The organism is Nocardioides sp. J54, assembly GCF_000519005.1.
Classification (GTDB): domain Bacteria; phylum Actinomycetota; class Actinomycetes; order Propionibacteriales; family Nocardioidaceae; genus Nocardioides.
Genome location: NZ_JAER01000008.1, coordinates 1 through 55,995 on the forward strand (window position 1 = coordinate 1; position 55,995 = coordinate 55,995).

At 72.7% G+C, this 55,995-nt stretch carries 49 protein-coding genes and 1 pseudogene (1 of these 50 only partly in view); 19 read left to right on the forward strand and 31 right to left on the reverse strand.

What is annotated here, in order from left to right:
• Nucleotides 1-968: 968 nt before the first annotated feature.
• Nucleotides 969-1,556 (forward strand): TIGR00730 family Rossman fold protein, encoded by a 588-nt coding sequence (locus tag NOCJ54_RS0107560; RefSeq protein WP_028655020.1) that lies wholly within the window; start codon nucleotides 969-971, stop codon nucleotides 1,554-1,556.
• Between the two features lie 41 nt (nucleotides 1,557-1,597).
• Here the strand turns inward: NOCJ54_RS0107560 and NOCJ54_RS0107565 are convergent, their stop codons facing one another.
• Together NOCJ54_RS0107565 and NOCJ54_RS0107570 are read right to left on the reverse strand one after the other, a co-directional pair.
• Nucleotides 1,598-2,359 carry an enoyl-CoA hydratase-related protein gene (locus tag NOCJ54_RS0107565; protein WP_332248987.1) on the reverse strand — a complete coding sequence of 254 codons (762 nt, stop codon included), beginning with the start codon at nucleotides 2,357-2,359 and terminating at the stop codon, nucleotides 1,598-1,600.
• Nucleotides 2,360-2,428: 69 nt separating this feature from the next.
• On the reverse strand, nucleotides 2,429-3,616 hold the full coding sequence (locus NOCJ54_RS0107570) for a RimK family alpha-L-glutamate ligase (protein WP_028655022.1): 1,188 nt from the start codon (nucleotides 3,614-3,616) through the stop codon (nucleotides 2,429-2,431).
• Between the two features lie 47 nt (nucleotides 3,617-3,663).
• Between NOCJ54_RS0107570 and NOCJ54_RS0107575 the strand changes: the two genes are divergently transcribed.
• From NOCJ54_RS0107575 to NOCJ54_RS0107620, 10 genes are all read left to right on the forward strand, one after another.
• A complete protein-coding gene (locus NOCJ54_RS0107575; RefSeq protein WP_028655023.1) occupies nucleotides 3,664-4,173 on the forward strand; it encodes an ATP-dependent zinc protease family protein in 510 nt (169 codons plus the stop codon).
• Nucleotides 4,160-5,170 carry a succinylglutamate desuccinylase/aspartoacylase family protein gene (locus NOCJ54_RS24425; protein ID WP_036517220.1) on the forward strand — a complete coding sequence of 337 codons (1,011 nt, stop codon included), beginning with the start codon at nucleotides 4,160-4,162 and terminating at the stop codon, nucleotides 5,168-5,170. The genes NOCJ54_RS0107575 and NOCJ54_RS24425 overlap by 14 nt, the downstream gene beginning before the upstream one ends.
• A 55-nt stretch (nucleotides 5,171-5,225) precedes the next feature.
• A complete protein-coding gene (locus NOCJ54_RS0107585; protein ID WP_028655024.1) occupies nucleotides 5,226-6,740 on the forward strand; it encodes a molybdopterin-dependent oxidoreductase in 1,515 nt (504 codons plus the stop codon).
• Between the two features lie 121 nt (nucleotides 6,741-6,861).
• Nucleotides 6,862-7,545 carry a fasciclin domain-containing protein gene (locus NOCJ54_RS0107590; protein ID WP_028655025.1) on the forward strand — a complete coding sequence of 228 codons (684 nt, stop codon included), beginning with the start codon at nucleotides 6,862-6,864 and terminating at the stop codon, nucleotides 7,543-7,545.
• 38 nt (nucleotides 7,546-7,583) lie between these two features.
• The gene (gene sigK / locus NOCJ54_RS0107595; RefSeq protein WP_028655026.1) at nucleotides 7,584-8,189 is read left to right on the forward strand and encodes an ECF RNA polymerase sigma factor SigK; all 606 of its coding nucleotides are present in this window, start codon (nucleotides 7,584-7,586) and stop codon (nucleotides 8,187-8,189) included.
• Nucleotides 8,186-8,971 (forward strand): anti-sigma factor, encoded by a 786-nt coding sequence (locus NOCJ54_RS0107600; RefSeq protein ID WP_028655027.1) that lies wholly within the window; start codon nucleotides 8,186-8,188, stop codon nucleotides 8,969-8,971. Before sigK ends, NOCJ54_RS0107600 begins: the two co-directional genes overlap by 4 nt.
• Nucleotides 8,971-11,055: an FAD-dependent oxidoreductase gene (locus tag NOCJ54_RS28120; RefSeq protein ID WP_051485584.1), complete on the forward strand. Its 2,085-nt coding sequence runs from the start codon at nucleotides 8,971-8,973 to the stop codon at nucleotides 11,053-11,055. Before NOCJ54_RS0107600 ends, NOCJ54_RS28120 begins: the two co-directional genes overlap by 1 nt.
• Entirely contained in the window at nucleotides 11,052-12,326 is a 1,275-nt protein-coding gene (locus NOCJ54_RS0107610; protein ID WP_028655028.1) for a class I SAM-dependent methyltransferase, read from the forward strand. Before NOCJ54_RS28120 ends, NOCJ54_RS0107610 begins: the two co-directional genes overlap by 4 nt.
• Nucleotides 12,326-13,189 carry a class I SAM-dependent methyltransferase gene (locus tag NOCJ54_RS24435; RefSeq protein ID WP_051485585.1) on the forward strand — a complete coding sequence of 288 codons (864 nt, stop codon included), beginning with the start codon at nucleotides 12,326-12,328 and terminating at the stop codon, nucleotides 13,187-13,189. The genes NOCJ54_RS0107610 and NOCJ54_RS24435 overlap by 1 nt, the downstream gene beginning before the upstream one ends.
• A complete protein-coding gene (locus tag NOCJ54_RS0107620; protein WP_028655029.1) occupies nucleotides 13,186-14,022 on the forward strand; it encodes a DUF1295 domain-containing protein in 837 nt (278 codons plus the stop codon). Before NOCJ54_RS24435 ends, NOCJ54_RS0107620 begins: the two co-directional genes overlap by 4 nt.
• Here the strand turns inward: NOCJ54_RS0107620 and NOCJ54_RS0107625 are convergent.
• Entirely contained in the window at nucleotides 14,007-14,726 is a 720-nt protein-coding gene (locus tag NOCJ54_RS0107625) for a hypothetical protein (protein WP_028655030.1), read from the reverse strand. The genes NOCJ54_RS0107620 and NOCJ54_RS0107625 overlap by 16 nt on opposite strands.
• Nucleotides 14,723-15,226 carry a SigE family RNA polymerase sigma factor gene (locus tag NOCJ54_RS0107630; RefSeq protein WP_028655031.1) on the reverse strand — a complete coding sequence of 168 codons (504 nt, stop codon included), beginning with the start codon at nucleotides 15,224-15,226 and terminating at the stop codon, nucleotides 14,723-14,725. The genes NOCJ54_RS0107625 and NOCJ54_RS0107630 overlap by 4 nt, the downstream gene beginning before the upstream one ends.
• 155 nt (nucleotides 15,227-15,381) lie before the next feature.
• On the opposite strand from NOCJ54_RS0107630, the gene NOCJ54_RS24440 reads away from it, so the two are divergent.
• The gene (locus tag NOCJ54_RS24440) at nucleotides 15,382-16,143 is read left to right on the forward strand and encodes a tyrosine-protein phosphatase (protein ID WP_051485587.1); all 762 of its coding nucleotides are present in this window, start codon (nucleotides 15,382-15,384) and stop codon (nucleotides 16,141-16,143) included.
• Between the two features lie 15 nt (nucleotides 16,144-16,158).
• Here the strand turns inward: NOCJ54_RS24440 and NOCJ54_RS24445 are convergent, their stop codons facing one another.
• From NOCJ54_RS24445 to NOCJ54_RS24450, 9 genes are all read right to left on the reverse strand, one after another.
• Nucleotides 16,159-17,283 carry a YihY/virulence factor BrkB family protein gene (locus NOCJ54_RS24445; protein WP_232221709.1) on the reverse strand — a complete coding sequence of 375 codons (1,125 nt, stop codon included), beginning with the start codon at nucleotides 17,281-17,283 and terminating at the stop codon, nucleotides 16,159-16,161.
• Between the two features lie 286 nt (nucleotides 17,284-17,569).
• The gene (locus tag NOCJ54_RS0107645; RefSeq protein ID WP_028655032.1) at nucleotides 17,570-18,739 is read right to left on the reverse strand and encodes an acyl-CoA dehydrogenase family protein; all 1,170 of its coding nucleotides are present in this window, start codon (nucleotides 18,737-18,739) and stop codon (nucleotides 17,570-17,572) included.
• Entirely contained in the window at nucleotides 18,736-20,712 is a 1,977-nt protein-coding gene (locus NOCJ54_RS0107650; RefSeq protein WP_036517226.1) for an ATP-binding protein, read from the reverse strand. Before NOCJ54_RS0107650 ends, NOCJ54_RS0107645 begins: the two co-directional genes overlap by 4 nt.
• Nucleotides 20,713-20,723: 11 nt before the next feature.
• The gene (locus tag NOCJ54_RS0107655; protein WP_028655034.1) at nucleotides 20,724-22,343 is read right to left on the reverse strand and encodes an acyl-CoA carboxylase subunit beta; all 1,620 of its coding nucleotides are present in this window, start codon (nucleotides 22,341-22,343) and stop codon (nucleotides 20,724-20,726) included.
• Nucleotides 22,340-22,822 carry an SRPBCC family protein gene (locus NOCJ54_RS0107660; protein ID WP_028655035.1) on the reverse strand — a complete coding sequence of 161 codons (483 nt, stop codon included), beginning with the start codon at nucleotides 22,820-22,822 and terminating at the stop codon, nucleotides 22,340-22,342. Before NOCJ54_RS0107660 ends, NOCJ54_RS0107655 begins: the two co-directional genes overlap by 4 nt.
• Nucleotides 22,822-23,973 carry an acyl-CoA dehydrogenase family protein gene (locus NOCJ54_RS0107665; protein WP_028655036.1) on the reverse strand — a complete coding sequence of 384 codons (1,152 nt, stop codon included), beginning with the start codon at nucleotides 23,971-23,973 and terminating at the stop codon, nucleotides 22,822-22,824. Before NOCJ54_RS0107665 ends, NOCJ54_RS0107660 begins: the two co-directional genes overlap by 1 nt.
• Complete coding sequence (locus NOCJ54_RS0107670) at nucleotides 23,970-25,703, reverse strand: acyclic terpene utilization AtuA family protein (RefSeq protein ID WP_028655037.1); 1,734 nt, start codon at nucleotides 25,701-25,703, stop codon at nucleotides 23,970-23,972. Before NOCJ54_RS0107670 ends, NOCJ54_RS0107665 begins: the two co-directional genes overlap by 4 nt.
• Nucleotides 25,700-26,494, reverse strand: coding sequence for a TIGR03084 family metal-binding protein (locus NOCJ54_RS0107675; RefSeq protein WP_028655038.1), 795 nt, complete (start codon nucleotides 26,492-26,494; stop codon nucleotides 25,700-25,702). Before NOCJ54_RS0107675 ends, NOCJ54_RS0107670 begins: the two co-directional genes overlap by 4 nt.
• Complete coding sequence (locus NOCJ54_RS24450) at nucleotides 26,491-27,138, reverse strand: TetR/AcrR family transcriptional regulator (protein WP_051485589.1); 648 nt, start codon at nucleotides 27,136-27,138, stop codon at nucleotides 26,491-26,493. The genes NOCJ54_RS0107675 and NOCJ54_RS24450 overlap by 4 nt, the downstream gene beginning before the upstream one ends.
• A 129-nt stretch (nucleotides 27,139-27,267) precedes the next feature.
• Between NOCJ54_RS24450 and NOCJ54_RS0107685 the strand changes: the two genes are divergently transcribed.
• The 3 genes and pseudogenes from NOCJ54_RS0107685 (at nucleotide 27,268) to NOCJ54_RS0107695 (ending at nucleotide 29,949) form a co-directional block, all read left to right on the forward strand.
• Nucleotides 27,268-27,576, forward strand: coding sequence for a hypothetical protein (locus NOCJ54_RS0107685; protein ID WP_028655039.1), 309 nt, complete (start codon nucleotides 27,268-27,270; stop codon nucleotides 27,574-27,576).
• 71 nt (nucleotides 27,577-27,647) lie between these two features.
• A pseudogene (gene yidC, locus NOCJ54_RS30680) lies at nucleotides 27,648-28,382 on the forward strand (membrane protein insertase YidC); the annotation flags it as partial.
• A gap of 127 nt (nucleotides 28,383-28,509) precedes the next feature.
• Nucleotides 28,510-29,949, forward strand: coding sequence for a PhoX family protein (locus NOCJ54_RS0107695; RefSeq protein WP_028655041.1), 1,440 nt, complete (start codon nucleotides 28,510-28,512; stop codon nucleotides 29,947-29,949).
• A gap of 18 nt (nucleotides 29,950-29,967) precedes the next feature.
• Here the strand turns inward: NOCJ54_RS0107695 and NOCJ54_RS0107700 are convergent, their stop codons facing one another.
• From NOCJ54_RS0107700 to NOCJ54_RS0107715, 4 genes are read right to left on the reverse strand one after another with little or no spacing between them, the layout of a single operon-like run.
• On the reverse strand, nucleotides 29,968-32,631 hold the full coding sequence (locus NOCJ54_RS0107700; RefSeq protein ID WP_028655042.1) for an FtsX-like permease family protein: 2,664 nt from the start codon (nucleotides 32,629-32,631) through the stop codon (nucleotides 29,968-29,970).
• Nucleotides 32,631-33,353, reverse strand: coding sequence for an ABC transporter ATP-binding protein (locus NOCJ54_RS0107705; RefSeq protein ID WP_028655043.1), 723 nt, complete (start codon nucleotides 33,351-33,353; stop codon nucleotides 32,631-32,633). The genes NOCJ54_RS0107700 and NOCJ54_RS0107705 overlap by 1 nt, the downstream gene beginning before the upstream one ends.
• Nucleotides 33,350-33,499 (reverse strand): hypothetical protein, encoded by a 150-nt coding sequence (locus NOCJ54_RS29385; RefSeq protein ID WP_157514824.1) that lies wholly within the window; start codon nucleotides 33,497-33,499, stop codon nucleotides 33,350-33,352. Before NOCJ54_RS29385 ends, NOCJ54_RS0107705 begins: the two co-directional genes overlap by 4 nt.
• Nucleotides 33,496-34,107: a PadR family transcriptional regulator gene (locus tag NOCJ54_RS0107715; RefSeq protein WP_028655044.1), complete on the reverse strand. Its 612-nt coding sequence runs from the start codon at nucleotides 34,105-34,107 to the stop codon at nucleotides 33,496-33,498. The genes NOCJ54_RS29385 and NOCJ54_RS0107715 overlap by 4 nt, the downstream gene beginning before the upstream one ends.
• Before the next feature lie 97 nt (nucleotides 34,108-34,204).
• On the opposite strand from NOCJ54_RS0107715, the gene NOCJ54_RS0107720 reads away from it, so the two are divergent.
• Nucleotides 34,205-34,975, forward strand: a complete 771-nt coding sequence (locus NOCJ54_RS0107720; RefSeq protein ID WP_028655045.1) for an SDR family oxidoreductase — start codon at nucleotides 34,205-34,207, stop codon at nucleotides 34,973-34,975.
• A 305-nt stretch (nucleotides 34,976-35,280) separates the two neighbouring features.
• Here the strand turns inward: NOCJ54_RS0107720 and NOCJ54_RS24455 are convergent, their stop codons facing one another.
• The 6 genes from NOCJ54_RS24455 to rocD form a co-directional block, all read right to left on the reverse strand.
• Nucleotides 35,281-38,244: a S8 family serine peptidase gene (locus NOCJ54_RS24455; protein ID WP_051485590.1), complete on the reverse strand. Its 2,964-nt coding sequence runs from the start codon at nucleotides 38,242-38,244 to the stop codon at nucleotides 35,281-35,283.
• Nucleotides 38,245-38,455: 211 nt separating this feature from the next.
• Nucleotides 38,456-39,139 (reverse strand): histidine phosphatase family protein, encoded by a 684-nt coding sequence (locus tag NOCJ54_RS0107730; protein WP_028655046.1) that lies wholly within the window; start codon nucleotides 39,137-39,139, stop codon nucleotides 38,456-38,458.
• A 4-nt stretch (nucleotides 39,140-39,143) separates the two neighbouring features.
• Nucleotides 39,144-40,193 carry a phosphotransferase family protein gene (locus tag NOCJ54_RS0107735; protein ID WP_028655047.1) on the reverse strand — a complete coding sequence of 350 codons (1,050 nt, stop codon included), beginning with the start codon at nucleotides 40,191-40,193 and terminating at the stop codon, nucleotides 39,144-39,146.
• A complete protein-coding gene (locus NOCJ54_RS0107740) occupies nucleotides 40,190-40,990 on the reverse strand; it encodes an SDR family NAD(P)-dependent oxidoreductase (RefSeq protein ID WP_028655048.1) in 801 nt (266 codons plus the stop codon). Before NOCJ54_RS0107740 ends, NOCJ54_RS0107735 begins: the two co-directional genes overlap by 4 nt.
• Before the next feature lie 161 nt (nucleotides 40,991-41,151).
• Nucleotides 41,152-42,423 (reverse strand): Glu/Leu/Phe/Val family dehydrogenase, encoded by a 1,272-nt coding sequence (locus NOCJ54_RS0107745; protein WP_051485591.1) that lies wholly within the window; start codon nucleotides 42,421-42,423, stop codon nucleotides 41,152-41,154.
• Nucleotides 42,420-43,682 (reverse strand): ornithine--oxo-acid transaminase, encoded by a 1,263-nt coding sequence (rocD, locus tag NOCJ54_RS0107750; protein WP_051485592.1) that lies wholly within the window; start codon nucleotides 43,680-43,682, stop codon nucleotides 42,420-42,422. Before rocD ends, NOCJ54_RS0107745 begins: the two co-directional genes overlap by 4 nt.
• 76 nt (nucleotides 43,683-43,758) lie before the next feature.
• Between rocD and pruA the strand changes: the two genes are divergently transcribed.
• On the forward strand, nucleotides 43,759-45,432 hold the full coding sequence (gene pruA, locus NOCJ54_RS24460) for an L-glutamate gamma-semialdehyde dehydrogenase (protein ID WP_051485593.1): 1,674 nt from the start codon (nucleotides 43,759-43,761) through the stop codon (nucleotides 45,430-45,432).
• Between the two features lie 39 nt (nucleotides 45,433-45,471).
• On the forward strand, nucleotides 45,472-46,323 hold the full coding sequence (locus NOCJ54_RS0107760) for a MurR/RpiR family transcriptional regulator (RefSeq protein ID WP_051485594.1): 852 nt from the start codon (nucleotides 45,472-45,474) through the stop codon (nucleotides 46,321-46,323).
• 345 nt (nucleotides 46,324-46,668) lie between these two features.
• Here the strand turns inward: NOCJ54_RS0107760 and NOCJ54_RS24465 are convergent, their stop codons facing one another.
• From NOCJ54_RS24465 to mftD, 8 genes are all read right to left on the reverse strand, one after another.
• The gene (locus NOCJ54_RS24465) at nucleotides 46,669-47,742 is read right to left on the reverse strand and encodes a branched-chain amino acid ABC transporter permease (protein WP_051485595.1); all 1,074 of its coding nucleotides are present in this window, start codon (nucleotides 47,740-47,742) and stop codon (nucleotides 46,669-46,671) included.
• The gene (locus NOCJ54_RS0107770) at nucleotides 47,739-48,614 is read right to left on the reverse strand and encodes a branched-chain amino acid ABC transporter permease (RefSeq protein WP_028655052.1); all 876 of its coding nucleotides are present in this window, start codon (nucleotides 48,612-48,614) and stop codon (nucleotides 47,739-47,741) included. The genes NOCJ54_RS24465 and NOCJ54_RS0107770 overlap by 4 nt, the downstream gene beginning before the upstream one ends.
• A complete protein-coding gene (locus NOCJ54_RS0107775) occupies nucleotides 48,611-49,345 on the reverse strand; it encodes an ABC transporter ATP-binding protein (RefSeq protein ID WP_028655053.1) in 735 nt (244 codons plus the stop codon). The genes NOCJ54_RS0107770 and NOCJ54_RS0107775 overlap by 4 nt, the downstream gene beginning before the upstream one ends.
• 1 nt (nucleotide 49,346) lies before the next feature.
• On the reverse strand, nucleotides 49,347-50,099 hold the full coding sequence (locus NOCJ54_RS0107780; RefSeq protein WP_051485596.1) for an ABC transporter ATP-binding protein: 753 nt from the start codon (nucleotides 50,097-50,099) through the stop codon (nucleotides 49,347-49,349).
• On the reverse strand, nucleotides 50,096-51,280 hold the full coding sequence (locus tag NOCJ54_RS0107785; protein ID WP_198020143.1) for an ABC transporter substrate-binding protein: 1,185 nt from the start codon (nucleotides 51,278-51,280) through the stop codon (nucleotides 50,096-50,098). Before NOCJ54_RS0107785 ends, NOCJ54_RS0107780 begins: the two co-directional genes overlap by 4 nt.
• Before the next feature lie 133 nt (nucleotides 51,281-51,413).
• Nucleotides 51,414-52,739 (reverse strand): aspartate aminotransferase family protein, encoded by a 1,326-nt coding sequence (locus NOCJ54_RS24470; RefSeq protein ID WP_198020144.1) that lies wholly within the window; start codon nucleotides 52,737-52,739, stop codon nucleotides 51,414-51,416.
• Nucleotides 52,723-54,195, reverse strand: a complete 1,473-nt coding sequence (locus NOCJ54_RS0107795; RefSeq protein ID WP_028655057.1) for a GMC family oxidoreductase — start codon at nucleotides 54,193-54,195, stop codon at nucleotides 52,723-52,725. The genes NOCJ54_RS24470 and NOCJ54_RS0107795 overlap by 17 nt, the downstream gene beginning before the upstream one ends.
• 23 nt (nucleotides 54,196-54,218) lie before the next feature.
• Nucleotides 54,219-55,400, reverse strand: a complete 1,182-nt coding sequence (gene mftD / locus NOCJ54_RS0107800; RefSeq protein ID WP_028655058.1) for a pre-mycofactocin synthase MftD — start codon at nucleotides 55,398-55,400, stop codon at nucleotides 54,219-54,221.
• 245 nt (nucleotides 55,401-55,645) lie between these two features.
• On the opposite strand from mftD, the gene NOCJ54_RS0107805 reads away from it, so the two are divergent.
• Nucleotides 55,646-55,995, forward strand: partial view of a glutamine synthetase family protein gene (locus NOCJ54_RS0107805; RefSeq protein ID WP_028655059.1) — the beginning only. The gene runs 943 nt beyond the window's last position; the window shows 350 of its 1,293 coding nt (coding positions 1-350); it begins with the start codon at nucleotides 55,646-55,648; its stop codon lies off the right edge, out of view.

Genomic DNA, 55,995 nt, shown 5'->3' on the forward strand with positions numbered 1-55,995 from the left:
CCACTCGTCGATCTCGAGCTGATGCCGGGTCTCGGTGTTCTCAGCGATCGTCGACAGCAGTGATGCTGTCGACGGGGTGCTGGTTCCGAGCTCCATGACTGGATTCTTCCAGAGACCACCGACACTTTGATTCGCCGGAAACCCGCCTGTGGACTGGGGATTCTCCAGAATCTACGATCCACAGCCTGCCTTGAACGCCCGGTGGTTTCGAGGCTCCTCGCTAGCGCTCGTCGCACCTCAACCACCGGAGCTGGCGCGGGAAGTGAGCCGCGAGCGCGGGGACGTGCACGACCTCCGGAGGAGGGCTGCAGCCGCGCAGCGGCGGCGCCGACGCTGTCCGTGCCGACAGCGATCAACCGCCGCTGGTTGAGGTGCGAGGCGCCCCAGCGCCGAGCCTCGAAACCAGTGGCCCGGTGCACCGGACTGTGCCGGGCGCAGCCCGCCAGCAACGCCCGGAGGTTTCGAGGCTCCTCGCTAGCGCTCGTCGCACCTCAACCACCGGGAGTTGAGCCCCCAGCAAGACCAGCCCACGACCGCCTACCCAGCCGCAAGCCGACCGCCGGACCCGACCACCCACCCAGCTTCTCGTCGCTGCCTCTCGGAGCTGTACCGGCTCGTGACCGCAGCCTGTCCGGGACCACGACGACCGCCTACCCAACCGCAAGCCGACCGCCGGACCCGACCACCCACCCAGCCTCCTCGTCGCTGCCTCTCGCAGCTGTACCGGTTGCGCGACCGAAGCTCGCAGGCATCCGCCACGAAGCTGCCGGACCGCAAGCCGACCGCCGGGCCCGACCACCTACCCAGCCGTCCTCGTCGCTGCCCTTTCGGCACTGTGCCGGCTGGGAAGCCGCAGCCTCGGGGGAGCTGCCCCGAGTCCGGCGCTCTCGCCGATGCGGAGGACTGTTCCACCTGCACCGGCTACGCAACCGAAGCCCGAGCAGCACCAACCCCCTAGCCTGTCCCGCATGGCACGCGAGCTCCGACGAGTAGCCGTCTTCTGCGCCTCCTCCACCGGCACGGACGAGGACCTGGTCCGGGCGGCGTACGACGTGGGGCGGGGTCTTGCGGAACGCGGGATCGGCCTGGTCTACGGCGCCGGCGGGCACGGGCTGATGGGGGCGGTGTCGGACGGCGCGCTCGAGGCGGGCGGCGAGGTGATCGGGGTGATCCCCCGCAGCATGGTCGAGCGGGAGTGGGGGCGCGCGGACCTCACCGAGCTGCACGTGGTGGAGACGATGCACGAGCGGAAGGCGTTGATGGCGGAGAAGGCGGACGCCTTCCTCTGCCTGCCGGGCGGGCTGGGGACGCTCGAGGAGATCGTCGAGGTGTGGAGCTGGCGGCAGATCGGGTTCAACGACGACCCGGTGTGCTTCTTCGACACCAAGGGCTTCTGGCAGCCCCTGCTCGGTGCGCTGCAGGGACTGGTGGACGCGGGCTTCGTGCGGCAGGACGTGCTCGACGACGTGGTGGTCGCCGACGACCTGGACGCGGCGCTGGCCGGGCTGGCGGACCGGGTCGGTGCGACGTTCGTCGACAAGCTGCGCGGCACCTGACCCGGCCCACCTGACCCGGCCCACCCGGGCCGGCCGGCGGGTCAGCCCTTCTTGCGGTTGAGGAACGCGGTCATCGCCTCGCGGGCCTCGTCGGAGCCGAAGAGGCGGGCGCTGAGCTCGACCAGCTCCTCGCCCTTCGCGTCGATCCGCTCGAGCAGCTCGGCGCCGACGAGCTTCTTGGTCTCGCGCAGCCCCTGCGCGGCACCCGTGGCGATCTTGGCGACGACGTCGTCGACGGTGGCCTGCAGCTCCGCGGCGGGGACTGCGAAGGTGGCCAGGCCGTAGTCGCGGGCCTCGGTGCCGCTGAACACCTCGCCGCCCAGGGCGGTCCAGGCCAGGCCGCGCGGGGTGAGCCGCGGGAAGACGGTCAGCGAGATGACGGCCGGGGTGAGGCCGAGCTTCACCTCGGTGAGCGCGAAGGTGGCGTCCTCGGCGACGACCACGACGTCGGAGGCGGCGACGATCCCGATGCCGCCGGCGCGCGCCGCGCCCTCGACGACGGTGACGACCGGCTTGGTCAGCGCGACGATCTGGCGCTGGACGGCGACGATCGCGCGGGCTCCCTCGTGCATCGGCACGGTGGAGGCCTCGGACAGGTCGGCGCCGGAGCAGAACACCCGGCCGGACGAGCGCAGCTGCACGACCCGGACGCTGTCGTCCTCGTCAGCCCTCGTGAGCCGGTCGACCAGCTCGGTGACGAGCTGGCGCGAGAGCGCGTTGCGGTTGTGCGGCGAGTCGAGCGTGATCGTCGCGACGCCGTCGGCGACGTCGAGGTGGACGAGCTCGGCAGGTGCGTCAGTCATGGGCGCCATCCTGCCGGATCCGCGCCGCGCGACCACCCGCGAACGTGGGTCCCGGCACCGCGTGCCGGATCAGCCCTCGTGGATCGGCTTGCGGGGCAGCTTCTTGACCCGGGTCCGCTTGCGGCGGGCGGGGATCATCGAGCGCATCTCCTCGAGCTTGCCGAAGCAGAGCAACCGGTCCTCGGCCTCGAGCACGTGGTGCGGGAAGGGGTTCGGGATGACCACGGTGCCGCGGTGGAGGGTGAGCACGGAGATGTCGCGGTCGCGCAGGCCGGAGTCGCCGATGGACTTGCCGACGAGGTCGGCGTCGCCGTGGACGACGAGCTCGGCGACGCCGTACCCGGTCGAGACCGAGAGCCGCTCGCGGACGTCGATCTGCGGGAAGGCGACCTGGTTGTCGATGTAGTCGATGATCGCGCCGGCGACGTCGAGCTTGGTGGCCTGCTCGATGCCCTCCAGGCCCGGGGAGGAGTTGACCTCCATGACCAGCGGACCCTCGTCGGCCTCGAGCATGTCGACGCCGGCGACCTTGAGGCCCATGATCTGCGCGGCGCGTACGGCGGTGCGCTCGGCCTCGGGGTCGAGGGAGACCGGCTCGACGCTGCCGCCGCGGTGCACGTTGGAGCGGAACTCGTCGCCCTGGGCGACCCGGCGCATCGCGGCGACGACCCGGTCGCCGACGACGAGGGCGCGGATGTCGCGGCCGCGGCTCTCGGCGACGAAGCGCTGGATGAGCACCTGCTGCCTCGTGCTCTGCAGGGTCTCGATGATCGCCTCGGCGACCTTGATGTCCGGGGCGAGGATGACGCCGATGCCCTGCGTGCCCTCGAGCAGCTTGATCACGACCGGGGCGCCGCCGACGCGCTCGATCGCGGGGATCACGTCGGCGCGGTCGCGGACGAAGGTGGTCGCCGGCATCCCGATGTTGTGGCGGGACAGGATCTGCGAGGCGCGCAGCTTGTCGCGGGAGTTCGAGATGCCGTTCGCGGTGTTGGGCGTGTAGACGTCCATCTGCTCGAACTGCCGGACGACGGCGGTGCCGAAGTAGGTGATCGAGTTGCCGATGCGTGGCAGCACGGCGTCGTAGTCGGACAGCTGCTTGCCGCGGAACTGCAGGTCCGGCTCGTCGCCGGACAGGTCGATCGCGAAGCGCAGGGTGTTGAGCACCTTCACCTGGTGGCCGCGGTCGAGCGCGGCGGTGCGCAGCCGCTGGGTGCTGTAGGACCGGGGTGCGCGCGAGAGGATCGCAAGCTTCATTCCTGGGACTTCGTTCCGCGGGTAGGAGTGCCTGCTTGGATGTCAGGGTGGCCAGCACCCATTCAAGCAGCCCGCCGGTCGTCGCCGGCTGGCGCGAGTGGGTGCGCCTCCCGGGCCTGGGCGTGGGCCCGGTGAAGGCCAAGCTCGACACCGGCGCGCGGACCTCCGCGCTGCACGCCTTCGACCTCGCCCACTTCGAGCGGGGCGGTGAGACGTGGGTGCGCTTCTCGGTCCACCCGTGGCAGCGCTCGGCGGAGGACGCGGTGTACGTCGAGTGCCCGGTCCACGACCGTCGTACCGTCCGCAGCTCGACGGGCCACACCCAGGAGCGCTTCGTCGTGCTGACCGAGCTCGAGCTCCTCGGCCGCACCGTCACCACCGAGGTGACGCTGACCCGGCGCGACGAGATGGGCTTCCGGATGCTCGTCGGGCGCGAGGCGCTGCGGCAGGGCTTCCTCGTCGACTCCGGCCACTCCTACCTCGGCGGGCGCCCGCCCCGGAAGGTGCGCCGCAAGAACCGCGGCGTCGCGACGGGGGTGCCGCGTGGCCCTGCGTGAGTCCTTCGCGATCGGCAACGTCCGGGTCCGCGCCGGGTCGACCAAGGAGGTCGAGCTCCCGATCACCCGGCTGGTGACCGGCGGTGACGTGAGCCTGCCCGTGCGGGTCGTGCACGGCCGCGCCGACGGCCCGACCGTGTGGGTGAACGCGGCGATCCACGGCGACGAGGTGCTCGGCGTCGAGGTGATCCGGCAGGCGATGGCGACGTTGTCCGCCCGCACCTTCCGCGGCACGCTGGTCGCCGTCCCGGTGGTCAACGTGCTCGGGTTCATGAGCGGCGACCGCTACCTGCCGGACCGCCGCGACCTCAACCGCTCGTTCCCGGGCTCGGCGCGCGGGTCGCTCGCGAGCCGGATCGCGCACCTGTTCATGACCGAGGTCGTCAGCAAGTGCGACGTCGGCATCGACCTGCACACCGCCGCCGACCGGCGGACCAACCTGCCGCAGATCCGCGCCGACCTCGACGACCCGCGCACCCGGGAGCTCGCCGAGGCCTTCGGTGCGCCGGTGATGCTGCACGCCCGCCTGCGCGACGGCTCGCTGCGCCAGGCGGCGCGCGACCGCGGGGCGACCGTGCTGCTCTACGAGGCCGGTGAGGCGCTGCGCTTCGACGAGGACGCGATCGCCGTCGGGGTGCGCGGGGTGCGCCGCGTGCTGGCCGCGCTCGACATGATCGACGCCGAGTCCGACGACGAGCAGCTCCCCACGGTGGTCGAGGCACGCTCGAGCACGTGGGTCCGGGCCCGCGGGACCGGGATCCTGCACCTCGACGTGCACCTCGGCGAGTGGGTCGAGGAGGGCCAGCGGCTGGGCGGCCTCTCCGACACCTTCGGGCGGCGGGTGCGCCTCGTGCACGCGGACCGCGCCGGGATCGTGATCGGCCTGACCCGCGCCCCGATCGTCCACGCGGGTGACGCGCTGGTGCACATCGCCACCGAGGTCGCGCCGCCCGAGCCCGCCGAGCCGCGCGACGCGCCGGAGGCCGAGGACCACTGACCCGGTCCGGGCGACCCCGGACATCCGCCGACCCGGTCGGCTCCGAAGCACCCCCATGAGGACACGACTGCCCTGGGCGGCATACGGCGTGCTGGCGACCCTGGCCGGGGTGGGGCTCGCGCACCTCGCCGCCGCCCTGACCGACCCGGCGGCGTCGCCGGTGCTGGCCGTCGGCTCCGCGGTCGTCGACCTGACGCCCGCCCCGGCCAAGGAGTGGGCGATCCGGCAGTTCGGCAGCGCCGACAAGGCGGTGCTCGTCGGCTCCGTGCTGGCCGGCGTGCTCGTGCTCGCCGCCGTCGCCGGGCTGGTCGCCCGGCGGCGACCTCGGGCCGGGGCGGCGGTGCTGCTCGGGCTGGTGCTGGTCGCCGCCGCCGCGGTCGTCAGCCGCCCCGAGGCCGGTGCCGTCGACCTGCTGCCGGCGCTGGTCGCAGCCGTGGCCGGTCCGGCCGCGCTGGCCCTGCTGGCCCGCGCCCACCGCGAGTCCGGGCGGGCCGGCGACGCGGGGGACGGCAGCCGGCGCACCCTGCTGGTCACCGCCGCCGCGCTGGGCGCCACCGCGGCGGTCGGCGGCTTCGCCGGCCGGGTGGTCGCCTCGCTGCGGGCCCGCCCCGAGGACGTCGCCCTGCCCGCGCCGGCCGACGCCGCGCCTGCGCTCCCCCGGGGCCTGGACGACCAGGTCCCGGGCATCACGCCCTTCCGCACCGCCAACGCCGACTTCTACCGCGTCGACACCCGCCTCGACGTGCCCGTGGTGAGCACCGACGACTGGACGCTCACCATCGACGGCGACGTCGCGAGGAAGGTCACGCTGACCTTCGACGACCTGCTCGCCATGCCCCTGGTCGAGCGCGACATCACGCTGACCTGCGTCTCCAACAGCGTCGGCGGCCCGTACGTCGGCGGCGCGCGCTGGCTGGGCGTCCGGCTCACCGACGTGCTCGACCTGGCCGGGATCGCCGGCACCTCCGCGGACCAGCTGCTGTCCACCGACGTCGACGGGATGACGATCAGCACCCCGCTGGCGCTCGCCACCGACGGCCGCGACGCGCTGCTCGCGGTCGGGATGAACGGCGAGCCGCTGCCGCGGGAGCACGGCTTCCCGGTGCGGATGGTGGTCCCCGGTCTCTACGGGTTCGTCAGCGCCACGAAGTGGCTCTCCCGGCTCACCCTGACCACCTACGCCGAGCGGGAGGCGTACTGGACCGCCCGCGGCTGGGCGACCGACGCGCCGATCAAGATCGCCGCCCGGATCGACACGCCTCGGGCGCTGGCGCAGCTCGACGCCGGCGACGTCGTCGTGGGCGGCGTCGCCTGGGCCCAGGAGCGCGGCGGGATCGCGACGGTGCAGGTGCGCATCGACGGCGGCCCGTGGCGCGACACGCAGCTCGGCCCCGACGGCGGCGACGACTACTGGCGGCAGTGGTTCCTCCGCTGGCCGGCCACCCCGGGGTCCCACCGGATCGCGGTGCGCGCCGTCTCCGGCGACGGCGAGCCCCAGCCGGCCGTGCGGGCCGAGCCCTTCCCCGACGGCGCCAGCGGCCTGCACGAGCTCATCGTGACCGTGTCCTGACCCGCTCCCGGGCAGCCCCCGACCAGCCCGTCAGAAAAAGTTCGCGCCGGCCCCATCCGCCGGAGCGGCGGCTCCGAAGAACACACGAGACCCCGTCCACGCCCCTACGGAAGGCACCCCCATGAAGCTCCAGAAGCTCCGCCGCACCACCGGTGTCGGCATCGCCGTCATCGCCCTCAGCGCCACCTTCGCCGCCTGCAGCAGCGAGGACGACGAGCCCACCGGCGGCTCCGACACCACCTCCTCCGAGACCTCCGAGGACGCCGGCGCCGAGGACGCGATGGCCGAGGGCGGCAACGCCGAGGTGTTCGGCCCCGCCTGCTCCGCCGTCCCCACCGAGGGCGAGGGCTCGCTCGACGGCATGGTCGACGACCCGGTCGCCACCGCCGCGAGCAACAACCCGCTGCTCAGCACGCTGGTCACCGCCGTGACGAGCATCGACGGCCTGGCCGACACCCTCAACGGCGCCGAGGAGCTCACCGTCTTCGCGCCGTACGACGACGCGTTCGCCGAGATCCCCGAGGAGGACCTCAACGGCCTCGTCGAGGAGGGCCAGCAGAAGGGTGACAAGAGCACCCTCTACAAGATCCTCGCCCACCACGTGGTCGGCGCCAACGCCACCGCCGACGCGGTCGTCGGCGACCACGAGACCCTCGCCGGCGACCAGCTGACCGTGGACGGCGACCCCGCCTCGGGCATGACCGTCACCGACGGCACCGTCACGGCGAACGTGCTCTGCGGCAACATCCCGACCGCGAACGCCACCGTCTACGTGATCGACAAGGTGCTCACCGGGGTCAAGTGACCTCGTCAGCCCTTCGGTACCTCTGGAAGGATCAGCAGATGGATGCGGTCCCCGACGACCCGGCCGGCGTCCCCCTCGCGGGGGCGCCGGCCGGCGCCGGCCCCGACCTCGGCGCGCTGCTGAAGCGCTCGGCCCGCGGTGACGAGGCCGCGTTCGCCGAGCTCTACGACGCCACCGCCGCCCGCGTGCACGGCCTGGTCGTGCGCGTGGTCCGCGACCGGGCGCAGTCCGACGAGGTCACCCAGGAGGTCTTCCTCGAGGTCTGGCGCCAGGCCAGCCGGTACGACGCCACGCGCGGCAGTGCCCTGGCCTGGCTGATGACCATCGCCCACCGCAAGGCGGTGGACCGGGTGCGCAGCGCCGAGGCCGCCTCCCGGCGGGACGTGGTCTACGAGGAGACCAACCGCTCCGTCCCCCACGACGAGACGGCCGAGGCCGCGACCGCCTCCCTGGAGGCGGCCCGGGTCCGCGCCGCGCTCGCCAGCCTGACCGACGTCCAGCGCGAGGCCATCGAGCTGGCGTACTTCGGCGGCTACACCCACACCGAGGTGGCCGCGCTGCTCGACCTGCCGGTCGGGACGGCGAAGACACGGATCCGCGACGGATTGATCCGCCTGCGCGACTCGATCGGAGTAGGAACATGACCGATCACGACCTGCACGCCCTCTCCGGCGCCTACGCGCTCGACGCGCTCGACGCCGACGAGCGGGCCCGCTTCGAGGCCCACCTCGCCGACTGCGCCGGGTGCCGTGAGGAGGTGGCCAGCCTCCAGGAGGCGGCCGCCCTGCTCGGCACCGACGAGGTCGAGCCCCCCTCCTCCGTCCGCGACGCCGTGCTCTCCGGCATCGGTGCGATCCGCCCGCTGCCGCCGATCACCGAGGACCGCCCCGAGGACCGCACCGACCGCCGCCCCGGCGACCACGCGGCCGCGGAGGACGACGAGCTCGCCGGCCGTCGTACCCGCCACTCGCTGCTGCACCGCCTGGGCCGCACCCCGCTGCTCGTCGCCGCGGCCGCCGTCCTGCTGCTCGCCGTCGGCACCGCGCTGGTCCGGCCCTGGGCCGACGACCCGCAGCAGCTCACCCCCGAGCAGCGGGTGCTGGCCGCCGAGGACGCGACCCGCGTCCAGCAGGAGTTCCCCGACGGCTCCCGGGCCACGGTCGTCCTCTCGCGCAGCGAAGGCCGCGCCGTGATCGTCACCGAGGACATGGCACCGGCCCCCGAGGGCAAGGTCTACGAGATCTGGCTGCAGACGCCGCAGGGGTCGATGGTCCCCGCCGGCCTGATGCCCGACGACCCCGACACCACCCTGCTGCTCGACGGCGACGCCTCCGAGGCCACCGCCGTCGGCATCACGGTCGAGCCGGACGGCGGGTCGCCGGAGCCGACGTCCGAGCCCATCGCCGTGCTCTCCCTGGACACGTGATGAGGACCCCGACGACACCGCGGCGCGTCGCCGTGGTGGGCTCCGGCGTCGCCGGCCTCACCGCGGCACACGTCGCCTCGCACCCCGCGAACGGCGCCCACGTCACGCTCCTCGAGGCCGACGACCGGCTCGGCGGGCACGCCGACACCCACGACGTGGTCGACCCGACCGGCCGCGAGCTGCGCATCGACAGCGGCTTCATCGTGCACAACCGCCGCACCTACCCGACCCTGCTGCGACTCTTCGACGAGCTCGGCGTCGCGACCCTGGAGTCGGAGATGTCGATGTCGATCAGCGACGAGGAGACCGGCCTGGAGTGGGCCGGCGCGCTCGGCCGCCGCGGTGTCTTCCCCGCGGGCGCCGGCAACCACCGCAACCCCCGCTACCTGCGGATGCTGGGCGAGGTGCCACGCTTCCACCGCCGCGCCCGGCGCCTGCTCGACGCCGCCGCGGACCCGGCCGCCGACCCGACGACGCTCGCGGAGTTCCTCGACGCCGGCCGCTTCTCGCCGTACTTCCGCCGCCACTTCATGGAGCCGCTGGTGGCGGCCGTGTGGTCGTGCGACCCCGACACCGCGCTGGACTACCCGGCGGCCTACCTCTTCGCCTTCCTCTCCCACCACGGGATGCTGCAGGTCTTCGGCTCGCCCACCTGGCGCACCGTCGCCGGCGGCTCGCGCACCTACGTCGACGCGGTCGCCGCGACGCTGCGCGAGCGCGGCGCCGACGTCCGCACCGGCAGCCCGGTCCACTCCGTGCGGGAGACCGCCGACGTCGTCGAGGTCGTCACCGACCGCGGCACCGAGGTGTACGACGCCGTCGTGGTCGCCACGCACCCCGACCAGGCCCTGCGGCTGCTCGCCGACCCGACCCCGGCGCAGCGCGAGGTGCTCGGCGCGATGCCGTACAGCCCCAACACCGCGCTGCTGCACACCGACACCCGGCTGATGCCCGGCGTCGCCGACGCGCACGCGTCGTGGAACTTCCGCCGTCCCGCCGCGGACCGGGCCGGTGTGCTCGTCACCTACGACATGACCCGGCTGCAGCGGTTGCCCACCGACACCCGCTACCTGGTGACCCTCGGCGGGGAGGACCTCGTCGACCCGGACACGGTGCTCGTGCGCCGCGACTACGCGCACCCGCTCTACACGCCCTCCTCGGTCGCCGCCCAGCGCCGGCTGCCGGAGATCGACAGCGACCACGTCGTCTTCGCCGGCGCCTACCACGGCTGGGGCTTCCACGAGGACGGCGCCCGCTCCGGCCTCGCCGCCGCCGAGCGCCTCGGCCTGGCCTGGTCCCGTCCGGTGGTCGAGGTGCGAGGCCGTCGTCCCGCCGCCACGTCGTACCGCGCCTCCCTGGTGCACCAGCGTCGCGAGCCGGTGGAGAGCTCCTTCGAGCACCGCACCCGCACCTGGGTCGTCGACCTCGACCAGGTCGGTCCCGACGGCCGGGTGCCCGGCGGTCGCGGCCGGTTCCTGGGCCGCGACCACTTCGACGGTGACACGACCTCCGTGCGCGAGGGCCTGGACCGGTTCCTGGCCGCGCACGGCATCGACCTGCGGGGCGGCCGCGCGCTGATGGCCGCGCTCCCCCGGGCGTACGGTCACTGCTTCAACCCCATCTCGATCCACTGGTGCTGGGCCGACCGGGAGGGAGGCGGCCGCCCCGCAGCCACCGTCGTCGAGGTGCACAACACCTACGGCGACCGCCACGCCTACCTGCTCGACACCGACGAGCGGGGCCGGGCCGTGGTGGACAAGGCGATGTACGTGTCGCCCTTCCACGGCGTCGACGGCCACTACGAGGTCGTCGCACCCCCGCCGGACCCGGCGACCGGCCGCCTCCGGCTCGCCGTCGGCCTGCGCACCGCCGACGGCGCCCGCTTCGACGCCGGCCTCCTCGGTGCGCCGGCGCGACCGCCCCTGCTCGCCCTCGCCGGCCTGCGCGGCGCCGCGCTCATCCGCGCCCACGGCGTCGCGCTGTGGCTGCGCCGGCTGCCGGTGCAGCCCCGACCTGACCACCACCCCCGTCCCCTCGCCGCGGCCCCGCGCCGCCGCGAGCTCGAGGAAGGCCTCCGCCCATGACCGTGACCGACCACCTCCCCACCTCGCCCTGGGTCGGCCTGCAGCCGGTGTCGACCGGAGGCGTGGCCGCCCGCGTCGCCGAGCGGCTCTTCCGCTCCGCGCTGGGCCGCCGCAAGGTCACCGTGCGGCTCGAGCACCCCGACGGCACGACCGAGGTCCTCGGCCTCGGCGGACCCGGCATCGTGGTGCACCGGCCGGCGGAGCTCTTCGCCCGCGTCGGGCGCGACAAGCTGATCGGCTTCGGCGAGGCCTACATGACCGGCGCCTGGTCCGAGGACGGCACGCCCGGCGACGGCGTGCTCGGCGAGTTCCTGACGGTGCTCGCCGCCGACATGGCGCACCTCGTGCCGCCCTCGCTGCAGAAGCTCCGTGCCGTCGTCGCACCGCGCCGCCCGCGCAGCCAGCGGGGCAGCCGCGAGAACACGCAGTCCAACGTGGCCCACCACTACGACCTCTCGAACGACCTCTTCGCGGCCTTCCTCGACCCGACGCTGTCGTACTCCTCGGCCCTCTTCGAGGATCTCGAGACCGCCCTCGCCGAGGACTTCGTGGCAGCGCAGCACCGCAAGATCGACCGGCTGCTCGACCAGGCCGGCGTCACCGCGGGCACCCGCCTGCTGGAGATCGGCACCGGCTGGGGCGAGCTCGCGATCCGCGCCGCAGCCCGCGGCGCCGACGTCCGCTCGATCACCCTGTCCGTGGAGCAGCAGCGGCTGGCCCGGGAGCGGATCGCCGCCGCCGGGCACGCCGAGCGGGTCTCGGTCGACCTGTGCGACTACCGCGCCCTGCTGGACGAGCCCGCCGGGGCGTACGACGCGGTGGTGTCCGTCGAGATGATCGAGGCCGTCGGGCGGGAGTTCTGGCCGGCGTACTTCCGCACGCTGGACCACGTGCTCGCGCCGGGCGGTGCGGTCGCGATCCAGGGCATCACGATGTCCCACGAGCGGATGCTGGCGACCCGGTCGACGCACACCTTCATCACCAAGTACATCTTCCCGGGCGGTGCCCTGCCGTCGGTCGAGGCGATCCGCCAGGTCATCGGTCGGCACACCTCGCTGCACGTCAGCGACGAGCTGGCGATGGGTGCGCACTACGCCCCGACGCTGCGCCGGTGGGACCTCGCCTTCCTCGCCTCCCGTGGGCGCGTCGCCGAGCTCGGCTTCGACGAGACCTTCGTGCGGATGTGGCACTTCTACCTGGAGTACTGCCGGGCCGGGTTCACGTCGGGCTACATCGACAACCACCAGCTGACGTTCACCCGGGAGGCGTGATGTCCGACCTGCCCGACGTCGTGCACCTCCAGCCCCGGCAGCCGTCCGGCGGTCCGACGGCCCCGGGCGGCGACGCGGATGTCGCGCCCCGCCTCGAGCGGGCGCTGCGCCCGTTCGTCGGGGGTGACTTGCCGGTCCGGCTGGTCGCCTGGGACGGCTCCACCGCCGGACCCGACGTCGCCCCCGTCGTGGAGCTGCGCTCCCCGGACGCGCTGCGCCGGCTGCTGTGGCACCCCGGCGAGCTCGGCGCGGCGCAGGCCTACGTCACCGGTGAGCTGGAGGTGCGCGGCGACCTCGACACCGCGCTGCGCCGCGGGGTGGCCGACCGCGTCGAGATCCGGCTGTGCGACTACCGCGACGCGGTCCCGGCGGCAGGTGACGAGCGGTACGACGCCGTCGCCTCCCTCGAGATGGGCGAGCACGTCGGCCAGTCGAACTACCCGACCTACGCCCGGGTGCTGCACGACGCGGTCCGCCCCGGTGGCCGGGTCCTCGTGCAGCAGATGTCGCGCAGCGGCCGCTGGCCCGGCGGCGGACCGTTCATCGAGTCCTTCATCGCCCCCGACATGCACATGCGCCCGGTCGGGGAGACGGTCGCGCTGCTCGAGGCGTCCGGCCTCGAGGCGCGCGACGTGCACGCGCTGCGGGAGCACTACGTGCTCACCGTCGCCGGCTGGCTCGAGCGGTTCGAGGCGAACGTCGACGCCCTGGCGGCACTGGTCGGCGAGGAGCTGGTCCGCGTGTGGCGGCTCTACCTCGTCGGCGGCTCGATGGCCTTCCGCGACGGCAGGATGGGCGTCGACCAGGTCCTGCTCGTGCGTCCCGGTGCGGCGCACGGCCTGCCGTGGAGGAGGTCCTCGTGAACGTGCTCATCTCGATCCTCGCCGCCCTTGCCGCGGCAGCGCTGGTCATGACGGGGACCGCGCTCGTCGCCCGCCGGCAGGGCCGGGTGGCGATCGTCGACGTGGCGTGGGGGCTGGGCTTCGTGCTGGCCGCCGTCGCGTCCGGCGCCGCGGCCCTGCTGCTCGACGCCGGTGACGCCGTGCGCACCGGCATCGTCGTGGCGATGGTCGCCGTCTGGGGCCTGCGCCTGGCGGCCCACATCGGCCGGCGCAGCGCGGGCCACCGCGACGAGGACCCCCGCTACGTCAAGCTCCTCGGCGGCACGCTCGCCGAGGTCGGCATGGCCCGCGCCGTGCGCAAGGTCTTCGCCATCCAGGGCGCTGCCCTCGCGTTCGTCGCCCTGCCCGTCGCGGTCGGCGTCGTCCAGGACGTCGCGTGGTGGCCGGTGGTCGTGCTGGGCGTCGTCGTCTGGGCCGTCGGCCTGGTCTTCGAGGCGGTCGGTGACGCGCAGCTGTCGGCCTACCGCGCCCAGCCCCGCGAGAGCCGGCCCCCGGTGCTCGACACCGGCCTGTGGGCGTGGACCCGGCACCCGAACTACTTCGGCGACTCGTGCGTGTGGTGGGGCACCTGGCTCGCGGGCGGCCTCGCGTCGGGCTGGGTCGTCGGCCTCGCGACCGTCGCGGCGCCGGCGGTGATGACGTACTTCCTGGTCCACGCCACGGGCGCCCGCCTGCTCGAGCAGACGATGATGAAGCGTCCCGGCTACCCGGAGTACGCCGCCCGCACGCCGCTCTTCCTCCCGCGGCCCCCGCGTCGGCAGGACCGGGGTCGCCGGGGTCACCGGGTCCCGTAGACCCCGATCCCGAGCCGGACCTCCCCGACGTCGCGGGTGTAGCGCCGCCCGTCGGCGTCGGTCAGCCGGACCGTGAGCTCGACGTTGCGCCCGGGCGCGACGTAGCGGTCGCGCTCGGTGCCGTCGGGCCGGGTCCGCGAGACCAGGATGCCGGGCCGGTCGCCACCGCCCTCGGGGTTGAAGGAGTAGGCACCGAAGGTGTCCTCCGGCTCGGGACCGGACGTGCAGGACACCTGGAAGACGTGCCACCCGTCGAGCTCCACCGTCACCCACGGCATCCGGCGGTCCCCCGGGACCGGCTCGGTGGTCGTGCAGTGGACGGTGAAGGTCGCGTCGGCCGGCAGCACCAGCCCGCGGGTGATCGCGCGCTCCCCCGGCTCGCCCACCACCGACGAGACCAGCGGCTCACCCTCGACCACGGCCGGGAAGGTGACGTCGGCGCCCCGGGTGGGGTCGACGCTGCCGTCGGTGACCGTCGGCGCCGGGTCGTCGGCCGGGCCGGGACCGGCGTCCCGCCCGAGCAGGGCGACGGCCAGGGCACCGCCGCCGACCACGGCCAGGGCGGCCAGGGCGGCGACGGCGTGCCGGCGGCGTCGTACCGTGCGGACGCGGTGGGCGACCTCGGTGGGTCGGGCGGCGAGTCCGTCGTCGCCGTCGGGTGCGTGCGTGGCGAGCGCCTGCCGCAGGTCGTCGAGGGTGTTCATGCGCGGTCCTCCTCAGGGGCGAGCGCGGGGTCGATGCGGAGCTTGGCGAGGGCGCGGCTGCACTGGCTCTTGACGTTGCCGACGCTGCAGCCGAGGACCCGGGCGGTCTCCGCCTCGGTGAGGTCCTCGAAGTAGCGCAGCACCACCACCGCGCGCTGCCTGCGCGGGAGCCGGCCGACCGCGGTCCAGAGGTCGTGGCGGGCGTCGCTGCGCTCGGCTCCCGTGGAGGACGCGGAGCCGGTCGGCTCCGGCAGCTCGTCCGTGGCGTGCTCGCCGTTCCACCTGCGCCGCCACCAGGAGGCGTAGGTGTTGACCAGGATCCTGCGGACGTACGGCTCCGGGTCGCCGTCGATGCGGCGCCAGGCGAACCACGCCTTGGTGAGCGCGGTCTGCAGGAGGTCCTCGGCGAGCGCGTGGTCCCGGGTGAGCAGGTACGCCGTGCGCAGCAACGCGCTCGACCGGGCCGCGACGAAGGCGTCGAAGTCGGCCCGTGCCTGCATCGCTCCTCCTGGCGTGCTCCGTCTTCCCTGCGCGGTTCCCGGCGCCGTTCCCTGGGCCGATCCCTGTGCCGGGGGCGGGGACTGGATGGTGTTCACGTGGTGTTCCACCGCCCGGGACCCCGGAATGGTTGCACGCGGCCCTAGGCTTCCTTGCCGTGACCGACCACGTGGGCGAGGAGTACCTCCGGCTGGCCTCGGCCGACAACTTCCGCGACGTCGCCGGCCCCGGCTACGCGACGGCCGACGGCGGCCGCCTGCGCACGGGCGTCTTCTACCGCTCCAACGACCTGCGGCTCACCGACGAGGACCACGGCCTGCTCAGCTCGATCGGGCTGCGGACCGTGATCGACCTGCGGGCGCCGGCGGAGATCGAGCAGCACCCCGACCCGGAGGTGCCCGGCGCGGAGGCGATGCACTTCGACGCGATCGGCATCCCGATGGAGCAGGTCGCCGGCCTCGCCTCGCGCGAGGACGCTGCCGAGCTGATGGAGGAGGTCTACCGCGGTTTCGTGACCAGCCCGAAGTCGACGACCGCCTTCGGCGGCGTGCTGCGCCAGCTCGCCTCCGGCGGGCCGCAGCTCTTCCACTGCTCCGGCGGCAAGGACCGCACCGGGTGGGTGGCCGCGATGCTGCTGCACCTCGCCGGCGTCGACGACGCCACCATCGAGGCCGACTACCTGCTGACCAACGCGCTCACCGCCGCCAGCCGCGCACGCACGGAGGCCGAGATCGAGCGCCACCTCGGCCCCGACGGCGTCGCGGTCTACGAGCCCGTGCTCGTCGTCGACACGTCCTACCTGCGGGCCGCCCTGTCCGCGCTGCGCCACGAGTACGGCGACCGGGCGACGTACCTGCGCGAGGGCCTCGGCCTGGACGAGGACGTGCTCGGCACGCTGCGCCGGCACCTGCGGCACTGAGCGGACCGGCTGCCCTCAGGCGTCGGACTTGGGCGGGATGGTGAACGGCTGGGTCGGCTCGTCGACCGCCTCCGGCCGCGGCGGCATCCCCGGGAGGTGCTGCTTGATGACCTTCTCGGTGCGCGGGTCGAGCACGATGTCGTGGGTGTCGCCGTCGCGGCCCTCGAAGCGCACCGCGACGGTCTGGAAGCCCTTGTGCCGCTGCATCTGCGCGTACATCGCGTAGGCGCGCCGGTCGGCCTCGGTGAGGTCGACGGAGTCGGTGAACGGCGTGAGCAGCGCCCGCGGCCACAGCCGCCGCGCGAGCACCACGTTGACCTCGATGCCGAGCACGCCCATGATCGCGCCGATGTAGAGCAGGCCCATCAGGCCGAGGACGACGCCGAACGTCTCGGTCATGTTGTTGCGGTCGGCGCTCGCGATCACCTTGGTGACGTAGATCGTCCCGATCCACTGCAGGAACTGCCACAGCACGGCGATCGTGTAGCCGCCCGGCGCCGCGCGGATCACGTTGGCCCGGATCGCCCGCGCCGCGGCCATCCGCAGCAGCACCGTCATCGTCGCGCCGAGGATCAGCACGGTCAGCAGGCGCACGATCCAGTGGAACCACCCGTGCTCCGAGAGCTCGCCGATCACCTCGGTCTCGGTGAGCACCGCCGAGCCGACCGAGATCGTGAAGATGACCGACCCCGCGACCAGCAGGATGAACAGGCTGTTGATCCGGGTCATCACCGGGTGCGGCCGACTGTTGCGCGGCACCGCCCAGGCCGCGGCCTGCACGTTCTGCAGCGCGAGCCCGAGCCCCAGGGCGCCGTACAGCGCGGTGAGGGCACCGACGACCACACCACCGGTCGAGCCCTGGATGCCCTCCGGCCGGCCGAGCGCGTCACCGATGATCGGGAACTGGCCGAGCGCCGAGTCGAGCACCTGCTCCTGCAGCCGCGGGTTGCCCTCGAGGACGAAGCCGAGGATCGAGGTGCCGAGCAGCAGCAGGGGGAAGATCGACAGGAACGCGTAGAACGTCAGGATCGCGGCGAGGTAGTTCCCCTGGTCGTCGAAGAACTTGTAGATGACCGCGAGCGGGAAGCCGAAGACCGAGTGGCGGCGCTGGCCACGGTCCATGTCTCCGACGAGTCCCACACGACGCAACCTATGACATCGACCGCAACGACCTGTGGACGAGTGCCCGGAAACCGGTCGGGCGGGTGGGTGGCCGGCCCGCGACAGTTTCGCCGGTCGACCGGCGAAACTGTCGGACCTGACCGACAAAACTCACGCCTGACCGATGAAACTTCGTCGGTCAAGCATGAGTTTCGCCGGTCGACCGGCGAATTTGTCCCGGGCTCCCGCCCCGCCGGCCGGCGCAGTGACGCCGGCCGACGGAGCGGAGGGAGCGAGGCACGAGCGACACGCTCGCGCCATCAGCTCAGTACGACTTGGGGAGACCCAGCGAGTGCATCGCGACGAAGTTCAGGATCATCTCCCGGCTCACCGGGGCGATCCGGCCCAGGCGGGCGGCGACGAGCAGGTTGCCCAGGCCGTACTCCGCGGTCAGGCCGTTGCCGCCGTGGGTGTGCACGGCGACGTCGGTCGCGTTGCAGGCGATCTCGCCGGCGGCGTACTTGGCCATGTTGGCGTACTCGCCGGCGGTGAAGTCGTCGCCGGCGTCGTAGAGCGCGGCGGCCTTCTGCCAGAGCAGGCGGGCCTGCTCGAGCTCGATCTTCACCTTCGCCAGCGGGTGCGCGATGCCCTGGTGGGAGCCGATCGGCTGGTCCTTCCAGACCGAGCGCTCCTTGGCGTAGCCGACGGCCTTGTCGAGGGCGTAGCGGGCCAGGCCGCACGACATGGCCGCGCCCATGATGCGCTCGGGGTTGAGGCCCGCGAACAGCTGCCACAGGCCGCCGTCCTCGTCGCCGACGAGCGCGTCGGCGGGGAGCCGGACGTCGTCGAGGAAGAGCGTGAACTGCTTCTCCGGGGCGCTCCACGACATCGGGATGGGCTGCTTGGTGAAGCCCTCCGCGTCGGTCGGCACGACGAAGAGCGCCGGCTTGAGCTTGCCGGTGCTGGCGTCGGCGGTGCGCGCCACGATGAGCACGGACTGGGCCTCGTCGACACCGGAGATGAAGGTCTTCTGGCCCTTGAGCACCCAGGTGTCGCCGTCGCGCTCGGCGGTGGTGGTGATCTTGTGCGAGTTCGAGCCGGCGTCGGCCTCGGTGATGCCGAAGGCCATCAGGTGGGTGCCGTCGGCGATGCCCGGCAGCCAGCGCTTCTTCTGCTCGTCGGTGCCGCAGCGGCTGATGATCGAGCCGCAGATGGCCGGCGAGACGACCATCATGAGCAGCGGGGTGCCGGCCGCGGCCGTCTCCTCGAGCACGGCGGCAAGGTCGGCCATGCCGCCGCCACCGCCGCCGAACTCCTCGGGGATGTTGACGCCGAGGAAGCCGGCCGAGCCCATCTCGAGCCACATCTCGGTCATCTTGCCGCCCTCGCGGGCCTGCTTCTCGACGAATTCACGGCCGTACCTGGCAGCCAGCTTGGTCACCGCCTCGCGCAGCGCGACGCGCTCCTCCGGCTCGGTGAACATCGTCTCGGTCATGCTTCCTCTTCTCTTTCGTCCCCGGACTCGACCGGTTCCACGACGGCGAGCACGGTGCCCGCCTCGACCTGCTGACCGGCGCTCGCCGACAGCTCGGTGACGGTGCCCGCGTAGGGCGCCGCGATGGTGTGCTGCATCTTCATGGCCTCCATCACGAGGATGGGCTGGCCTTCCTGCACGACGTCGCCGACGGCCGCGCGGACGTCGACCACGCTGCCGGGCATCGGCGCGAGCAGGGAGCCGGCGGCGACCTGCGTCGACGGGTCGACGAAGCGCGGCACGATCCGCAAGGTGGCGCCGCCGCGCGGGCCGTCGACGAGGACGGCCTCGTCGATGACGCGTACGTCGTAGCGGCGGGTCACGCCGTCGACCTCGACGGTGACGCCGGTGGGGCTCGCCTCGAGCACGGTGACGTCGTCGCGGTCGGCGTGGCGGAAGCCCCCGCGGCCACCGAGCCAGCGCACCTCGACCTCCTCGGACCCCACGCCGAGCACGGTCGAGCGCGGGCCGGCATGGACGTTGCGGAAGCCTGCCGGGATGCGCGACTGCACGCGGGCGTGAACGCGGCGGTGCTCGGCCAGGGCGACGGCACCGACGAACGGCAGCAGGTCGTCGGCGGCAGCCGGCGCCAGCGTCTCCGGGTGCTCGGCGTAGAAGGACGTCGCGACGCCGGCGGCGTCGAGGAACGCCGGGTGCCGCAGCGAGGCGACCAGCTGGTCCCGGTTCGTGGTGAGCCCGTGGATCCGCGCCCGCTCCAGGGTGCGGGCCAGCGCACGGGCGGCCTGCTCGCGGGTCGGCGCCCAGGCGATCACCTTGGACAGCATCGCGTCGTAGAAGGTGCCGACCTCGTCGCCGGACTCGAAGCCGGTGTCGAGGCGGACCCCGTGCCGGTCGAGCGCGAACGCATCGTCGTGCTCGATGGCCAGCTCCAGCAGGCGACCGGTCTGCGGGGCGTAGTCGGCGGCCGGGTCCTCGGCGTAGAGGCGCACCTCTATCGCGTGCCCGTCCGGCTGGGGGTCGACCTCGGGGAGGTCGCGCCCCTCGGCGACCGCGACCTGCAGCTCGACCAGGTCGACGCCGTACACCTGCTCGGTGACGGGGTGCTCGACCTGGAGCCGGGTGTTCATCTCGAGGAAGAAGAACCGCTGGGTGTCGGCGTCGTAGAGGAACTCCACCGTGCCGGCGCCGCGGTAGCTGATCGCCGCGGCGGCCTTGCGCGCGGCCTCGTGCAGCGCAGCGGCGACCTCCTCGGTCAGCCCCGGTGCGGGCGCCTCCTCGACGACCTTCTGGTGGCGACGCTGCAGCGAGCAGTCGCGCTCGCCGAGCACCAGCACGCCGCCGCGGCCGTCGCCGACGACCTGCACCTCGACGTGGCGGCCGCGCTCGACGTAGGGCTCGACGAAGACGGTGCCGTCACCGAAGGCGGACTCCGCCTCGGCCGCGGCCTTCTCCACCTCGCCGGCGAGGTCGGCCAGCGACCGGACGACGCGCATGCCGCGCCCGCCGCCGCCGGCGGACGCCTTGACGAGCAGCGGGAGGTCGGCCTCGGTGGCGGTGTCCACGGTGAGGTTGCCGAGCACCGGGACGCCGGCGGCCTCCATCAGCTTCTTGGACTCGATCTTCGAGCCCATCCGGTCGATGGAGTCCGGCTCCGGGCCGATCCACGTCAGCCCGGCCTCGACGACCTGGCGGGCGAAGGCGGCGTTCTCCGACAGGAAGCCGTAGCCGGGGTGGATCGCGTCCGCGCCCGAACGGCGGGCGGCCTCGATGACGAGGTCGCCGCGCAGGTAGGTCTCGGCCGGCGTGCTCCCCGGCAGGCGTACGGCGGCGTCGGCCTCCCGCACGAACGGCAGCCCGGCGTCGGCGTCGGAGTGCACCGCCACCGTCTCGATGCCGAGCCGGCGGGCGGTGCGGAAGACGCGGCGCGCGATCTCGCCGCGGTTCGCGACGAGGATGCGGTTGATCGTGGCCATGTGTGGAGCCCTCACATCCGGAAGACGCCGAAGTTCATGGCGCCCTCGATCGGCTGGTTGTCGATGACTGACAGGCAGATCCCGAGCACGGAACGGGTGTCGCGCGGGTCGATGACCCCGTCGTCGTAGACCATCCCGGAGAGCACGTAGGGCAGCGACTGCTCCTCGATCTGGCCCTCGACCATCTCCTTGATGCCCTTGAAGCCCTCGGCGTCGAAGACCTCGCCCTTCTTCTCCGCGGACTCGCGGGCGACGATCTCGAGCACGCCGGCGAGCTGGGCGGGGCCCATCACCGAGGACTTCGCCGACGGCCAGGTGAAGAGGAAGCGGGGGTCGTAGGCGCGGCCGTTCATGCCGTAGTTGCCGGCGCCGTAGGACGCACCCATGATCACCGTCAGGTGCGGCACGGAGGAGTTGGAGACCGCGTTGATCATCATCGCGCCGTGCTTGATGATCCCGCCCTGCTCGTACTCCGCCCCGACCATGTAGCCGGTGGTGTTGTGCAGGAAGAGCAGCGGCGTGTCCTTCTGGTTCGCCAGCTGGATGAACTGCGCGGCCTTCTGCGCCTCCTCGCTCATCAGCACCCCACGGGCGTTGGCGAGGATGCCGATCGGGTGGCCGTGCAGCTTCGCCCAGCCCACGCACAGCGCGGAGCCGTAGAGCGGCTTGAACTCGTCGAAGGCCACCTCGTTGTCGGGCCCGGTGCCGTCGACGATGCGCAGGATCGCCTCACGCGGGTCGAAGGGCTCCTTCAGGTCGACCGGGATGAGGTCGAGCAGGTCCTCGGGGTCGAGGTCGGGCTCGGCGTACGTCGGCGCCGGGACCTCGCCCTTCTTGCGCCAGTTGAGCCGGGCGACGGTGCGCCGGGCCAGGCGGATCGCGTCGCGCTCGTCGACGGCCAGGAAGTCCGAGGACCCGGAGACCCGCGAGTGCATCTCGGCGCCGCCGAGCGTCTCGTCGTCGGACTCCTCGCCGGTGGCCATCTTGACCAGCGGCGGGCCGGCGAGGAAGACCTTCGCCTGCTCCTTGACCATGATCACGTAGTCGCTCATGCCGGGGATGTAGGCCCCACCGGCGGTGGAGTTGCCGAAGACGACCGAGATCGTCGGGAGCTTCTGCGCGCTGGCCCGGGTGAGGTCGCGGAAGGCGCGTCCGCCGGGGATGAAGATCTCCTTCTGCGTCGGCAGGTCGGCGCCGCCGGACTCGGTGAGGTTGATCGTCGGCAGGCCGTTCTTCTCGGCGATCTCGCCGGCCCGGAAGGACTTCTTCAGCGACCACGGGTTCAGGGCGCCGCCCTTCACGGTGGGGTCGTTGGCGATGATCATGCACTCGACGCCTTCGACGACGCCGATGCCGGTGACCAGCGAGGCGCCGACGGCGAAGTCGCTGCCCCAGCCGGCGAGCGGCATCAGCTCGAGGAAGGCCGAGCCCTCGTCGACGAGCAGCTCGATCCGCTCGCGGGCGGTCAGCTTGCCGCGCTCGCGGTGGCGGGCGACGTACTTCCCGCCGGCCTCGACGGCCCTGGCCTGCTCCTCGTGGAGGGCCGCGATCTTCTGCTCCATCGCGGCCCGGCGGGCCTGCTCGGGCGTTTGCTCGGGCGCCTGCTCCGACGCCGCGGTCTCGGCGGTCATGCCGCGCTCCCCTCCTCGAGCACCGACTTCATCCTCTCCAGGGTCGTGCGCATGCCGCGCTCGTTCGTCCGGCCGCGCAGCCGGCCCAGCACCAGCCAGTAGCCGCGGATCCACCACGACGGCGTGAGCCGGAAGTACTCGGTGACCCGGGTGCCGCCGTTCTCGGTCGCCATCCGGTAGCCCCAGGTGTTGACCGGCTTGTCGTCGAGGCCGACGCCGAACTCGAAGACCTCGTTCTGGACGCACCTCGTGACCGTGCACGGCGTCCAGTACGTCGGCCCGACGCCGTTGCGCCGCACGTGGCCCTTGAAGCGGGCACCCGCCTCCGGGCCGGTGGCGCCGTGGGTCCAGCGCGCCTCGAAGGTCTCGGGCGAGAACTCGCCGATCCGGGTGACGTCGCTGACCAGCGCCCAGACCTCCTCGACCGGCGCCTTGACGTGGACCGTGACCTCGCCGCCGAGCGGCTTCAGCAGGCCCATCAGCTGTATCCCAGCAGCCGGGCGGCGAGGTCGGTGAGGACCTCCGTGGCACCGCCGCCGATCGGGAGCAGCCGGACGTCGCGGTAGTGCCGCTCGACCTCGGACTCGCGCATGTAGCCCATCCCGCCGTGCAGCTGGACGGCCTGGTCGGCCACCCACACCGCGGTGTCGACGGCGGTCTGCTTGGCCAGGCAGGCCTCGGCGACGACGTCCTCACCGGCGACGTAGCGCCGCGCGACCTCGAGGGTGTAGCTGCGGGCGACGGCCACCTGGCGGTGCATCTCGGCCAGCTTGGCGCGCACGACCTGGTTCTTCGTCAGCGGCTTGCCGAAGGTCTCGCGGTCCCGGCAGTACTGCGCCGAGAGGTGCAGGCAGCGCATCGCGTGGCCGTAGCCCATCAGCGCCAGCCAGATCCGCTCGGTGACGAACTGCTCGGCGATGTAGTAGAAGCCGTGGTTCTCCTGGCCGACGAGGTTGCCGACCGGGACCCGCACGTCCTCGAAGGTGAGCTCACCGGTGTCGGAGGCGAGCCAGCCCATCTTGTCGAGCTTGCGGGACACGGTGAAGCCCGGTGTCCCCTTGGGCACGACGATCAGCGAGATGCCGTGGGCGCCCTCCTCGCCGGTGCGGCAGGCGGTGGTGACGAAGTCGCCGCGCACGGAGGAGGTGATGAACATCTTCGCGCCGTTGATGACCCAGTGGTCACCGTCGCGCACCGCACGCGTGGTGATGCCGGCGACGTCGGAACCGGTGCCGGGCTCGGTGATGCCGAGCGAGCCGATCATGTCGCCGGACAGCACGGGCCGCACGTAGGTGTCGACGAGCTCCGGCGACCCGTTGCGGATGATGTGCGGGATCGCGATGCCGTGGGTGAACGCACTGGCCATGGCGCCGCCCGACCAGCCGGCCTCCATGAAGCCCTCCTGCATCGCGCAGATGTCGAGCAGGTCGCCGCCGTCGCCGCCGACCTCCTCGGGCACGCCCACGGCGAGCAGGCCGGCGTGGGCGAGCTTCTTCTGCAGCTCCCGCGGCAGCTCTCCGTCGCGTTCCCACTGGTCGATGTGCGGGGTCACCTCGCGCTTGGTGAACTCGATGGCGCTGCGCTTGAGCGCGAGCTGCTCCTCGGTCCAGCCGTGGTCGAACGTGCTCACTGGATCAGGTCCTCCTGGATGTGGACGATGCGACTGCGGACCCACTCGCCCAGGCCCTTGGCCTGCGGGTCGAAGCGGGTGGACGCGGCGACGCCGTCGCCGAGCAGCCCGCGGATCACCACGTTGACCGCGCCGAGGTTCGGCAGCACGTAGACGTCGACGTCGAGGTCCTTCGCCTCGGGCACGAGCTCGCGCACCTTGCGGTCCTTGACCACCTTCGCGAGCCACTGCACGCGGGCCTCGTACTTCGGGGAGCCGTCGTTCTTCACCCACAGGCCGAGGTTCGCGTCGCCGCCCTTGTCGCCGGAGCGGGCGTGCACGAACGTGCCGAGCGGCATCCGGCGGGTGATGGTGTCCAGCGGTGCGGGGTACGGCGAGGGCCGCTTCCCCAGCTCCGGGTCCAGCTCGGCCGGGTCGACGAACTCGGTCGGGTCGGCGATCACCTCGCGGGTGCCGTCGTGGTGGACCACGGTGTGCTGCACGACGCTGCGGTCGACGTACTCCGGGCGGTAGATGCCGAAGGGTGACGGCTTCTGCGGCGGCGTGGTCATCGTGAAGCCCGGGTAGGACGCCAGGGCGAGCTCGACGGCCGGGCCGGTGAACGCCTTGCCGAGCGGGCCGGCCTCCGGGTCCTTGCCGATGCAGCGCAGGATCACCGAGGCACCTTCCTCGGTGTCGGCGTCGCCGCTGCGCGCGGGCGTCTGGGTCCAGGTGACCTCGGCGGCCGTCAGCTGCGGGTCGAGCTGGCTGCGCAGCCACTCGGCCTTCGCGTCGATGTCGAGGCCGGTGAGCACGAACTCCACCTGGTTGCGGTAGCCGCCGAGCACGTTGACCGCGACCTTGAGCTGCTCCGGGGGCGGGGCGCCGGTGACGCCGCTGATCTCCACCCGGTCCGGGCCGGCCTGGCGCAGCCGGATCGAGTCGAGGCGGGTGGTGACGTCGGGGTTGAGGTAGCGCGTGGTCTGCACCTCGTAGAGCAGCTGCGCAGTGACCGTGTCGACGGTGACGGCACCGCCGGTGCCCTCGTGCTTGGTGATGATGCTGCTGCCGTCGGCCGCGACCTCGGCGATCGGGAACCCGAGCGGCTGCACCATCGGCGCGCCGTCGCGGAACAGGTCGGTGAAGCCGGAGAAGTTGCCGCCCGTGGCCTGCGTGCCGCACTCGATGACGTGGCCGGCGACGACCGCGCCCGCGAGGGCGTCGTGGTCGATGGGCGTCCAGCCGTGGTGGGCGATCGCGGGACCGACCACGACGCTGGCGTCGGTGACCCGTCCGGTGACGACCACGTCGGCACCCCGGGTGAGGGCGGAGGCGATGCCGAAGGCGCCGAGGTAGGCGTTGGCGGTGAGCGCCCCCTCGAACAGGTTCGCGCCACGCAGGTCGTCGCCCTCGACGTGGGCGACCTTCACCTCGACCCCCAGCCGGGTGGCGAGCTCGCGGACCTTGCTGGCGAGGCCGGCCGGGTTGAGGCCGCCGGCGTTGCTGACGATCTTCACGCCCTTGTCGACCGCGGTGCCGAGGGTGGTCTCGAGCTGCTTGAGGAAGGTGCGCGCGTAGCCGAGGTCGGCGTCCCGCAGCGTGTCCATGCCCAGGATCAGCATGGTCAGCTCGGCGAGGTAGTCGCCGGTGATGATGTCGACGTCGCCGCCCTCGAGCTGCTCCTGCAGCGCCGAGAGGCGGTCGCCGTAGAAGCCGCTGCAGTTGGCGATCCGGATCGCGCCCGTCGTCATGACCGCTGCTCCCTCCCGCCGCCGGCGGGTCCGGCGAACGCCTGCGCGATGGTCAGCCAGGTCTCGGCGTCGTCGCCGACCGCGACCAGGTCGGTGTCGTTGCGGTGGATGCGCTGGGTCACCAGCTGGCAGAAGTCGTACGCCGACCCGGTCACCCGCTGCGCCGCGTCCTCCGGTCCCCAGGTCCAGGTCGCGCCACCCGGCGCGACGAGCTCGACGCGGAACTCCTCGCCCGGCGGCTGCAGGCCGTTGTTGGCGTAGGCGAAGTTCCGCGTGCGCACGCCGATGTGCGCGACGTGCCGGATCCGGTCGCTGACCTCCGGCCGCTGGCCGAGGGCGTCGTGCACGTCGAGGGAGTGGGCCCAGGTCTCCATGTAGCGCGCGGTGGCCATCGACGTCGCCGACATCGGCGGGCCGAACCACGGCATCTTCGTGCCCTCGGGCAGCGCGCGCAGGGCGGCGACCAGGCCGGCGCGGGCGGCGTCCCAGCGCGCCAGCAGCTCGGCCGGCGGAAGTGCGGCGAGCTCGTGGGCGGCGGTGTCGACGAAGCCCTCCGGGTCCGCGATCGCGCCCAGGACGACCTTGTCCCAGGTTTCCTTGCCCTCCGGCGTGTGGGCGTTCGCCGCGAGCGTGGCGGCCTCGTCCGTCCAGGCCAGGTGGGCGACCTGGGTGGCCACCGTCCAGCCCGCAGCCGGGGTGTCCCGGTCCCACGCGTCGGCCGCCACCACGGTGGCGCGCAGCTGGTCGCTCTCGGTGGTGAGGTCGGCCAGCACCTCGTCGAGGACGCTCATCGTGTCTCCTTCTCCGCGGGTCGGGGTGCGAGCCTGCGGGCCCCGAGGCCCAGGGCGGCGTCGAGGGTGCGCGCCCACTCGCTGAGGATCCGGCGGCGACGACGGGCGTCGTCACCGAGCGTGTTGGCCAGTCCCAGGCCACGCACCAGGTCGAGGGTGGCCTGGATCAGCTCCCGGACGCCGGGCTGCGACTCGTCGGCGCCGAGCAGCTCCACGGTCAGCCGGTGCGTCTCCCGCCCCACCTTCTGCTCCAGCGGCGCGACCGCCTCCTGCAGCGCCGGGTCGGTGCGCGCGGCGACCCACAGCTCGAGCGCGGCGGTGAACACCGGCGACGCGAAGTGGTCGCCCAGCATCTGCACCACGGCCTCGGTGCGGTCCGTGCCCTCCGGCAGCCGCTGCACGGCCGCCTCCAGGTCCGACCCGCGGATCTCCGTCAGGTGCGCGACCGCGGCGACGACCAGGTCGTTCTTCGTCGGGAAGTGGTGCAGCTGCGCGCCGCGGCTGACGCCGGCGCGCTCGGAGACCAGGGTGGTCGTCGTACCGCTGAAGCCGCGCTCGACGAGCAGCTCGACCGTCGCCTCCATCAGCCGGTGGCGCATGGCGCGGGTGCGCTCCTCCTGCGGCACGCGGGTGGCGGTCGACATGGCGCCAAGCATGCTCGCGAAGTAACAAACAGTCAAGCCTGACTTTAATTGCCTAATTGCGCGACCGCGACTCCGCGCCGGCCACGGCAGCAAGCTGCGTCGCTCCGCGGGATGCGTACGATCGGTGGCGTGGACAGGGACGAGCACCGGCACACGGCGCGGGTGGCCGCGGTCGTCGGCGCCCTGCTCGTCTCGCTCGTCACGACGCTCTCGACGTCGCTGCTGGCCACCGACGCCCCGCTGACCGCAGGCGTGCTCGTGCTCGCGGCGGCGGCGGTCGCCGCCCTGGTCGGGACGACCGCCGGTGGCCTGCTCGGCACGCCGCCTGCGGCGTGGCCGGGCGCCCGCCAGCCGGTGCCGGCGCTGGCGTCGCGGGTCGCGGACCCGGTCCGGCACCCCGTCCGGCCGCGCGCGCCCGGGACGGTCGCGGCCCGCTGACCTGAGCGACCCCCGAGGTCGCCAGCGGGCCAGCCGACCCCACCCGTCGACCGACCCGTCCCGGAGCCGTCATGTCCCTGCTCGACCCGTTGTCCCACGCCCTCGCGACCGTCGTCGCGACCAGCCACTCCGTCGTCACCACCCTCGGTGGCGACCCCGACGCCGCCGGCACCTGGCTGCTCGCGATCGCCGGCGTCGTCGTCCTCGTCCGCCTCGCGCTGCTGCCCCTCGTGGTCCGCGGCGTGCGCCAGGCCCACGCCACCGCCCGTGCCCGGCCGCACCTGAAACAGCTCACCGAGCAGTACCGCGAGCGCCTCGAGCGCAGGGACCCCGACGCCGTACGCGCCTTCGTGGAGGAGCGCCGGCGGGTCGGGGCCGAGCACGGGGTGTCCCGCCTCGGCTGCCTGCCGACGTTGGCGCAGGTGCCGATCTGGATGGCGCTCTACCACCTGCTCGCCCGGGTTGCCGACGGCACCGCGGTGGGCGCCCTCACGCCTGCGCTGGTCGCGTCCTTCGGCTCGGCGAGCCTGCTCGGCGTCCCCCTCGCCTCGCACGGGTACGACGGCAGCGGGCTGCACGTCGCCGTGGTCGCCGGACTCGCCGGCGCGGCCGCGGTGATCAGCTTCGTCACCCAGCGCTTCCTCGTCGCCCCCACCACCCCCACCGACGGGATGCCGGAGGCGATGCTGACCGCGCAGCGGGTCACCCCGGTGCTGTCGGCCGGTGGCCTGCTGCTCGCCGGCGGTGTCGTCCCCGTGGCCCTGCTCGCCTACTGGGTCCTCAGCGGCCTGTGGACCTGCGGCCAGGCGGCCGTGGTGTGGCGGTGGTTCCCCACGCCCGGCTCCGCTGCGGCAGCGCGCCGCGGTGGGGGTTTCACCGGATCCGTCGGATCGCACACCTGTCGCTCCCCGACGACCGGAGTTAGCGTGGCCCATGGCCATCCAACGACGTACCTTCCTGCAGTCCGTCGGCGCGGGCGTCGCCCTCGGCGGGCCGTTCGCGGGCTTCGTGAACCGGGCACCGGGGGCCGCCGCGGCACCGGCGTTCCGCGACCTCCGCCCGGTGCCCGACCTGCGCGACGGCGTGGTCCGGCTGCACCTGCCGGCGGACTTCCAGTACCGCTCCTTCCACGACACCACCACGCCGGTCGTGCTCGACGACGGCACGGTGCTGCCCGGCCGCCACGACGGCATGGGCACCTTCCCCGGCCCCGGCGGGCGCACCCGCCTGGTGCGCAACCACGAGATCAACAACCCCGCGCCGGCGTTCAGCTCCGCGGCGCCGGTCTACGACCCGATGGCCGGCGGCGGCACGACCAACGTCGAGGTCGACGGGACCGGCGTCGTCGCCGCGTCGTGGGCGAGCCTGGTCGGCACGCAGATGAACTGCTCCGGCGGGCAGATGCCGTGGGGCTCGTGGATCACCTGCGAGGAGACCGTCAACGGCCCCGACGTCGGCCCGGACTTCACGGGGGCGTCGAACGTGCCGCTCACGAAGCCGCACGGGTTCGTGTTCGAGGTGCCGGCCGACGGGACCGCCAGCGGGGAGCCGATCCGCTCGGCCGGGCGCTTCGCCCACGAGGCGGTGGCGTGGGACCCGGTCGGCGGCGCGCTCTACCTGACCGAGGACAACTTCGTGTTCCCGTCCGGCTTCTACCGCTACCTCCCGCCGTCGGACCCGATGGAGGTCGGCCGGCTGGAGGACGGCGGCCGGCTGCAGATGCTGCGGGTCGTGGGGCAGGCGCGGGCGGACCTCGGCGCCAGGCAGCGGCAGCGGGCGACGTACCGGGTCGACTGGGTCGACATCGAGGACCCCGCGCCGTCCTTCCCCTACACGCCGGGCGAGGTCGCCCCGACGAGCAACGACACGGCGATCCAGCACGTCTCCCGGCAGGGTCTCGAGCAGGGCGCTGCGCGCTTCTCCCGCCTCGAGGGCTGCGCGTACGACGACGGTGTCGTCTACTTCTGCTCGACCCAGGGCGGCGGGGTTCCCGAGGGCGGGCCGAACCCGGTCGACGACGGCTGGGGCACCGGCTTCGGCCAGATCTGGGCGTACCGGATCGCCGACCAGGTGCTGCAGCTGCTCTACCAGTCGCCCGGCCGCGACGTGCTCGACTTCCCCGACAACGTCACCACCAGCGCCCGCGGGACGCTCGTCGTCTGCGAGGACCACGACCAGGACAACTACCTGCGCGGCCTGACCCGCGGCGGCCAGATCTTCGACATCGCGCTGAACCGGATGGAGGGCCGCACCGGCGACGAGTTCGCCGGCACGACCTTCTCACCCGACCACCAGACGCTCTTCGTGAACATCCAGGCCAGCCGCGGCATGACCTTCGCGATCTGGGGGCCGTGGCACCGGATCCGCGTCTGAGGGCCGCGGCCCGACCCGTCAGTCGATGCGTGCGGTCAGCGGCAGCCGGCCGCGGGCGCACGCACCGACGGCGAGGGCGGTGAGCAGCGGCAGCCCGACGACCACCAGCCCGACCAGGGTCCACGGCACCTCGAGCAGGGTGGTGCCGGTCACCGGGTCCTTGGTGATCGGCTGGCTGATCGCCACGCCGGGGATGAAGCCGACCGGCGCCCCGAGCAGGGCACCGACGCCTCCGACCACCAGCGCGTACGACGCGGCGACGCCCCGCCTCGTGCGCGGGCGGGCCCCGACCGCCGCCATGGTGGCCAGGTCCGGCTTCGCGTCGGAGAGGGCGAGGAAGGTCGCGGTCAGCGTCCCGCCGAGCATCAGGATGCCGCCGAGGGCGGCGAGGACGGCCTGGATGATCCGCACCTCGTCGGGCGTGCGGTAGCCGCGCTCGACGTAGAAGTACGGATCACCGGGCAGCGCCGCCAGGGCCTCGGCGACGTCCTTCTCGGTCTCGTCGCTGATCGGCGCTGCCAGCAGCGTGCCGACCACGGCCGTGGGCAGCCCGAGGTCCTCGACCACCGGCGGGGAGAACACCGCGAGCACGGTCGCCGTGCCGGAGACCTCCAGGAGCACCGTCGGCGCCTCGGCGGTGGCGGCCAGCTCCGGCTCGGGGAGGTCGTCGGACCAGCGCCGCACGTCGACGGCGACCGGGTCCCCGTCGAGCTGCGGCAGCGTGTAGCTTCCCTCGCTGGCGTGCGGGTCCTGCAGCAGCACCAGGCCGCCCTCGGCCAGCACCGCGTCGGCCCGCTCCCGTGCGGCGGGAGCGATGTCGACGAAGTCGGGCACGGTCTCCCCGACGGCGTACGGCGAGCCGAGGCCGCTCCAGTAGGAGAGCCACAGCGCCTCCTCGCCCTGCCGGAACTCCAGCTCCATCTCCTCGGTGTCGGTCGACAGCCTGAGGCCGGTGATGGCCTCGACCTGGTCATCGAGGCCGGCCTTGCGCAGGACGGCGTCGACGGCAGCGGGGTCGGTGTCCGGGTTCGACAGCGACACGGAGCCGTGCCCGTCGCGCAGAAGTGGTGTGTACTCGGCCTCGTTCGCGGCCTCCTGGCTGCTGACGGCGATGCCGAGGGCGACCACGCCCGCGACGGTCGCGCCGACGGCGGCGACGGCGGGCACGGTGCGTGTGCGGTGCCGGGCCGCGTCGCGGGCGGCGAAGCGCAGCGCGAGGGGCAGCCGCGCGGCCAGCCGGGCCACGACCGCGACGACGACCGGGACGACGAGGATCATGCCGACGACCGCGACCAGCGCGGACCCGGCGATGAGGACGGCACCGACCTCCTGGCCGGCGACCGCCCCGGTGGCTGCGCCGGCGACCCCGGCGCCGAGGAGGACCACGCCCAGGATCGGCGACCTCGTCGACGGCCGGCCCTCGCCGCGGCGGCCGCCGAGGACGGCCACGACGTCCTGCCGCGAGGCGGCGAACGCCGGCACGACGGCGGCCAGCAGCGCGGACAGGAAGCCGAACACGGCCACCACGCCCAGCAGCGGCCAGGGCACCTCGAACGGACCGAACACGGTGCTGTTGAAGCGCTGGGCGACCGGCACGGCCAGGGCCCCGGCGCCGATTCCGAGCACGACGCCGACCACGCCGCCGACCAGGCCCACGACGACGCCGGACGCGAGGACGGTGCGGCGCGCCTGGCGCGGCGTTCCTCCTGCGGCGGCCACCAGGGCCAGCGCGTGCGCCTGCGCCTTGGCGCGGACAGCGAAGGCGGGGCCGGCGAGCAGCACGACCTCGAGCAGCACCATCACCACGACCAGCGCGAGCACGGTGATCGTCAGCTCGTCGGGGCCGGAGTCGAGGAGCAGCGAGGACACCGGGCTGCCGCCGGAGGTCAGCACGGAGTCGGGCGGCGGGTCCGTCAGGACGTGCCGGGACGCGACCGCGACCCCGATCCGGTTGAGCGCCACGACGTCGTCCCAGGTGACGGGGCCGCCGCCCAGCAGCCACTCGTGCTCGTGCGTCGCGGATCCGCCGAACGTGCCCGGCTGGCCGGCGGCGAACGGGTAGCCCCGGGAGACCGCGCTCTCCGCGATGCCGACGACCTCGAGCTCGACCTCCTGCTCGCCGTCCGCCGTCTTGTGGAGGACGGTGAGGGTCTCGCCCAAGCCGGGTCCGCGGTCGGCCGCGGCCCGGTTGACGACGACCTCGCCGGGCCCGGGCGGGAAGGTGCCCTCGACCGGGCGGACCAGGCCGGCGGCCAGCGGGCTGTCGAGGTCGGTGGTGAGCACCTCCATGTCCGCCACCCCGGCATCGGTGCGGAACGTGCGCGACTCGCGCAGGAGGGGTACGGCGGGACGGCCGGCGCCGGCCACGGCCAGCACCTCGTCGAGGGTGGCCGGCTTCCGGGTCCCCTCGCCCACCCAGCCCTGGGCGACGTCGGGGTCGAAGTGCTGCTCGACCATCGGGCCCTCGTGCGCCACCAGCCTCGCGTCGGCCGCGCCCATCCGTCGCTCGATGCTCTCCACGCCGGAGACGTCCTGGGTGCGCCACACCACCGCGGCCGCGGTCACGGCGACCACGGGCAGGCAGATCAGCAGCAGCATCAGTGCGGTCTGCCCCTTGCGGCGCCACGCCTCGCGTCGCGCCAGGCGCAGCGCGACCTGCCACCCGCCCCTCGTCGTACCCATCAGCGGGCCGCGGGCTCGGTGAGCAGGTCGACCGACGCCGTGCCGGTCTCGTCGACCACGACACCGTCGCGCAGGAAGACCACGCGGTCCGCCCACGCGGCGTGGCGCGCCTCGTGGGTAACCAGGACCCCGGCGGCGCCCGCGTCGCAGCGGGCACGCAGCAGCCGGAGGATCTCCTCGCCGGTCTCGGTGTCGAGGGCACCGGTCGGCTCGTCGGCGAGGATCAGCCGCCGCTCGCCGACGACCGCGCGGGCGATCGCGACGCGCTGCTGCTGGCCGCCGGACATGTCGTCGGGGAACCGGTCGGCGAGCTCGCCGATGCCGACCTCCTCCAGGGCGGCGCGCGCTTCCTGACGAGCGGTGCGGGCCGGGACGCCGTCGAGCTCGCGCGGCAGGGCGACGTTCTCCGCCGCGGTGAGCGCCGGGATGAGGTTGAAGCCCTGGAAGACGTAGCCGATCGACGTCCGGCGCATCCGGGCGCGGGCGTCGAGGCCGAGGCCGGTGAGGTCGGCGCCCTCGACGACGACCGCGCCGGAGGTCGGCTGGTCCAGGCCGCCGGCGATGGTCAGCAGGGTCGACTTGCCGGAACCGGAGGGGCCCATGACGGCCACCAGCTCGCCGGCGTACGCCGCGAACGAGATGCCGCGCAGCGCCTCCACCTGGGTGGCGCCGGTGCCGTGCACCCGACGGACGTCGGTGAGACGGAGGACGGGGTCGGTCATCGCTGGGGCTCCTTGACGGTGCGGTCGGTGCGCGTGCGGGCGGCGGTGCGCGGGTCGGGGCGGCCGCGGCGCAGCCGGTCGTGCGCGTCGGCCAGCCAGCGGCGCTCGGCCCGCGCGAGGCGGCGGGCCTGGTCGAGCGGGGTCACCGGGCGCGGCCCTCGGTGGACGGTGCCGGGGCCGCCGAGGCGTCGTCGGTCGGGCGCGGGCCGCGTCGGTCCAGCTCGACCGCGGCCCGGCGCAGCCGCGCCTCGCAGTGGTCGAGCCAGCGGATCTCCGCCTCGGCGGCGAAGACGAGCGAGTCGAGCACCAGGCTCCACGCGAGGTCGCTCGGCTCGGCCGCGGTCGCGCCGGCGGCCTGCCGCTTGAGCCGGGTGTAGTCCTGCAGCGCCTTCATCGTCGCGCCGCGCTGCTGCTGGATGACGGTGCCGACGTCGACCCCCGGCACGGTCACGGCCAGGGCCAGCTTGATCGCCAGCTCGTCGCGCGGGGGCTGGGTGCGGGCGACCGGGGTGGTGAACCAGGTCGCGACCTCGGTCCGGCCGGCGTCGGTGATCCGGTAGATCACGTGCCCCTCGGCGTCCTCCCCCTGCGCCGCCGCGAGGCCGTCGCGCTCGAGCCGGGTCAGCGTCGTGTAGACCTGCCCGACGTTCAGCGGCCAGGTCGTGCCGGTGCGCTGCTCGAACTCGGCGCGCAGCTGGTAGCCGTACATCGGCTGCTGCTCCAGCAGCGCGAGCAGTGCGTGCTTGACGGACATCGGGCCTCCCGGGCTGGTCAGGACCCGGGTGCATACCGGGTATGGACATGTATACCCGGTATGGCCGACCCTGTCGAGCGCTGCCACACTTCCCCGCATGACGAGCAGCGCGAAGACCGTCCTGATCACCGGTGCGTCCAGCGGCCTCGGCGCCGAGATGGCCCGCCAGCTCACCGCCCGCGGGTACGACGTCGGGCTGGCCGCGCGGCGTACCGAGCGGCTCGAGGAGCTCCGCGACGAGCTGCTGACCGCGCACCCGGACCGGCGGGTCGCGCTGCGGGCGCTCGACGTCACCGACCACGCGGCGGTCTTCCGGGTCTTCGGCGAGCTGCGCGAGGAGCTGGGGCGGCTGGACCGCGTGGTGGTCAACGCCGGGCTCGGCAAGGGCGCCCGGCTGGGCACCGGGCGGTTCGACGCGAACCTCGAGACCGCGATGACGAACTTCGTCGGGGCGCTGGCGCAGACCGAGGCCGCGATGGAGGTGTTCCGCGCCCAGGAGTCCGGCCACCTGGTGATGGTGTCGTCGATGTCGGCCCTGCGCGGGATGCCCGGCTCGATGACGACCTACGCGGCCACCAAGGCCGGGGTCGCGCACCTCGCCGAGGGCGTGCGCACCGACCTGCACGGCACGAGGCTGCAGGGCAAGATCAAGGTCACCGTGCTCTACCCGGGCTACATCCGCTCGGAGATGAACGACAAGGTCGAGCAGTCCACGCCGCTGATGGCCTCGACCGAGAAGGGCGTGCGGGCGATGGTCGCCGCCATCGAGAAGGAGGTCGGCGACGCCTGCGTGCCGCCGCTGCCGTGGGCCGCGCTGGCGCCGGTGATGAAGCACGCCCCGCTGGGCGTGCTCAAGAAGCTCGTCTGACGAGCCGCCGGGCTCCTTGGGCCGTGCTGGGCGAGACGGGCCGGCCAGGGATCCGAATCGTCCCCACGGGAGCCCCGGCCGGCGCGTCCGGTCCTCCGAGTGCCGTCCTGCACAGCCGCCTGGCGACCCGCTCGCTGATGGGGGGTACCAGCGACCGTCCCACTGTCGCCGGCGTCCACACGCGGACGTTCGGGCACTCGGCCCGCCCCGAGACTAGTGAGGGTTCCTTCACAGTGCCTCGCGGTCACTGTGAAGGAACCCTCACGTGGTGGTGTGCGGCGGTGGTGCCCGCCGGTGCGGAACTCCTAGGAGGTGGTGTCGACGTAGACGAACGTCGAGTTCGGCGCGCCGTCGTACCCGAGCAGCCCGAAGTAGTGGGCGTCCGGGTCGAGCCCGGTCCAGGACACGTCGAAGGAGGTGTCCCCGCCGGTCGTGACCGGCACCGGGTTCGGGTCGACGGTCAGGTCACCGACCGGCGGCGTCCCGCCGAGGTCGAAGACCCGCAGCGACCACGGCACCGGGGCGCCCTGCTCGCCAGCCGAGAAGGCATCCACCTCGACGATGTAGGTGCCGGCCGGCGCACCCTCGAGCGAGAAGGTCTCGCCCGGCGACGGGGTCGCCGCCTCGCCCGCGATCGCGTAGATGTCACCGGGGTCGCAGGACTCGCTGGCGTAGATGTACATGTCCAGGTCGCTGGTCTGGTCCGGCGCGACGAGGTCGAACTGGGCGAGGTCGTTGCCCTCGCCGATCGTCACGCACTCGAGGGTGTAGCCACCGACGGCGAGCGACCCCTCGGAGACCTGTCCCTTGGCCAGCCCGGCGGCGGAGACCTGCAGGTCACCGTTGAAGCCGCCGGTGATCGGGACCTCCACCGAGCCGTCCACGCCGGTGCCGCCGACCGAGGTGGGCGCCTTCACCGAGACCGGCCGCAGCGCCACGGGCAGCCGCACCGTCGTCGGACCGGTCAGCGTCACGTGGCCGAACGCCCACTGGCTGAGCGGGGCGGTGGTGCGCTCGAAGGTGAAGCGCACCCGCATGTCCTGGCCGGCCTTCCTGGCCGTGATCTTCGCCTTGGACGCCGTGGACTTGAAGCCGGGGACGTTGACCTTGACCTTCCACGTGCCCTTGCGGGCCGCGGTGAAGGTGCGTGCCAGGGTCGCCGACGTCATCACGTGGCCCTCGGCGAACGAGGGCAGGTTGACCGCGTTCGGCTCCAGCGCGGGCACGCCGGTGTCGAGGCCGAGGCCGGTGATGTAGCCGTACCACTGCTCCCAGTCGGAGAGGACGAACAGGCCCGGGTTGAGGAAGGCCTTCGGGTTGACGTGTCCGGCACCCTGGGCGAAGAGGTCCTTCGACCGCTTGCCGTCGGCGTCCTTGAGGTCGGTCGCCGTCGTCATCATGGCCGACTTGATCTTCATCGGCTCCCAGCGCGGGTGCACGCCCTGGACGAGCGCGGCGAGGCCCGCGACGTGCGGCGCCGACATCGACGTGCCGGAGTAGAGGTCGTAGTCGCGACCGTTGTTCGACGGCGGCGCGACGGCGGCCAGCACGCTGACGCCCGGGGCCGAGATGTCCGGCTTCAGCAGGTCGCTGTCGTCGGACGCGGCCGGGCCGCGCGAGGAGAAGCCGGCGATCTGCGGGACCGGGGTGGTCGTGCCCGACAGGTTGCCGAGGTCGAAGCGCGCGGTGGCGCTGTCGCCGGCCGACTCGAGGTAGGCGTAGACCTTCGGCGCGTCGACGTCGGAGATGTGGATCGTCGGCAGGGAGTGGAAGTCGGCGTCGAGGCTGCCCTCGCTGATGTTGGCGAGGACGACGCCCACGCCGCCGGCGCGCTCCACCTCGGCGCTCTTCGCGACCCGGTCGTAGACGCCGCGCTGGCACACCACGATCGTGCCGGCGACCTGGGCCGGGTCGAGGCTGTCCGGGGCGCACAGCGCGGTGTCGCCGCCGGAGGTCGAGCCGTTGCCGACGTCCGCGGCGTCGACGAGCTTCGTGCTCGGCAGCGCCTTCGCGCTGATCGAGGCCCCGACGATCTTCTGACCGTTGCCGAGCACCACCGTGTTCTCGAAGCTGGTGTGCGTGCTCGCGGCGACCGTGGTCACCCACGGGCTGTTGTGCGCGACGGTCGAGGCACCCGGGCCGCTGTTGCCGGCGGACGCGGCGACGAAGACACCGGCCTCGGCGGCACCCTCGAACGCGATCTCAGCGGCCTCGAGGACCGTGTCGGTCGGGCCCGAGATCGAGTAGTTGAGCACGTCGACGCCGTCGGCGACGGCCTGCTCGATCGCGGCGACCAGGTCGGACGTCGTGCCGGAGGCGCGACCGTCCTCGGTGGCCCACAGCGCCTTGTAGACCGCGACCTTGGCCGCAGGCGCCACGCCGCTGATCGTGCCGAAGGAACGACCCTCGGTGCTGACCTTCGCGACCTTGCCGCCCGCGGCGGTCGAGGCCGTGTGCGTCCCGTGGCCGTTGCCGTCGCGCGGGGAGATGTAGTCCTCCTCGATCGTGCGCGCCTCGGTGTAGCCGTCGACGAAGTACCGCGCCGAGATCAGCTTCGAGTTGCAGTCGGTGACCGCGAACTCCTCGCCGGCCTGGCACAGGCCGCGGAAGAGGTTGCCGTCGGACTTGCGCATGGACGTGACGGAGCCGGTGATCTTCGTGCTCCACTTGCCCTTCGGCTTGCTGGTGAGCTTCTCGCCCTTGAAGGACTTCGACTCGGGCCACACGCCGGAGTCGATGACCCCGACGACGACGCCGTCGCCGGCCTTCTTCTCGCCGCCGAGCGTCTTCCAGACGCCCTTCTTGCCGGAGAGCCCCAGGAAGTCCGGGGTGTTCCACGTGTCCGCGTAGACGATGGAGTCCTTCTGCACGGTGAGCACGCGACGGTCGGTCGCCAGCTCGGTGGCCTGCTTGGCGGTCAGGTCCGCGACGAAGCCGTTGGCCGAGAGCGTGTAGTGCCGCTCGACGTCGAAGCCGAGGTCGCGCGCCATCTTGTCGTGCGAGGAGCGCAGCTTCTTCGTGTACGACGCCACGCCGTTGCCGCGGGCGTCGAACTGCTTGCCCGACGGGGCCCGCGTCTGGTCGGCCGTGGAGGCGGGCGGGGCCGCCAGCATGACCACGTAGCGGCCGGACTTGAAGCGGGTCAGGTCCGCCTTCGTCCCGCTGAGCCCGGCGCCGTCGCTGGCGCCGGGTCCCGGGTCGTCGCCGTCCGCCACGGCCGGCGCACCCAGGCTGAGGGTGACGCCGAGGACCGCAACGGGTGCGATCACCAGGCTCGAGCGGAGTCTGCGGGCGCGCCGGGCGCCCGCGGAAAGGACGTGCATGTGGGTCCTCCGAGATCCGAGAGAGACGGCGACACCTCGGGAGCCGCCGGTGCGGAGATCGTTCCGCCTGAGTCACCCAACTCAGGAAGGACCCCGGCGTCAAGACCCCCGGGCGAAACAGAAACGGGTAAACCCCATGTTGGGGAAGGCTCTCCGGTCACCGGTAGGTGACCATCTCCCGCGGCACGTGGGGGTGCTCGTTGAAGGTGAGCAGGCGGGCACCCGTGGCGCCGACGATCACGCGGGTGACCGACGTGTTGGCGATGACCGTGTTGAAGCGGGCCCACACCGGACCGACGTCGGCCCCCTCGGGGACCACGAGCAGCGCGGCCAGCGCGGCGATCACGCCACCGGAGGTGACGACGACGGCCGGACCGGGCAGCGCGGCGGCGGCGTCGAGTGCGCGGCGGGCGCGGGTGAGGAAGGCGTCGTACGGCTCCGGGTAGCCGGCGTCGGGCCCGGCGGCCGCCCAGTGGCCGGTGGAGACCTCGAAGTGCTCCTGGAACGCGCGGCGGTCGACGCCGTGGTCCATCACGACGCCGGTGAGCTCGGCGTGGCGGGCCAGCACGGCGAGGTGGTCGAACTCCGCCCAGTCCTCGTCGACCGTGGACGCCTGCTCGAGGCGCGGCCCGTCTGCTGACGAGGCACCCTCGACCATCGCCTCCCAGGTCTCGCGGTGCCGGCGCATGCCGCCGTGCACGACGGCTCCCGGCGTGGGACCGTGGGCGGCGAGCCAGCGGCCGAGTGCACGGCCCTGCTCCCACCCGGCCTCCGACAGGACGTCGTAGTCGTCGGCACCGAAGGACGCCTGGCCGTGGCGGACCAGGAGCAGCACGCCCACGCGGTCAACCCCCGAGGATGCGGCGGCAGCGCGCCTCGAAGCCCGCGACGGCGGGGCCGAACGCGGCGTAGGCCTCGTTCGTGGTCTGGCCGTGGAAGTAGCGGTACCAGATCTGCTGGGCGATCACGGCGAACCGGAACAGCCCGAAGACCTCGTAGAACCGCCACTCCTCGGGGGTGAGGCTCATCCCGCGCCGCTCGAGGTAGGCGTCGATGACCTGCTGGCGGGTCCACATGCCGGGCTCGGCGGTGGGCTGGCGCCGCGTCATCCGGAAGAACTCGTCGTCGTCGGCCTGCACCCAGTAGGCCAGCGTGCAGCCGAGGTCCATCAACGGGTCCCCGACGGTCGCCAGCTCCCAGTCGAGGACGCCGATGATGCGGGTGGGGTCGTCCGCGTCGAGGACCATGTTGTCGAGGCGGTAGTCGTTGTGGATCATCGACGACCCGACGTCGGCGGGCTGGTGCTGGTCGAGCCACGCGGTGATGTCGGACCAGTCGCCGGTGTCGTCGGTGCGCGCGTTCTCGAGCCGCTTGATCCAGCCGCCGACCTGGCGCGCGACGTAGCCCTCGCCCTTGTTGAGCGCCGCCAGCCCCGGCACCGCCGCCACGTCGATCGAGTGCAGCGCGACGAGGGTGTCGACCGCCGCGTCGCAGAGGCGGTCGGCCTGCTCCGCGCTGACCGGGAAGCCGAAGTCGCGGCGCGGGATCAGCCCGACGAGCCGCTCCATCACGTAGAGCTCGCTGCCGATGGGGCTCTCGTCCTCGGTGCAGTGGGCGACCATCGTCGGCACCTGCGGGAACACCGGCTCCAGCGCGGACTGGATGCGGAACTCGCGGCCCATGTCGTGCGCACCGCGGGCCTTGGTGCCGGCCGGCGGGCGACGCAGGATGAGCTCGGGTCCCTCGGCCATCCGCAGCAGGTAGGTCAGGTTGGACGCGCCGCCGGGGAACTGCCGCACCTCGGCGATCCGGCCACGGTCCAGCCACTGCTCGACCGCCGCGACGTCGAACGCGTCCTCCTCGCGCACCGGGCGCGACTCGTCCACCGTGCTCACCGGGCCTCCTCCGTCGGGTCCGTCGGGTCCGTGCCGACCTCGTCGAGCTTGCGGGCCTGGGCCCGCATCACCGCGTCGTACGACGCCCGGTCGGCCAGCTTCAGCTGGTAGGCCGCGCGTGCCGCGTCGTCGGGCACGATCAGCTCGGTGCCGGCGTCGATGCCAGCGAGCACCGCGGCCGCGATGTCCTCGGCGCTGACCGGGCTGTCCTCGACGAGGCGCGTCATCACCTGCTGCAGTGCGGCGTCGCGCCCCTGGACGCCGGCCATCAGGTTGGTCCGGAAGTACGACGGGCACACCGCGTGCGCCGTCACGCCGTACGCCGCCAGCTCGTGGCCGGTGGTCTCGGTGAGCGCGACGACCGCGGCCTTGGTGGCGTTGTAGCCCGCCATCCCGGCGGGGTGCACCAGCCCGGCGAGCGAGGCGATGTTGACGACCCGCCCGCTGCGCTGCTGCTTGAAGACAGGGGTGAACGTGGCGGTGCCGCGCACCGCGCCGAGCAGGTTGATGTCGACCAGCCGCTGCCACTCGTCGATCCCGGACACGTCGAGCCGCCCGCCGCCGGCGATGCCGGCGTTGTTGACGAGCACGTCGAGGCCGCCCCACTGCTGCACGACGAGCTCCCGGGCCACGGCCCAGTCGTCGTCGCTGGTGACGTCGAGGCGGTGGATGCCCGCGCCCTCGACCCGGTCGGTGCGCAGCACCCGCGCGCCCCGCTCCTCCCACGCGGCCGCGAGGGCGGCACCCAGCCCGGAGGCGGCGCCGGTGACCAGGACTCGAACCGAGCGATCGTTCACCCTGCTGACCCTACTGATCGGGTCCGGGGGAGGCGGAGTCGCCCAACCACCGGACTCGGGGCGGGTGGTTCCCCATCCGAATAGGTCGGCAGTACGACGCGAAGCGAACAATTCGGATGGGGAACCGCAGACCCGGACCCGGGGCCAGCAGGCTTCCGGAGTTACGGGTACAGCCCGCGCGCGAGGTGGGCGTTCGCGACGCGGTCGACCGCCAGCACCATCGCGGCGCGCCGGAGGCTGGTGCCGCGCTGCTCGGCCGTCTCCACGACGCTCTCCCACGCCAGCTGCATGCGCTCGGCAAGCCGGTTGTTCACGTCGGACTCGCTCCACCAGTACGCCTGATTGGCCTGCACCCACTCGAAGTAGGAGACGACCACGCCGCCGGCGTTGGCGAGGATGTCGGGCACGACGAGGGTGCCGTTGTCCGCCAGGACCTCGTCGGCGGCCGGCGTGGTGGGTCCGTTCGCCCCCTCGACCACCACCGACGCACGCACGCGGTGGGCGTTGTCGGCGTTGATGACCGCCTCGACGGCGGCCGGCACCAGCAGATCGAGGTCGAGGAACAGCAGGTCGTCCCCGTCGTCCATCGGATCGGCACCCGCGAAGCCCACCACGCTGCCGGTGGCGTCGACGTGCGCCGCGAGCGCGGTGACGTCGAGCCCGGCGGGGTGGTGCACCGCGCCGTACTGGTCGCTCACGGCGACCACCTGCACGCCCGCCTCGGCGAGCAGCAGGGCCGCGTCACGCCCGACCTTCCCGAACCCCTGGACGGCGGCCCGGGACCCGGCGACCGCGACACCGCGGTGCCGGAGGGCGGCGAGCGCGACGTGGACGACGCCCCGGGACGTGGCGCTGGCCCGGCCCAGCGACCCGCCGAGGGCCACCGGCTTGCCGGTCACGACCCCGAGGACCGTGTGCCCGCGGTTGACCGAGTAGGTGTCCATCATCCAGGACATGACCTGCTCGTCGGTGCCGATGTCGGGCGCCGGGATGTCAGTCGCGGGGCCGAGGACGGGCATCAGCTCCGAGGTGTAGCGGCGCGCGACGCGCTGCAGCTCCCCGCGCGAGTAGTTGCGGGGGTCCAGGGTGACGCCGCCCTTGGCGCCGCCGTAGGGGATGTTGACCAGCGCGCACTTCCAGGTCATCCACATGGCGAGCGCACGCACCTCGTCGAGGTGGACGTGGGGGCTGAAGCGCACGCCGCCCTTCGCCGGGCCGCGCGAGAGGTTGTGCTGCACCCGGTGCCCGATCAGCACCTCGACGGTCCCGTCGTCACGACGGAGCGGGACCGAGACGGTGACCTCGCGGCGTGGCGTCGCGAGCATGTCGAACATGCCCGGCAGGTCGAGCTCGGCCAGGGCGTCGCGCAGTTGGCGCCGCGCGGCGACCAGGGGGTTGCGGTCCTCGACCTCGGTCGGGAGCAACGTGGTCATCGGCGCGCTTCCTCCAGGACGGTGCGGAGGGTGGCGACGAGGAGCTCGATGTCGGCCTCCGTGGCGACCAGCGGCGGGGCGAAGCGGACCGTCGAGCCGTGGGTGTCCTTGGCGAGGACCCCGTGGCGCATCAGGCCCTCGCAGACCTCGCGGCCGGTCATCAGCGCCGGGTCGACGTCGACGCCGGCCCACAGGCCGCGGACGCGGACCGCCAGCAGGCCCTGCCCGATGAGCTGCTGGAGACCGGCCTCCAGCCGGTCGCCGAGCACGCGGGCGCGCTCCTGGAACTCGCCGGTCTTGAGGATCTGCACCACCTCGTGCCCGATCGCGGCGGCGAGCGGGTTGCCGCCGAAGGTCGAGCCGTGGGTGCCGGGCCGCACGACGTCCATCACCACGCGGTCCGCAGCGATCGCCGAGACGGGGTAGAGCCCGCCACCGAGCGCCTTGCCCAGGATGTAGATGTCGGGGACGACGTCCTCGTGGTCGCAGGCGAAGGTGCGGCCGGTGCGGGCCAGCCCGGACTGGATCTCGTCGGCGACCATCAGCACGTTGCGCTCGGTGCAGAGCTGGCGCAGCTGGCGCAGGAAGCCCTCCGGCGGCAGCACGACGCCGCCCTCCCCCTGGATCGGCTCGAAGAGCACCGCGACGGTCGAGTCGTTGATCGCCGCGGCCACGGCGTCGATGTCGCCGTACGGGACGCCGACGAAGCCGGGGGTGAACGGGCCGAAGTCCGCGGTGGCGACGTCGTCGTCGGAGAAGCTGACGATGGTCGTCGTACGGCCGTGGAAGTTGCCGTGCATCGTGATGATGTTCGCGGTGCCCGGCGTGACGCCCTTGACCTGGTAGCCCCACTTGCGGCTGACCTTGATCGCGGTCTCCACGGCCTCGGCCCCGGAGTTCATCGGCAGCACGGCCTCCTTGCCCGTGAGCTCGCAGAGCGCCTCGGCGAACGGACCGAGCTGGTCGTTGAAGAAGGCACGGCTGGTGAGTGTCAGCTGCCGGAGCTGGTCGGTGGCGCGGGCGACCAGGCGCGGGAGGCCGTGGCCGAAGTTCAGCGCGGAGTAGCCCGCGAGGCAGTCGAGATAGCGGTTGCCCTCCACGTCGGTCACCCAGGCGCCCTTGCCGTGGGTCAGCACGACCGGCAGCGGGTGGTAGTTGTGCGCCGCGTGCCGCTCGGTCAGCTCGATCTGCTCGGCAGTCCGGGCGCCCTCGCCCTTCACGCTGCCAGGGGTCTCGTTCAGTGCCGTGGTGGAGGTCATGGATCTAGAATGATTCATTCCACTTTGTCGCGCAAGGGGCTATTCTGAAATCTCAGTTACACAACGAGGAGGATTCGTGGATTCGATCAGCCGTGTACCGGCTCCCCGCAACGAGCAGGTGCTCGACTACGCCCCGGGCAACCCTGAGCGCTTCGCGCTGAACGCCGCGCTGGCCGAGCTGGCCACCGGCACGATGGACCTGCCGCACGTGATCGGCGGGCGCAAGGTGACCGGCTCCGGCGACCCCATCGAGGTCCGCGCCCCGCACGACCACAAGCACCACCTGGGGACCATGCGCAACGCCACGGCCGAGGACGCCCTCGCCGCCGTGGAGGCCGCCCGGGCCGCCGCGCCGGCCTGGCGCGCGCTGCCGTACGACGAGCGGGCCGCGGTCTTCCTGCGCGCCGCCGACCTGCTCTCCGGACCCTGGCGTGCCCGCTTGGTGGCGGCGACCATGCTCGGGCAGTCCAAGACGTCGTACCAGGCGGAGATCGACGCCGCCTGCGAGCTCATCGACTTCTGGCGCTTCAACGTCCACTACGGCCGCCAAGTGCTCGCCGACCAGCCCATCGCCAACTCGCCCGGCGTGTGGAACCGCACCGACCACCGCCCGCTCGAGGGCTTCGTCTACGCGATCACGCCGTTCAACTTCACCGCCATCGCCGGCAACCTGCCCACCGCGCCGGCGCTGATGGGCAACACCGTGATCTGGAAGCCCTCGCCCACTCAGCAGGTGGCCGCGTCGCTGACCATGGAGCTGCTGACCGAGGCCGGCCTGCCGCCGGGGGTCATCAACATGGTGACCGGCGACGGCCTCGCCGTCTCCGACGTCGTCCTGGCCCAGCGCGACCTCGCCGGCATCCACTTCACCGGCTCCACCGCCACCTTCCGCCACCTGTGGCGCGAGGTCGCGAACCGCCTCGACGACTACGCGGCCTACCCGCGCCTCGTCGGCGAGACCGGCGGCAAGGACTTCGTGCTGGCCGCCCCCGACGCCGACCCGGTCGCGCTGACGACTGCCCTGGTGCGCGGTGCGTTCGAGTACCAGGGCCAGAAGTGCTCGGCCGCCTCCCGCGCCTACGTGCCCGCCAGCCTGTGGGAGCAGATCCGCGAGCCGCTGGCCCGCACGGTGGACGAGCTGGCGATGGGCGACGTGCGCGACCACCGCAACTTCATCGGCGCGGTCATCGACCAGCGCGCCTTCGACCGGCTGCGGACCGTGCTGGACGAGGTCAAGGACGACGCGGCGGTCGAGGTCGTCGCCGGCGGCACGTACGACGACTCGCAGGGCTGGTTCGTGCGCCCGACCGTGCTCCGGATCGACGACCCCCGGCACCCGGCCTTCTCGACCGAGTACTTCGGGCCGCTGCTCGCGGTGCACGTCTACGACGACAGCGTCCCCGGGGCGCTGGAGGCAGTCGCGGACCTGGTCGACTCGACCTCGCCGTACGCGCTCACCGGGGCGATCCTGGCCACGGACCGTCGCGTCGTGCACCAGCTCTCGGAGCGGCTGCGCTTCGCCGCGGGCAACTTCTACGTCAACGACAAGCCCACGGGCGCCGTCGTCGGCCAGCAGCCCTTCGGTGGCGGCCGCGCGTCGGGCACCAACGACAAGGCCGGTGCGGCAGCCAACCTGCTGCGCTGGACCAGCCCGCGGTCCATCAAGGAGACCTTCGTGCCGGCCACCTCGCACACGTACCCGCACATGCGGGACCCGCGCGAGGTCGACCTCACCGACGTCGTCCTCTGATCATCCTCCGTCCGCCCCCTGCGTTGATAGGTTCAGCACGTGACTGACATCCCTGGCGGCCACGCCTCGGTGCGCAAGCTGCTCACGGCGATGCTCAACGAGCTCAGCAACAGCGAGCGCAAGGTCGCCCGGGCGTTGCTGGCGCAGTACCCGACCGCCGGCCTGACCACGGTCGTCGACCTCGCCACGGCGGCCTCGGTCAGCCCGCCCACCGTGGTGCGGTTCGTGACCCGGCTCGGCTTCAGCGGGTTCCCGGCGTTCCAGCGCGCGCTGGTGCACGAGCTCAACGGGGAGCTGGGCTCGCCGCTGAAGCAGTACCCCGAGAAGGGCGGTCCCTCCAAGGAGGGCGTGCTGACGGAGACCTACCAGGCCTTCGCCGCCATGCTCTCGGCGTCCTACGAGGAGCTGCCGGAGTCGGAGTTCCACAAGATGACCAAGCTGCTGTGCGACCCGGGCCGTGAGGTCCGGGTCGCCGGTGGCCGGTTCAGCGGCTCGGTGTCGTCGTACCTCGTGGGGCACCTGCGCCTGCTGCGCGCCGGGGTCCACCACGTCGACGGTGACGACCTCGACCGCCGTACCGCCATCGCGGACGCGTCGTCCAGCACGGTGCTGGTCATCTACGACTACCGGCGCTACACCGACCGGAGCGTGGTCTTCGCCGAGGGCATGGCGGCCCGCGGCGCGACGGTGTGCCTGATGACCGACAACTGGCTCTCCCCGATCGCCAAGTTCGCAAAGGTGGTCCTGCCCATGCGGGTCGACTCGGCCTCGCCGTTCGACTCCCTGGTGGCGTCCATGGCCCTCACCGAGAGCCTGGTCGCGGCGGTGGCCGCCGAGCTCGGCGACGCCGGCGTCAAGCGCCTGGAGCTGGTCGAGGAGTCCGGCGGCTGAGCAGGTACGACGATCACGACGATCACGAAGAGAAGGGCCCCACCGCCAGGTGGGGCCCTTCTTGCATCGGTCGGGATCCCCGGAGATCCGGGGATCCATGCAGCTGTCGGGCGCTGCCCCCGGGGCCACGGCCGGCACCGCCGGACCGGAGGGGGCGCCGTACCAACCCCAGCTCGACGCCACAAACCACAACTCGACGCCGACAAGCCCCAACTCGACGCCGACAACCCCCAAGTCAACGGGGTGAGGGGGCGGGGAGGCGGCAGACACGAAGCAGGGCCCCACCGCGGACGGTGGGGCCCTGCTTGGTTCCTGACGCCGTCGGTCGCGCGTCCGGGGACGGGACTACCCGGCGTGGGCGGGCTCGCGCTCCGCCTCGGGAGCCGGCTCGGCGGCGCGGCGGCGCGAGCCCGGGAGCCGGAGCTCACGCACGCCCATCAGGCCGTAGGGCGCCTTGACCAGCACCACGAGCAGGACGCCCGCGACGATCAGGTCGGCCACACCCGCCGGCAGCGCCGAGCCGCCGGTGAACTGGCCGTCCTGGAAGCGACGCAGCACCTCCTGGAGCGCGCTGACCGCCAGGGCGCCGACGACGGCACCGCTCAGCGACAGGTAGCCGCCGAGCACGATCATCACGACGAAGGAGAAGGTCGCGGCGAGGAAGAAGCCGTTGACGTTGAACGACGTCAGGTAGCCGGCGTACAGCGCCCCGGCCACGCCACACAGCATCGCGCTGATCACCCAGGCGATGGCGCGGTGCCGGCCGACGGCGATCCCGGCCGCCTCGGCGGCCCAGAAGTCCTCGCGGGAGGCGCGCAGCTGGAGGCCGCCGCGCGAGCACCTGTAACCCCAGGCCACGACCACGGCCAGCGCCGCGACCGCGAACGCCCACCAGGCCGTCGTGCCGCGCGGGATGCCGATCATGCTCGAGGAGCCGCGGGTGACCTCGGTCCAGCTGTTGAGCACGTTGTAGGTGACCATGAGCATCGCCAGCGTCGCGATGCCGGACTGCAGGCCGCTCAGCCGCGCCACGACGGGCGCGGTCACCAGTCCGACGACCCCGGCCACCACGGCACCGGCGAGCAGCGCCACCGGGAAGCTGGTGTGCACGTCGGCCAGCCACGACAGCCAGCCCGGCAGGTCGGAGAAGAGCGACTTCTTCAGTGGCACCGGGATGGTCAGGTACGCCGTCGTGTACGCGCCGGCCGCCATGAACGCCACGTGCCCGAAGGACATGACGCCGGAGTTGCCGGAGAAGACCGACAGCCCGACCACGAAGACCACCGAGACCAGGGCGAGGGTGGCCACCCGTGCCGTGGTGACGTCGCCGTAGGCCCCGATGAGGGCGACGACGAGGACGAGCCCGATCAGGATCGCGGGCGTCGAGACGGCTGCGACGAGCCGGTTCTGGTTCTTCACGAGACACGCACCTTGGTACCGGAGAGGAGGCCCTGGGGCCGCACGACGAGCACGGCGATGAGGGCGCTGAACAGGAAGGCGTCGCGGAAGGCGATCAGGTCGGTCGGCAGCAGCGACTCGAGCAGCGCGGTGGCCGCACCGAGCAGGAAGCCCCCGAGCGCCGCGCCCTTGAGGCTGCTCATGCCGCCGAGCACGGCACCGATGACACCGATCAGCATCGGCTGCAGGCCCATCTCGGCACTCACCGATCCCTGCCGGGCCACCAGGACCGCGGCTCCGACGGCGGACAGCACGCCCACGATGACGAACGCCGCCGGGATGACCAGGTTCGCCTTCACCCCGAGGCTGGACGCCATCCGGAAGTCCTCGGCCGCCGCCCGCAGCTGGATGCCCAGGCTGGTGCGGCCCATGAGCCACGCGACGCCGAGCAGCATCACGCCGCACAGGCCGAGCGTAAGCAGGTCCAGGACGCTGACGTCCGCACCGAGGAACTCGATCCGGTGGGAGAGGAAGCTCTCCGGCGGCACGCCCTTGGTGCGGGGCAGGACCGTCATCCGGGCCACGCTCTGCAGCGCGAGGCTGACCGCGAAGGACGCGATCATCAGCGTCACCGGGTCGGCGTCGCGCAGCGGGTGGAACGCCAGGCGTTCGCTGACCACGGCCACGACGACCGAGAAGAGGATCGCCATCAGCACCGCGAACGGCCAGGGCTGGTCGCGGAACAGGTACATGGCGAAGGCGCCGGCGAGGATGAGCTCGCCGTAGGCGAAGTTCATCAGGCCGAGGACACCGAAGAGCAGCGCGACGCCGATGGTCAGCAGCGCGTAGAGCGCTCCGAGCCCGACCGCGTTGACGAGGAACTCGATGATCATTGGGGGGCACCCACTTCCGCAGGGGAGAAGCCGAGGTAGTCCACGACCGCCGGGATGCGGCCGAGCTCGGCCGCGGTGCCGCTGCCGAGCACGCGGCCCGGCGCCTGCAGCACGTAGGAGCGGTCGGAGACCTCGAGGGAACGGACGGCGTTCTGCTCGACCAGGAGGATGGTCATGCCCTCCTCGCGCAGCGCCACGACCACGTCGAAGATCAGGTCGACGATGATCGGCGCCAGGCCGAGGGTGGGCTCGTCGAGCAGCAGCAGCTTCGGGTTGAGCAGCAGGGCCCGCGCGATCGCGAGCTGCTGCTGCTCACCGCCGGACAGCAGGCTGGCGCCGCGGGACCAGTACTTGCGCAGGACGGGGAACCGCTCGAGCTCGCGCTCGATGTCGGCGGCCACCTGGGCCTTGTCCTTGCGGGTGACCGCACCCAACCGCAGGTTCTCGCCGACGGTCAGGCTGGCGAAGATGCCGCGGCTCTCGGGGACGTGCGAGACGCCGGCCCGGATGGTCGAGTAGGACTTGTCCGAGACCGAGACGCCGTTGACCGTGATCGAGCCGGAGGCCACGGGCACCTCGCCCATGATCCCCTTGACCAGGGTGCTCTTGCCGGCGCCGTTCTGGCCGATGAGCGAGACCAGCTCGCCCTCGCCGACCTCGAGCGAGCAGCCCTGCACCGCCCGGACCGACGAGCCGTACTGGAGGTGGACATCCTCGATGCGCAGGACCATGTCAGTGTCGCTTTCCGAAGTAGATCTCGATGACCCGCGGGTCGGAGCGCACCGTCGCCGGCTCGCCCTCGACGACCGTGCGGCCGCTGTCGAGCACGTGCAGGCGGTCGCAGGTCCCCATCACCACGGACATGTCGTGCTCGACGAGGAGCACGCCGCAGTCGCGGCGCTGGGCGAACCCGCGGATCGCGGTGATCAGCTCGACCGCCTCGCTCTCGTTCTGGCCGGCGGCCGGCTCGTCGAGGAGGAGGAAGCGCGGGCCCGTGGCGAGCGCCCGGGCGATCGCGGCGGTGCGGACCCGCCCGGCGGTGAGCTGCTGGGCCAGGTCGTGGGCGACCGGCTCGAGCCCGAGCTCCTCGATGATCTCCGCGGTCAGGGCTCGTGCCGCGGGGCGGCGGAGGCCGCCGCCCAGGGCGGCGGCCTCCACGTTCTCCCACACCGTGAGCCGGCCGAAGACCCGGCCGCTCTGGAAGGTGCGGACGACACCCCGGCGTGCGCGCTGGCGCATGGAGAGCCGGGTGATGTCCTGGTCGTCGATCGAGATGCTGCCGGCGCTGGCCTTGAGCATCCCGCTCAGCAGGTTGAGCGTGCTGGTCTTGCCCGAGCCGTTGGGGCCGATCAGGCCCAGCACCTCACCGCTGCGCACCTCGATGGTGACGCCGTCGACGGCCTTGACACCGTCGAAGTGGATCCCCCCGCCGGCCATCCGGAGCACGGACGACCGGCGGGTGGGGTTGAGGTCGGTGGCGGTCATGACGCGCAGGCGTTGCCGTCACCGAGGTCCGGGATCGTGTCGACACGCTGCTGGCCCGCGAAGGTCATCGCACCGTTGGCGACCTCGACGACCGTCATCGGCATGTCGATGATCTTGTGGCAGCTCGACGAGAAGTAGTTCACGTCGCCGATCGGCGTCGACACCGAGCCGTCACCCTCGAGGGCGTCCTTCAGGTCGCTGCCGGACAGGGACTTGGCGTCGCCGACGGCGTCCGCGATCGCGGTGACCATGTTGTAGCCCAGGAGCGCGTAGCTGGAGGCCGGCTTCGAGCCGTAGTCCGCCTCGTAGGCCTTCACGAAGGCGTCGAGCTCGTCGGCCGAGTCGGCGCCGCTGCAGTACACGTAGCAGGCGAAGGCGGTGTAGTAGATGTCGCTGGCCTTGTCACCGACGATGTCCAGCAGGGCCTGGCCGTCGAGGGCCGCGGGGGCGACCACGGGGATGGTCACGCCGGCCTCGCGCAGCTGGCGGATCGCGGTGGAGCCGCCCGGGTTCCAGCTGGCGACGTACACGAAGTCAGGCTGGGTCGACAGGCCCTTGAGGCGGCTGGCCTGGCTGTTGATGTCGACGTTGTCGCCACCGGGGAAGGCGTCCTTGCCGACGATCTTGCCGCCGAGGTCCTCGAACTTCGCGGTGAAGTAGCGGCCGGCCGACTTGGTGTACTCGATGCTCTCGTCCTGCAGCACGTAGGCCGTCTTCCAGCCCTTCTCGAACGCCCAGGCGGCGCCGGAGGCACCCTCGACGTCGCTGCCGGCGTTCGCGGAGAACACGTAGTCGCCGAGCGTGGTGGTGTCGGCCATCTTCGGGTCACCGGCGCAGATGGAGACCGCCGGGATGCCGGAGGACTGCGCGACGGTCGCACCGGGGGCGCTGAGGTCGAAGTCGCACGGCGTGACCAGCAGGTCAATGCCCTCCGAGATCAGCTCGGTGGCCGCGGTGCCCACGGTGTCGGGGCTGGACCGGACGTCCTTGCTGATGACCTTGATCTTCTTGCCGTCGATCCCGCCGGCGTCGTTGATCTCCTTGACGCGCAGCAGGGCGGCGTTGCCCGGCTCGACGTCGAAGGGAGCCATGTTGCCGCTCTGGCTGAGCGCGAAGCCGATGACGATCTCGTCGGCGTCACTGCCGGAGTCGTCCGAGCCCGAGCACGCGGTCGCGAGCACGAGGGGGGCGATGGCAGCCGCTACCAGGGCCTTGGAGCCTGACAAAGGGCGCGCGAATCCAAGCATGGGTCCTACCTAAGGGTCAGAGAGGTTGGGTTGAGGGGTGAGGAGGGGCGGCCCTGGCCGACGCTGGCTAGGAGATGGCCGCCCTCAGTGCGACCCGGACGCACTCGATGGTGGTGGCGACATCGGCCTCGGTGGTGGCCGCGTTGAGCCGACGGTCCCCGGTCGGGAAGGCCGGCTCGAGAACACCTTGGGACAGGAGCGAGGCGTGGTAACGCCCGTACATCTCCGCGTCGCACTCGAGCGACTCGCGGAAGTTCTTGGGGAGCTCGGGGCGGAAGTAGATCGCCCACTCCGAGCCCAGGCCGGTCACCGTGGCCGGCGCACCGGTCTCGGCGATCGCGTCGGCGATGCCGGCGCGCATCTGCTCACCCCGCGCGTACAGCGTGGTGAAGATGTCGTCGCTCGCCATGATCTCGAGGGTCTTGTTGGCCGCGGCGAGGGCGTACGGCGAGGCGTTGTAGGTGCCGTCGATGGTCGCCTCGGTCTTGCTGTAGGCACCGAGGTGGCCCATCAGCGAGTCGATGCCGGCCAGGCCGGCCAGCGAGTAGCCGTTGGCGACGGCCTTGCCGAAGGCGGTCAGGTCGGGGGTGACGCCGCAGATCGACTGGTAGCCACCGATCGCCGCGCGGAAGCCGGTCTTGATCTCGTCCATCACCATCACGACGCCGTGCTGGGTGCACAGCTCGCGCAGCAGCTCGAGGAAGCCGGGCTCGGCGGGCACGCACCCGAAGCTGTGCACGTAGCCCTCGGTGAAGGCCGCGGCCAGCTGGGCACCGTGCTCGGCGAAGGCGGCGCGCAGGCCGTCCGCGTCGTTCCACTCGACGACGACGACGTCGTCCACGACGGCCGGGTGGAGGCCCCCGCCGTTCGGGGTGTTGAGCGGGGTGTCGGGTCCGAGGTCCTTGCGGGAGCTGCCGACCGCGACGTGGTCGTTCCAGCCGTGGTAGGAGCCGTGGAACTTCAGCACCTTGAGCCGGCCGGTGGCCGCGCGGGCGATGTGGACCGCGTGCATGGTGGCATCGGTGCCGGAGGTGCAGAACGCGACCTTGTCGGCCGACGGCATCACCTCGCAGATCCGCTCGGCCAGCTCGGCCTCGCCGGCCTGCGGGCCGACGCCGGTCAGGTCACAGGTGTTGGCAGCCTTCAGCACCGCCTCGTTGACCCGCTCGTCGCTGTGGCCCAGGACGATCGGGCCCCACGCGTTCAGGTAGTCGACGTACTGGCGACCCTCCTGGTCCCAGATGTAGGCGCCCTTGGTGCGGACGAACACCTGCTGCCAGCCGACCCGGTGGCCGGAGGAGACGCCGCGGGGCACGACGGCCTCCGCACGGCGCCAGCTCGCGACCTGCTCGGCGGCCGGGGCGGGGTCGGTGGTCTCAGACAGAGAGGACACGGTCGGTCGCTCCTTCGGTGGTGGAGGTGGCCAGGTCCTCGAGCAGCGCAGCGCTGAGCCGCTCGGCGACCATGACGACGGGGAGGTGGGTGTTCGCAGCCGGCACCTCGGGGATGATGGAGCAGTCGATGACGCGCACGTTGTCCAGGCCGAGGACCCGACCGCGCTGGTCGACCACGGCGTCCGGGTCGTCGGCGCGACCCATCCGGGCGGTGCCGACGGCGTGGAAGTAGTCGCCGATCGACGAGCTGAGCCACGCCTCGTAGGCCTCGGGGTCGTCGAGTGCCGAGACCGGGGTGCCGGCGGCGTCGATGAACGCCTCCTCGACGATCTCCTGGAAGGGCGGCGTCTCGAGCACCCGACGGGCCAGGTCCACGGCCTCGCGCATGACCTGGCGGTCGCGCTCGGTCGTGAGCATCCGCTCGGCGATGACCGGCGGGCCCGACGGGTCGTCGGGGTTGAGTCGGACCTCTCCGGTGGACGTCACCGTCATCACCGCGGCCATCACGACCGCGTGGTGCTGCGGCGAGCTCTCGGAGAGCGCGCCCTGCATCGGCAGGAGGTGGATGTCGCCGTACTCGACGCTGGAGGAGGCGCGGACCACGGCGTTGATGCAGGGCTTGCCCTCGCGCACCTCCTGGTGCCCGGGCCGCAGGGAGAGCAGGATCGAGGCAGCGGGGTGGTCCTGCAGGCCCTTGCCGACGCCCGGACGGTCGCAGCCGCTGCGCAGCAGGATCGCCGGGGTCTCAATGGTGCCCGCGGCGAGGACCACCTGGTCGGCCCGCAGCTCGGTGCCGTCCACGAGCACCACGCCGACGACGGCGTCGCCCTCGCGGAGCAGCCGCTCGACGCGGCTGTCCGTGCGCAGCTCGACCCGGCCCGCGGCGACCGCCGGGCGCAGGTAGGCCTCGGCGCTGGAGCGACGGCCGTTCTCGTCGGCGTTGCGCCACAGCGTGCCCGCCCCGTTGTCGGGGGTGAGCGTGTCGACGCCGGTCGTCATGCCCAGCACCCCGGCCGCCTCGACCAGAGCCCGGTCCATCGGGGTGTAGTCCTCAGGCTGCGTCGCGACGAGGTCGGCACGGAGCCGCTCGAAGGTCGGGGCCACGGCCTCCCAGGACCACTCGTTGAGGCCGAAGTGCTCGGCCCAGCGGTCGTAGTCACGCGGCAGCCCCGGCAGGGCGAGCATCGCGTTGACCGAGGACGACCCGCCCACGCCGCGGCCGCGGTGGTACTGGCGGGGCGCGTCGCCCTCAAGCCGCGTGGCGAGCAGGCCAGGGTCGAAGGCCTCGGGGGAGACCATCGCGTCCATCCAGTTCGCGGACGCCAGTCGGTCGCCGGTCTCGGTGCCCTGCCAGTCCGGTCCACCCTCGAGGAGGACGACGTCGTGGTCCTCGCCCAGCCGGGCGGCGACGATGCAGCCGGCGCTGCCGGCCCCGACGACGATGATGCGTGCCATGGTGCGTTTCTCTCCGGTCCTGCTCAGCGGGCGGGCGGGACGAAGAAGCCAGGGTTGAGGACCATGAGGTCCTCGCGGGACAGCTCGGACAGCGAGCTGCGACCGATGCCGTACATGGTCTCGTGGATGCCGCTGCGCAGGATCTGCAGGACCTCGTGCACGCCGTCCTCACCGTTGACCGCGAGGCCGTAGAGGAAGGCCCGACCGACGAGCACGGCGCGCGCACCGAGCGCCAGCGCCTTCACCACGTCGGATCCGCGGCGGATGCCGCCGTCCAGGGTGACCTCGACCTGGTCGCCGACAGCCTCGACGATGGAGGGCAGGTAGCGCAGCGGGGACGGGCTGCCGTCGATGTTGTTGCCGCCGTGGTTGGACACACCGATGGCGTCCGCACCCAGGTCGACGCTCATCTTCGCGTCCCGGATCGTGTTGATGCCCTTCACCATGAAGGGGCCACCCCACAGCTCACGCAGCCACTTGACGTCGTCCCAGGTCGGCGGCGGCGTCTCCTCGAAGCGCGACCAGGCCGCGCCGAAGTAGGGCTCGGTGCCGTCGAGCTCGAACAGGTTGGGCACCTTGAGCTGCGGGATCTGGCCGCGGCGCAGGTAGCTGGCGAACCAGCGCGGGCGGCTGAGCGGCTCGGGCGCCAGCTCGGCCATGGTCCGCAGCTTCATGTCGCTCGGCGGCGACGGCGGCACACCCCAGTCGCGGCGCGGCGTGTGGGACCAGTCGAGGGTCACGATCAGCGCCTTGGCGCCGGCGTCACGGGCGGCCTCGACGCGGGCCTCGATCTCGGTCTTGGTGCCCACCCAGTAGAGCTGGAAGATCGTCTTGTCGTTGGCGCGGGCGACGTCCTTGACCGAGTCGGACGCCCACGAGCTGAGGCCCACCGCGGTGCCGGCCCGGGCCGCCGCGCGGGCCACCCCGACCTCGCCGTCCGGGTGGATCGCCTGCGCGCCCACCGGCGAGATGACGACCGGGAAGTCGATGTCGAGACCCATCAGCGAGGTCTTGAGGTCGATGTTGGTGGGCCGGTCGAAGACGGTCGGCGAGAAGCCCAGCTCGTTGTAGGCCCGGAGGTTCTCGTCCAGGGTCCAGCCCTGCTCGTTCCCGGCCTTGACGGCCAGCCACACGGCACGGGGAAGACGCTTCTTGGCGAGTCTCTCCGCCTCCGCGAGGTTGCGGAAGCGCACACGCTTGCTCATGGGGGACTCCTTCAGTGGGTCGGAGGGCTTCACCGTAGGTTGAAACGTTTCTTACGGCAAGACCCCTTGCAGAACTTTTTGTAACAGCCGTGCCAGCAACGGAGGCTCGGGTGAGAGAATCTGAAGTCGACCAAGTCTTGTAATCAGTATTGCAGAATGCAAGGGTTGACCGCATTCTGTAATGCATGTACCAATCGTGGTGGCAGGACGACGACTGCTCCTGACCCCGCTCGAGAAGGTGGACGATGACCCCCGACAAGACCCTCTTCGTCGCGACCAGCGACCTCGCCGGCCAGCTGCGCGGGCGATCCGTGCCCTCCGCGGCCGCAGACTCCGTCCTGCGCCGGGGCGTCGGCTGGGTGCCTGCTGACCTCGCCATCACCGCCTTCGGGCCGATCGCGCCGAACGTCTTCGGCTCGACCGGTGACCTCCGGCTCATGCCGGACGCCTCCACCCAGGTCGACATCCCCGCGCGCGGGGAGGACCCTGCCGTCTCGATCGTGCTGGCCGACCAGTGCGAGCCGGACGGCTCGGCGTGGGCGTGCTGCCCGCGGACCTTCGCGCGCACCGCGCTGGAGGACCTGCGGCGCGAGAC

What these genes read in the sequence shown, in the direction of transcription:
- NOCJ54_RS0107570 (WP_028655022.1), bottom strand. Translation starts at nt 3,616, where the DNA reads ATGAAGCTTGCGATCCTCTCGCGCGCACCCCGGTCCTACAGCACCCAG.
- NOCJ54_RS0107745 (WP_051485591.1), bottom strand. Translation starts at nt 42,423, where the DNA reads ATGACCACGTTGCTCCCGACCGAGGTCGAGGACCGCAACCCCCTGGTC.
- NOCJ54_RS0107770 (WP_028655052.1), bottom strand. Translation starts at nt 48,614, where the DNA reads ATGATCATCGAGTTCCTCGTCAACGCGGTCGGGCTCGGAGCGCTCTAC.
- NOCJ54_RS0107610 (WP_028655028.1), top strand. Translation starts at nt 11,052, where the DNA reads ATGACCGTGACCGACCACCTCCCCACCTCGCCCTGGGTCGGCCTGCAG.
- NOCJ54_RS0107700 (WP_028655042.1), bottom strand. Translation starts at nt 32,631, where the DNA reads ATGGGTACGACGAGGGGCGGGTGGCAGGTCGCGCTGCGCCTGGCGCGA.
- NOCJ54_RS0107585 (WP_028655024.1), top strand. Translation starts at nt 5,226, where the DNA reads ATGAGGACACGACTGCCCTGGGCGGCATACGGCGTGCTGGCGACCCTG.
- NOCJ54_RS0107650 (WP_036517226.1), bottom strand. Translation starts at nt 20,712, where the DNA reads ATGGCCACGATCAACCGCATCCTCGTCGCGAACCGCGGCGAGATCGCG.
- NOCJ54_RS0107675 (WP_028655038.1), bottom strand. Translation starts at nt 26,494, where the DNA reads ATGAGCGTCCTCGACGAGGTGCTGGCCGACCTCACCACCGAGAGCGAC.
- NOCJ54_RS0107655 (WP_028655034.1), bottom strand. Translation starts at nt 22,343, where the DNA reads ATGACCGCCGAGACCGCGGCGTCGGAGCAGGCGCCCGAGCAAACGCCC.
- NOCJ54_RS0107625 (WP_028655030.1), bottom strand. Translation starts at nt 14,726, where the DNA reads ATGAACACCCTCGACGACCTGCGGCAGGCGCTCGCCACGCACGCACCC.
- NOCJ54_RS0107590 (WP_028655025.1), top strand. Translation starts at nt 6,862, where the DNA reads ATGAAGCTCCAGAAGCTCCGCCGCACCACCGGTGTCGGCATCGCCGTC.
- NOCJ54_RS0107645 (WP_028655032.1), bottom strand. Translation starts at nt 18,739, where the DNA reads ATGACCGAGACGATGTTCACCGAGCCGGAGGAGCGCGTCGCGCTGCGC.
- sigK (WP_028655026.1), top strand. Translation starts at nt 7,584, where the DNA reads ATGGATGCGGTCCCCGACGACCCGGCCGGCGTCCCCCTCGCGGGGGCG.
- rocD (WP_051485592.1), bottom strand. Translation starts at nt 43,682, where the DNA reads ATGACCTCCACCACGGCACTGAACGAGACCCCTGGCAGCGTGAAGGGC.
- NOCJ54_RS0107780 (WP_051485596.1), bottom strand. Translation starts at nt 50,099, where the DNA reads ATGACCGCCACCGACCTCAACCCCACCCGCCGGTCGTCCGTGCTCCGG.
- NOCJ54_RS0107775 (WP_028655053.1), bottom strand. Translation starts at nt 49,345, where the DNA reads ATGGTCCTGCGCATCGAGGATGTCCACCTCCAGTACGGCTCGTCGGTC.
- NOCJ54_RS0107715 (WP_028655044.1), bottom strand. Translation starts at nt 34,107, where the DNA reads ATGTCCGTCAAGCACGCACTGCTCGCGCTGCTGGAGCAGCAGCCGATG.
- NOCJ54_RS0107560 (WP_028655020.1), top strand. Translation starts at nt 969, where the DNA reads ATGGCACGCGAGCTCCGACGAGTAGCCGTCTTCTGCGCCTCCTCCACC.
- NOCJ54_RS24435 (WP_051485585.1), top strand. Translation starts at nt 12,326, where the DNA reads ATGTCCGACCTGCCCGACGTCGTGCACCTCCAGCCCCGGCAGCCGTCC.
- NOCJ54_RS0107660 (WP_028655035.1), bottom strand. Translation starts at nt 22,822, where the DNA reads ATGGGCCTGCTGAAGCCGCTCGGCGGCGAGGTCACGGTCCACGTCAAG.
- NOCJ54_RS0107695 (WP_028655041.1), top strand. Translation starts at nt 28,510, where the DNA reads ATGGCCATCCAACGACGTACCTTCCTGCAGTCCGTCGGCGCGGGCGTC.
- mftD (WP_028655058.1), bottom strand. Translation starts at nt 55,400, where the DNA reads ATGAGCAAGCGTGTGCGCTTCCGCAACCTCGCGGAGGCGGAGAGACTC.
- NOCJ54_RS0107795 (WP_028655057.1), bottom strand. Translation starts at nt 54,195, where the DNA reads ATGGCACGCATCATCGTCGTCGGGGCCGGCAGCGCCGGCTGCATCGTC.
- NOCJ54_RS24450 (WP_051485589.1), bottom strand. Translation starts at nt 27,138, where the DNA reads ATGTCGACCGCCACCCGCGTGCCGCAGGAGGAGCGCACCCGCGCCATG.
- NOCJ54_RS28120 (WP_051485584.1), top strand. Translation starts at nt 8,971, where the DNA reads ATGAGGACCCCGACGACACCGCGGCGCGTCGCCGTGGTGGGCTCCGGC.
- NOCJ54_RS0107670 (WP_028655037.1), bottom strand. Translation starts at nt 25,703, where the DNA reads ATGACGACGGGCGCGATCCGGATCGCCAACTGCAGCGGCTTCTACGGC.
- NOCJ54_RS0107600 (WP_028655027.1), top strand. Translation starts at nt 8,186, where the DNA reads ATGACCGATCACGACCTGCACGCCCTCTCCGGCGCCTACGCGCTCGAC.
- NOCJ54_RS0107565 (WP_332248987.1), bottom strand. Translation starts at nt 2,359, where the DNA reads ATGACTGACGCACCTGCCGAGCTCGTCCACCTCGACGTCGCCGACGGC.
- NOCJ54_RS0107720 (WP_028655045.1), top strand. Translation starts at nt 34,205, where the DNA reads ATGACGAGCAGCGCGAAGACCGTCCTGATCACCGGTGCGTCCAGCGGC.
- NOCJ54_RS0107705 (WP_028655043.1), bottom strand. Translation starts at nt 33,353, where the DNA reads ATGACCGACCCCGTCCTCCGTCTCACCGACGTCCGTCGGGTGCACGGC.
- NOCJ54_RS0107630 (WP_028655031.1), bottom strand. Translation starts at nt 15,226, where the DNA reads ATGCAGGCACGGGCCGACTTCGACGCCTTCGTCGCGGCCCGGTCGAGC.